The sequence below is a fragment of the Acinetobacter calcoaceticus genome (genome assembly GCF_051947995.1).
GTDB lineage: Bacteria > Pseudomonadota > Gammaproteobacteria > Pseudomonadales > Moraxellaceae > Acinetobacter.
On record NZ_JBLVVH010000002.1, the window covers coordinates 221334 to 278047 of the forward strand.

Annotated in this window: 61 protein-coding genes and 2 rRNA genes (1 of these 63 only partly in view); 49 read left to right on the forward strand and 14 right to left on the reverse strand. The window is 44.8% G+C overall.

Features of this window, described 5'->3' with window-relative positions:
- Positions 1 to 22 precede the first annotated feature (22 nt).
- From ACNQO6_RS04180 to ACNQO6_RS04210, 7 genes are all read left to right on the forward strand, one after another.
- Positions 23 to 2915 (forward strand): 23S ribosomal RNA (locus ACNQO6_RS04180).
- 162 nt (positions 2916 to 3077) lie between these two features.
- Positions 3078 to 3192, forward strand: a 5S ribosomal RNA gene (rrf, locus tag ACNQO6_RS04185).
- Positions 3193 to 3332: 140 nt separating this feature from the next.
- A complete protein-coding gene (locus ACNQO6_RS04190; protein ID WP_440208181.1) occupies positions 3333 to 3674 on the forward strand; it encodes a hypothetical protein in 342 nt (113 codons plus the stop codon).
- Between the two features lie 72 nt (positions 3675 to 3746).
- Positions 3747 to 4139, forward strand: coding sequence for a putative signal transducing protein (locus ACNQO6_RS04195; RefSeq protein ID WP_396515212.1), 393 nt, complete (start codon positions 3747 to 3749; stop codon positions 4137 to 4139).
- An 88-nt stretch (positions 4140 to 4227) separates the two neighbouring features.
- Positions 4228 to 4575, forward strand: coding sequence for a GFA family protein (locus ACNQO6_RS04200; protein WP_440208182.1), 348 nt, complete (start codon positions 4228 to 4230; stop codon positions 4573 to 4575).
- 22 nt (positions 4576 to 4597) lie between these two features.
- On the forward strand, positions 4598 to 5161 hold the full coding sequence (locus ACNQO6_RS04205) for a DUF4256 domain-containing protein (RefSeq protein WP_440208183.1): 564 nt from the start codon (positions 4598 to 4600) through the stop codon (positions 5159 to 5161).
- A gap of 133 nt (positions 5162 to 5294) precedes the next feature.
- Positions 5295 to 6458: an acyl-CoA dehydrogenase family protein gene (locus ACNQO6_RS04210; RefSeq protein WP_440208184.1), complete on the forward strand. Its 1164-nt coding sequence runs from the start codon at positions 5295 to 5297 to the stop codon at positions 6456 to 6458.
- Positions 6459 to 6472: 14 nt separating this feature from the next.
- On the opposite strand, the gene ACNQO6_RS04215 is transcribed toward ACNQO6_RS04210, so the two are convergent.
- From ACNQO6_RS04215 to ACNQO6_RS04225, 3 genes are all read right to left on the reverse strand, one after another.
- Positions 6473 to 6877, reverse strand: a complete 405-nt coding sequence (locus tag ACNQO6_RS04215) for a hypothetical protein (protein ID WP_440208185.1) — start codon at positions 6875 to 6877, stop codon at positions 6473 to 6475.
- A gap of 63 nt (positions 6878 to 6940) precedes the next feature.
- Positions 6941 to 7450, reverse strand: a complete 510-nt coding sequence (locus ACNQO6_RS04220) for a GNAT family N-acetyltransferase (protein WP_440208186.1) — start codon at positions 7448 to 7450, stop codon at positions 6941 to 6943.
- Entirely contained in the window at positions 7447 to 8046 is a 600-nt protein-coding gene (locus ACNQO6_RS04225) for a TetR/AcrR family transcriptional regulator (protein WP_032870168.1), read from the reverse strand. Before ACNQO6_RS04225 ends, ACNQO6_RS04220 begins: the two co-directional genes overlap by 4 nt.
- A gap of 195 nt (positions 8047 to 8241) precedes the next feature.
- On the opposite strand from ACNQO6_RS04225, the gene ACNQO6_RS04230 reads away from it, so the two are divergent.
- The 6 genes from ACNQO6_RS04230 to ACNQO6_RS04255 all read left to right on the forward strand — a co-directional run bounded on the left by ACNQO6_RS04230 (position 8242) and on the right by ACNQO6_RS04255 (position 16682).
- Complete coding sequence (locus ACNQO6_RS04230; protein ID WP_440208187.1) at positions 8242 to 10050, forward strand: acyclic terpene utilization AtuA family protein; 1809 nt, start codon at positions 8242 to 8244, stop codon at positions 10048 to 10050.
- 10 nt (positions 10051 to 10060) lie between these two features.
- Positions 10061 to 10936, forward strand: coding sequence for an SDR family oxidoreductase (locus ACNQO6_RS04235; RefSeq protein WP_440208188.1), 876 nt, complete (start codon positions 10061 to 10063; stop codon positions 10934 to 10936).
- Between the two features lie 2 nt (positions 10937 to 10938).
- Positions 10939 to 12552, forward strand: coding sequence for an acyl-CoA carboxylase subunit beta (locus tag ACNQO6_RS04240; protein ID WP_440208189.1), 1614 nt, complete (start codon positions 10939 to 10941; stop codon positions 12550 to 12552).
- 106 nt (positions 12553 to 12658) lie between these two features.
- The gene (locus tag ACNQO6_RS04245) at positions 12659 to 13819 is read left to right on the forward strand and encodes an acyl-CoA dehydrogenase family protein (protein ID WP_440208190.1); all 1161 of its coding nucleotides are present in this window, start codon (positions 12659 to 12661) and stop codon (positions 13817 to 13819) included.
- Between the two features lie 10 nt (positions 13820 to 13829).
- A complete protein-coding gene (locus tag ACNQO6_RS04250; protein WP_440208191.1) occupies positions 13830 to 14660 on the forward strand; it encodes an enoyl-CoA hydratase/isomerase family protein in 831 nt (276 codons plus the stop codon).
- Positions 14661 to 14723: 63 nt separating this feature from the next.
- Positions 14724 to 16682: an acetyl-CoA carboxylase biotin carboxylase subunit gene (locus ACNQO6_RS04255; protein WP_440208192.1), complete on the forward strand. Its 1959-nt coding sequence runs from the start codon at positions 14724 to 14726 to the stop codon at positions 16680 to 16682.
- A gap of 53 nt (positions 16683 to 16735) precedes the next feature.
- Here the strand turns inward: ACNQO6_RS04255 and ACNQO6_RS04260 are convergent, their stop codons facing one another.
- The 9 genes from ACNQO6_RS04260 to ACNQO6_RS04300 all read right to left on the reverse strand — a co-directional run bounded on the left by ACNQO6_RS04260 (position 16736) and on the right by ACNQO6_RS04300 (position 24010).
- Complete coding sequence (locus ACNQO6_RS04260) at positions 16736 to 17665, reverse strand: lipase secretion chaperone (RefSeq protein ID WP_440208193.1); 930 nt, start codon at positions 17663 to 17665, stop codon at positions 16736 to 16738.
- A 12-nt stretch (positions 17666 to 17677) separates the two neighbouring features.
- Positions 17678 to 19021 (reverse strand): sphingomyelin phosphodiesterase, encoded by a 1344-nt coding sequence (locus ACNQO6_RS04265; protein WP_440208194.1) that lies wholly within the window; start codon positions 19019 to 19021, stop codon positions 17678 to 17680.
- A gap of 340 nt (positions 19022 to 19361) precedes the next feature.
- Complete coding sequence (locus tag ACNQO6_RS04270; RefSeq protein WP_343581023.1) at positions 19362 to 19781, reverse strand: roadblock/LC7 domain-containing protein; 420 nt, start codon at positions 19779 to 19781, stop codon at positions 19362 to 19364.
- A 23-nt stretch (positions 19782 to 19804) separates the two neighbouring features.
- Positions 19805 to 20347 carry a GTP-binding protein gene (locus ACNQO6_RS04275; protein ID WP_343581025.1) on the reverse strand — a complete coding sequence of 181 codons (543 nt, stop codon included), beginning with the start codon at positions 20345 to 20347 and terminating at the stop codon, positions 19805 to 19807.
- 8 nt (positions 20348 to 20355) lie between these two features.
- Complete coding sequence (locus tag ACNQO6_RS04280; protein ID WP_440208195.1) at positions 20356 to 21324, reverse strand: hypothetical protein; 969 nt, start codon at positions 21322 to 21324, stop codon at positions 20356 to 20358.
- A 162-nt stretch (positions 21325 to 21486) separates the two neighbouring features.
- Positions 21487 to 21846 carry a hypothetical protein gene (locus ACNQO6_RS04285; RefSeq protein WP_004775651.1) on the reverse strand — a complete coding sequence of 120 codons (360 nt, stop codon included), beginning with the start codon at positions 21844 to 21846 and terminating at the stop codon, positions 21487 to 21489.
- A 386-nt stretch (positions 21847 to 22232) separates the two neighbouring features.
- Positions 22233 to 22895 carry a hypothetical protein gene (locus ACNQO6_RS04290; protein WP_150954720.1) on the reverse strand — a complete coding sequence of 221 codons (663 nt, stop codon included), beginning with the start codon at positions 22893 to 22895 and terminating at the stop codon, positions 22233 to 22235.
- 15 nt (positions 22896 to 22910) lie between these two features.
- Positions 22911 to 23336, reverse strand: a complete 426-nt coding sequence (locus tag ACNQO6_RS04295; protein ID WP_005226757.1) for a ClpXP protease specificity-enhancing factor — start codon at positions 23334 to 23336, stop codon at positions 22911 to 22913.
- 14 nt (positions 23337 to 23350) lie between these two features.
- Positions 23351 to 24010, reverse strand: coding sequence for a glutathione S-transferase N-terminal domain-containing protein (locus ACNQO6_RS04300; RefSeq protein WP_440208196.1), 660 nt, complete (start codon positions 24008 to 24010; stop codon positions 23351 to 23353).
- A gap of 126 nt (positions 24011 to 24136) precedes the next feature.
- Between ACNQO6_RS04300 and ACNQO6_RS04305 the strand changes: the two genes are divergently transcribed.
- Entirely contained in the window at positions 24137 to 24535 is a 399-nt protein-coding gene (locus ACNQO6_RS04305; protein ID WP_440208197.1) for a hypothetical protein, read from the forward strand.
- A 64-nt stretch (positions 24536 to 24599) separates the two neighbouring features.
- Here the strand turns inward: ACNQO6_RS04305 and rpsI are convergent, their stop codons facing one another.
- A complete protein-coding gene (gene rpsI / locus ACNQO6_RS04310) occupies positions 24600 to 24986 on the reverse strand; it encodes a 30S ribosomal protein S9 (protein WP_004775642.1) in 387 nt (128 codons plus the stop codon).
- A 12-nt stretch (positions 24987 to 24998) separates the two neighbouring features.
- A complete protein-coding gene (rplM, locus tag ACNQO6_RS04315; protein WP_004664909.1) occupies positions 24999 to 25427 on the reverse strand; it encodes a 50S ribosomal protein L13 in 429 nt (142 codons plus the stop codon).
- 267 nt (positions 25428 to 25694) lie between these two features.
- Between rplM and ACNQO6_RS04320 the strand changes: the two genes are divergently transcribed.
- The 35 genes from ACNQO6_RS04320 to ACNQO6_RS04490 all read left to right on the forward strand — a co-directional run.
- The gene (locus ACNQO6_RS04320) at positions 25695 to 26333 is read left to right on the forward strand and encodes a hypothetical protein (protein ID WP_440208198.1); all 639 of its coding nucleotides are present in this window, start codon (positions 25695 to 25697) and stop codon (positions 26331 to 26333) included.
- A gap of 64 nt (positions 26334 to 26397) precedes the next feature.
- Positions 26398 to 26751: a hypothetical protein gene (locus ACNQO6_RS04325; protein ID WP_440208199.1), complete on the forward strand. Its 354-nt coding sequence runs from the start codon at positions 26398 to 26400 to the stop codon at positions 26749 to 26751.
- A 221-nt stretch (positions 26752 to 26972) separates the two neighbouring features.
- Positions 26973 to 27959, forward strand: a complete 987-nt coding sequence (gene pdxA / locus ACNQO6_RS04330) for a 4-hydroxythreonine-4-phosphate dehydrogenase PdxA (protein ID WP_440208200.1) — start codon at positions 26973 to 26975, stop codon at positions 27957 to 27959.
- 40 nt (positions 27960 to 27999) lie between these two features.
- The gene (rsmA, locus tag ACNQO6_RS04335) at positions 28000 to 28812 is read left to right on the forward strand and encodes a 16S rRNA (adenine(1518)-N(6)/adenine(1519)-N(6))-dimethyltransferase RsmA (protein ID WP_199949592.1); all 813 of its coding nucleotides are present in this window, start codon (positions 28000 to 28002) and stop codon (positions 28810 to 28812) included.
- Entirely contained in the window at positions 28812 to 29651 is an 840-nt protein-coding gene (locus tag ACNQO6_RS04340) for a symmetrical bis(5'-nucleosyl)-tetraphosphatase (protein ID WP_440208201.1), read from the forward strand. The genes rsmA and ACNQO6_RS04340 overlap by 1 nt, the downstream gene beginning before the upstream one ends.
- A 156-nt stretch (positions 29652 to 29807) precedes the next feature.
- Positions 29808 to 31079 (forward strand): glycosyltransferase family 4 protein, encoded by a 1272-nt coding sequence (locus tag ACNQO6_RS04345; protein ID WP_440208364.1) that lies wholly within the window; start codon positions 29808 to 29810, stop codon positions 31077 to 31079.
- A 32-nt stretch (positions 31080 to 31111) separates the two neighbouring features.
- Positions 31112 to 31663, forward strand: a complete 552-nt coding sequence (locus ACNQO6_RS04350) for a phosphatase PAP2 family protein (RefSeq protein WP_440208202.1) — start codon at positions 31112 to 31114, stop codon at positions 31661 to 31663.
- Between the two features lie 107 nt (positions 31664 to 31770).
- Entirely contained in the window at positions 31771 to 31971 is a 201-nt protein-coding gene (iscX, locus tag ACNQO6_RS04355; protein ID WP_004775630.1) for a Fe-S cluster assembly protein IscX, read from the forward strand.
- Between the two features lie 107 nt (positions 31972 to 32078).
- Complete coding sequence (gene ndk, locus ACNQO6_RS04360; RefSeq protein WP_004775629.1) at positions 32079 to 32510, forward strand: nucleoside-diphosphate kinase; 432 nt, start codon at positions 32079 to 32081, stop codon at positions 32508 to 32510.
- A 121-nt stretch (positions 32511 to 32631) separates the two neighbouring features.
- Positions 32632 to 33867 (forward strand): 23S rRNA (adenine(2503)-C(2))-methyltransferase RlmN, encoded by a 1236-nt coding sequence (gene rlmN / locus ACNQO6_RS04365; protein WP_009513049.1) that lies wholly within the window; start codon positions 32632 to 32634, stop codon positions 33865 to 33867.
- A gap of 17 nt (positions 33868 to 33884) precedes the next feature.
- Complete coding sequence (gene pilW, locus ACNQO6_RS04370) at positions 33885 to 34691, forward strand: type IV pilus biogenesis/stability protein PilW (protein ID WP_440208203.1); 807 nt, start codon at positions 33885 to 33887, stop codon at positions 34689 to 34691.
- On the forward strand, positions 34682 to 35479 hold the full coding sequence (locus ACNQO6_RS04375; RefSeq protein ID WP_440208204.1) for a helix-turn-helix domain-containing protein: 798 nt from the start codon (positions 34682 to 34684) through the stop codon (positions 35477 to 35479). Before pilW ends, ACNQO6_RS04375 begins: the two co-directional genes overlap by 10 nt.
- Before the next feature lie 22 nt (positions 35480 to 35501).
- A complete protein-coding gene (ispG, locus tag ACNQO6_RS04380) occupies positions 35502 to 36617 on the forward strand; it encodes a flavodoxin-dependent (E)-4-hydroxy-3-methylbut-2-enyl-diphosphate synthase (RefSeq protein WP_005259644.1) in 1116 nt (371 codons plus the stop codon).
- Positions 36614 to 37906, forward strand: coding sequence for a histidine--tRNA ligase (gene hisS / locus ACNQO6_RS04385; RefSeq protein ID WP_440208205.1), 1293 nt, complete (start codon positions 36614 to 36616; stop codon positions 37904 to 37906). The genes ispG and hisS overlap by 4 nt, the downstream gene beginning before the upstream one ends.
- Before the next feature lie 29 nt (positions 37907 to 37935).
- A complete protein-coding gene (locus tag ACNQO6_RS04390) occupies positions 37936 to 38634 on the forward strand; it encodes a YfgM family protein (RefSeq protein WP_343580842.1) in 699 nt (232 codons plus the stop codon).
- Complete coding sequence (gene bamB, locus ACNQO6_RS04395; RefSeq protein ID WP_343580841.1) at positions 38634 to 39776, forward strand: outer membrane protein assembly factor BamB; 1143 nt, start codon at positions 38634 to 38636, stop codon at positions 39774 to 39776. Before ACNQO6_RS04390 ends, bamB begins: the two co-directional genes overlap by 1 nt.
- 176 nt (positions 39777 to 39952) lie before the next feature.
- On the forward strand, positions 39953 to 41362 hold the full coding sequence (gene der / locus ACNQO6_RS04400) for a ribosome biogenesis GTPase Der (RefSeq protein WP_005226795.1): 1410 nt from the start codon (positions 39953 to 39955) through the stop codon (positions 41360 to 41362).
- A gap of 254 nt (positions 41363 to 41616) precedes the next feature.
- On the forward strand, positions 41617 to 42231 hold the full coding sequence (locus ACNQO6_RS04405; protein WP_440208206.1) for a beta-ketoacyl synthase chain length factor: 615 nt from the start codon (positions 41617 to 41619) through the stop codon (positions 42229 to 42231).
- Positions 42216 to 43037 carry a lysophospholipid acyltransferase family protein gene (locus tag ACNQO6_RS04410; protein ID WP_440208207.1) on the forward strand — a complete coding sequence of 274 codons (822 nt, stop codon included), beginning with the start codon at positions 42216 to 42218 and terminating at the stop codon, positions 43035 to 43037. The genes ACNQO6_RS04405 and ACNQO6_RS04410 overlap by 16 nt, the downstream gene beginning before the upstream one ends.
- A complete protein-coding gene (locus ACNQO6_RS04415; RefSeq protein ID WP_440208208.1) occupies positions 43021 to 43281 on the forward strand; it encodes a phosphopantetheine-binding protein in 261 nt (86 codons plus the stop codon). The genes ACNQO6_RS04410 and ACNQO6_RS04415 overlap by 17 nt, the downstream gene beginning before the upstream one ends.
- 11 nt (positions 43282 to 43292) lie before the next feature.
- On the forward strand, positions 43293 to 43541 hold the full coding sequence (locus tag ACNQO6_RS04420) for an acyl carrier protein (RefSeq protein WP_005193178.1): 249 nt from the start codon (positions 43293 to 43295) through the stop codon (positions 43539 to 43541).
- Positions 43538 to 44089: a septation protein IspZ gene (locus ACNQO6_RS04425; protein WP_343580835.1), complete on the forward strand. Its 552-nt coding sequence runs from the start codon at positions 43538 to 43540 to the stop codon at positions 44087 to 44089. Before ACNQO6_RS04420 ends, ACNQO6_RS04425 begins: the two co-directional genes overlap by 4 nt.
- Positions 44090 to 44095: 6 nt before the next feature.
- Positions 44096 to 45769 (forward strand): AMP-binding protein, encoded by a 1674-nt coding sequence (locus tag ACNQO6_RS04430; RefSeq protein WP_440208209.1) that lies wholly within the window; start codon positions 44096 to 44098, stop codon positions 45767 to 45769.
- A gap of 8 nt (positions 45770 to 45777) precedes the next feature.
- A complete protein-coding gene (locus ACNQO6_RS04435; RefSeq protein ID WP_440208210.1) occupies positions 45778 to 46518 on the forward strand; it encodes a glycosyltransferase family 2 protein in 741 nt (246 codons plus the stop codon).
- Between the two features lie 4 nt (positions 46519 to 46522).
- Positions 46523 to 47452 (forward strand): LpxL/LpxP family acyltransferase, encoded by a 930-nt coding sequence (locus ACNQO6_RS04440; protein WP_440208211.1) that lies wholly within the window; start codon positions 46523 to 46525, stop codon positions 47450 to 47452.
- Between the two features lies 1 nt (position 47453).
- The gene (locus ACNQO6_RS04445; RefSeq protein WP_440208212.1) at positions 47454 to 49019 is read left to right on the forward strand and encodes an HAL/PAL/TAL family ammonia-lyase; all 1566 of its coding nucleotides are present in this window, start codon (positions 47454 to 47456) and stop codon (positions 49017 to 49019) included.
- 9 nt (positions 49020 to 49028) lie between these two features.
- On the forward strand, positions 49029 to 49457 hold the full coding sequence (locus tag ACNQO6_RS04450; protein WP_440208213.1) for an acyl-CoA thioesterase: 429 nt from the start codon (positions 49029 to 49031) through the stop codon (positions 49455 to 49457).
- On the forward strand, positions 49450 to 50121 hold the full coding sequence (locus ACNQO6_RS04455) for a LolA family protein (protein WP_440208214.1): 672 nt from the start codon (positions 49450 to 49452) through the stop codon (positions 50119 to 50121). Before ACNQO6_RS04450 ends, ACNQO6_RS04455 begins: the two co-directional genes overlap by 8 nt.
- Positions 50096 to 52408, forward strand: coding sequence for an MMPL family transporter (locus ACNQO6_RS04460; RefSeq protein WP_440208215.1), 2313 nt, complete (start codon positions 50096 to 50098; stop codon positions 52406 to 52408). The genes ACNQO6_RS04455 and ACNQO6_RS04460 overlap by 26 nt, the downstream gene beginning before the upstream one ends.
- Before the next feature lie 23 nt (positions 52409 to 52431).
- Complete coding sequence (locus ACNQO6_RS04465; RefSeq protein ID WP_440208216.1) at positions 52432 to 53727, forward strand: NAD(P)/FAD-dependent oxidoreductase; 1296 nt, start codon at positions 52432 to 52434, stop codon at positions 53725 to 53727.
- A 1-nt stretch (position 53728) separates the two neighbouring features.
- Complete coding sequence (locus tag ACNQO6_RS04470; protein WP_440208217.1) at positions 53729 to 54283, forward strand: DUF3261 domain-containing protein; 555 nt, start codon at positions 53729 to 53731, stop codon at positions 54281 to 54283.
- Complete coding sequence (locus ACNQO6_RS04475) at positions 54280 to 55482, forward strand: beta-ketoacyl-[acyl-carrier-protein] synthase family protein (protein WP_440208218.1); 1203 nt, start codon at positions 54280 to 54282, stop codon at positions 55480 to 55482. The genes ACNQO6_RS04470 and ACNQO6_RS04475 overlap by 4 nt, the downstream gene beginning before the upstream one ends.
- Positions 55483 to 55920 (forward strand): ApeP family dehydratase, encoded by a 438-nt coding sequence (locus tag ACNQO6_RS04480; protein ID WP_440208219.1) that lies wholly within the window; start codon positions 55483 to 55485, stop codon positions 55918 to 55920.
- Positions 55921 to 55928: 8 nt separating this feature from the next.
- Positions 55929 to 56654, forward strand: coding sequence for a 3-ketoacyl-ACP reductase FabG2 (locus tag ACNQO6_RS04485; protein WP_440208220.1), 726 nt, complete (start codon positions 55929 to 55931; stop codon positions 56652 to 56654).
- Positions 56654 to 56714: the beginning of a beta-ketoacyl-ACP synthase gene (locus ACNQO6_RS04490; protein ID WP_440208221.1), read on the forward strand. It continues 1163 nt past the right edge of the window; the window shows 61 of its 1224 coding nt (coding positions 1-61); the start codon lies at positions 56654 to 56656; its stop codon lies off the right edge, out of view. Before ACNQO6_RS04485 ends, ACNQO6_RS04490 begins: the two co-directional genes overlap by 1 nt.

Sequence of the window (56714 nt, forward strand, 5' to 3'; positions counted from 1 at the left end):
TAACGACTGTTTGGGGTTGTATAGTCAAGTAATTAAGTGCATGTGGTGGATGCCTTGGCAGTCAGAGGCGATGAAAGACGTGATAGCCTGCGAAAAGCTCCGGGGAGGCGGCAAATATCCTTTGATCCGGAGATTTCTGAATGGGGGAACCCACCCGCTAAAAGGCGGGTATCATAAGCTGAATACATAGGCTTATGAAGCGAACGAGGGGAAGTGAAACATCTCAGTACCCTTAGGAAAAGAAATCAATTGAGATTCCCTTAGTAGCGGCGAGCGAACGGGGAGCAGCCCATTAAGTTATGTGTGTTCTAGTGGAACGCTCTGGGAAGTGCGAACGTAGAGGGTGATATTCCCGTACACGAAAGGGCACACATAATGATGACGAGTAGGGCGAGGCACGTGAAACCTTGTCTGAATATGGGGGGACCATCCTCCAAGGCTAAATACTCCTGACTGACCGATAGTGAACCAGTACCGTGAGGGAAAGGCGAAAAGAACCCCTGTGAGGGGAGTGAAATAGATCCTGAAACCGCATGCATACAAGCAGTGGGAGCACCTTCGTGGTGTGACTGCGTACCTTTTGTATAATGGGTCAGCGACTTATATTCAGTAGCAAGGTTAACCGCATAGGGGAGCCGTAGAGAAATCGAGTCTTAATAGGGCGTTTAGTTGCTGGGTATAGACCCGAAACCAGGCGATCTATCCATGAGCAGGTTGAAGGTTGGGTAACACTAACTGGAGGACCGAACCCACTGTCGTTGAAAAGCCAGGGGATGACTTGTGGATAGGGGTGAAAGGCTAATCAAGCCTGGTGATAGCTGGTTCTCCCCGAAAGCTATTTAGGTAGCGCCTCGGACGAATACCATTGGGGGTAGAGCACTGTTTCGGCTAGGGGGTCATCCCGACTTACCAAACCGATGCAAACTCCGAATACCAATGAGTACTATCCGGGAGACAGACTGCGGGTGCTAACGTCCGTAGTCAAGAGGAAAACAATCCAGACCGCCAGCTAAGGCCCCAAAATCATAGTTAAGTGGGAAACGATGTGGGAAGGCATAGACAGCTAGGAGGTTGGCTTAGAAGCAGCCACCCTTTAAAGAAAGCGTAATAGCTCACTAGTCGAGTCGGCCTGCGCGGAAGATGTAACGGGGCTAAAACTATGTGCCGAAGCTGCGGATGTATACTTTAGTATACGTGGTAGGGGAGCGTTCTGTAAGCCGATGAAGGTGTATTGAGAAGTATGCTGGAGGTATCAGAAGTGCGAATGCTGACGTGAGTAACGACAAAACGGGTGAAAAACCCGTTCGCTGAAAGACCAAGGGTTCCAGTCCAACGTTAATCGGGGCTGGGTGAGTCGACCCCTAAGGCGAGGCCGAGAGGCGTAGTCGATGGGAAATTGGTTAATATTCCAATACTTCTGTGTAATGCGATGAGAGGACGGAGAAGGTTAAGTCAGCCTGGCGTTGGTTGTCCAGGTGGAAGACAGTAGGCATGCATCTTAGGCAAATCCGGGGTGCTCTATGCTGAGAGTTGATAGCAAGCTGTACTTGTACAGTGAAGTGGCTGATACCATGCTTCCAGGAAAAGTCTCTAAGCTTCAGTTACACAGGAATCGTACCCGAAACCGACACAGGTGGTCAGGTCGAGTAGACCAAAGCGCTTGAGAGAACTCTGCTGAAGGAACTAGGCAAAATGGTACCGTAACTTCGGGAGAAGGTACGCTGCTGACGGTGATGGGACTTGCTCCCTGAGCTATTGGCAGCCACAGAAACCAGGCCGCTGCAACTGTTTATTAAAAACATAGCACTCTGCAAACACGAAAGTGGACGTATAGGGTGTGATGCCTGCCCGGTGCTGGAAGGTTAATTGATGGGGTTAGCGTAAGCGAAGCTCTTGATCGAAGCCCCAGTAAACGGCGGCCGTAACTATAACGGTCCTAAGGTAGCGAAATTCCTTGTCGGGTAAGTTCCGACCTGCACGAATGGCATAATGATGGCGGCGCTGTCTCCAGCAGAGGCTCAGTGAAATCGAAATCGCTGTGAAGATGCAGTGTACCCGCGGCTAGACGGAAAGACCCCGTGAACCTTTACTGCAGCTTGACATTGAACTTTGACCTTACTTGTGTAGGATAGGTGGGAGGCTTTGAAGTTAGAACGCTAGTTCTAATGGAGCCGTCCTTGAAATACCACCCTGGTAATGTTGAGGTTCTAACTCTGTCCCGTAATCCGGGACGAGGACCATGTCTGGTGGGTAGTTTGACTGGGGCGGTCTCCTCCTAAAGAGTAACGGAGGAGTACGAAGGTGCGCTCAGCGTGGTCGGAAATCACGCGTAGAGTATAAAGGCAAAAGCGCGCTTAACTGCGAGACCCACAAGTCGAGCAGGTACGAAAGTAGGTCTTAGTGATCCGGTGGTTCTGTATGGAAGGGCCATCGCTCAACGGATAAAAGGTACTCTGGGGATAACAGGCTGATACCGCCCAAGAGTTCATATCGACGGCGGTGTTTGGCACCTCGATGTCGGCTCATCTCATCCTGGGGCTGAAGCAGGTCCCAAGGGTATGGCTGTTCGCCATTTAAAGAGGTACGCGAGCTGGGTTTAGAACGTCGTGAGACAGTTCGGTCCCTATCTACCGTGGGCGCTGGAAATTTGAGAGGATCTGCTCCTAGTACGAGAGGACCAGAGTGGACGAACCTCTGGTGTACCGGTTGTGACGCCAGTCGCATCGCCGGGTAGCTATGTTCGGAAGGGATAACCGCTGAAAGCATCTAAGCGGGAAGCCTACCTCAAGATAAGATTTCCCTAGGAATTTATTCCTCTAAAGAGCCGTTCGAGACTAGGACGTTGATAGGTTGGGTGTGGAAGCACGGTGACGTGTGAAGCTGACCAATACTAATTGCTCGTGAGGCTTGACTATACAACACCCAAACAGTTGTTGTATTCAAGATAAATTCAATACATAACTTGATTTAGTGTAGAAACTAGTTACAATACGACTCAATTAACTAATCCGTTAATCACTCATTTGGAAAAAGCCTTGGCATTATATAAGACCAAAGCAAGTATCCATAAACAGTTTGCTGGCGACAATAGCAAGAGTGAACCACCTGATCCCTTCCCGAACTCAGAAGTGAAACCTCTTAGCGCTGATGGTAGTGTGGCACTTGCCATGTGAGAGTAAGTCATCGCCAGCTTTTAAATATGAAACACCCCTAACCTGACGGTTAGGGGTGTTTTTTTATTGGCGTAGAGAAAAATACATTGAATAGCATCTCTTGAGGAATATGTCATTGTTTTATAGGTTGAATCAAAATAATAAAAGGATGAAATTAAAATGCCCAATAATCACCTTGCCATGACTTCAGAAGAATTCGTAGAGGGATTTAAGCTTTTAAGAGATGATCTGATCCAGAGTTACTTTACTGTTGATTCTGAAATATCACGAATCAGTCTATTAGAAAAATCTGGTATGAATCATGAACAGATTCATTTAACTAAAAAAATTGTTTCAGAAGCTCTAACTGATGCATTGTATACGGTTTTGCTAGGTCTTGATGGTAGTGCAACAATTGGTCAATATCAGATGATGTATAAGCTATTTGATGAGCAATCCAATGAACTGACTGGCGACTTGGAGTCAATTGCATGGGAAAAGTTTCATGGCCAAAATATATAACAACAAATTTGCGCATTGTGCACTGAGATGAATTGAGCTTAGAATTTATATTTATTCTATTTAGATATTCCTATGAAATGGGTGGTCGCTGAAACGTATTCTTTTCCTTATGAAGCCCAAATTGCCAAAACGCAACTTGAAGCTGCTGGTATTCCGGCCCGTATTGAAAATGAACATACCATTAACATGGACTGGCTTTATTCCAATGCATTGGGTGGGGTTCGGTTATTGGTCCCTGACCCTTATTTCGAACAAGCACAAGCATTACTGGCGCAAGACTTTAGCCATGAATTAGAACAAGAGTTTGGTTTAAGTGAGCGTTGTCCTCAATGCGGAAGCACAGATATAAAGCCTTATACGGAAGGAAAGCGGCCCGCTTATCTGGTTTTCTTATTACTGGGTTTCCCGTTATTCTCGTATAAACATGGAACTAAGTGTCAACAATGCCAACATTTCTGGAGTTAAGCTTACATAAGCATTGATTAACAGAACCAGATTTGAACTTATATACGGCATCCTGTAAAAATAGATAAAAATCAAAAAGGAAAAAAAGATGCAATATAAAGGAAGTTGTCATTGTGGAAAATTAACCTTCATTGTGCAGGGTGAACTCACTGAAGCATTATCGTGTAATTGTTCAATTTGCCAGAAAAAAGGTTCTTTACTCTGGTTTTTACCTCAGAGTGAAGTTGAGATTACTGTGGAAGACGATGCTCAGGCGACTTATCAATTCAATAAGCATGTGATCGAGCATCATTTCTGTAAGGTTTGTGGTATTCATCCCTATGCAATGGGTGTAGATCCTCAAGGGAATACCATATGTGCGCTCAATGTGCGTTGTATTGATGATCTGAAACTGGAAAGTATCAAGATCAATCACTTTGATGGCCGTTCGGTATAGCCATAAAATTTAGAGTATAAAAATGATCAAGAATAAAAAGTTAGATCTTGAACAGGTTGCAAGGCTATTCGACATCTTAAAGCAGCGCTTTGAACAAAATATGCATCGTCATAAAGACCTGAATTGGGCCGATATTGAAGATCAATTACAGCAGCAGCCAGAAAAGTTATGGTCACTCCATCAAATGGAAGAAACGGGTGGAGAGCCAGACATCCTTGTATTGGATGCAAAGTCACCAGAAATAATCTTTTATGATTGTGCCGTAGAAACACCAAAAGGGCGTAGAAGCCTGTGTTATGATCGTGCCGCTTTAGACGCACGTAAGGAACATAAACCTGTAAATAATGCAGTTGATGTTGCTGAAGCCATGGGAGTCGAATTACTTACAGAAGAACAATATAGGCAGTTACAGGCAATAGAACATTTTGATTTAAAAACCTCGAGTTGGGTCAAAACGCCCGAGGATGTAAGAGCTTTAGGTGGCGCAATTTTCTGTGATAGTCGTTATGGTCGGGTTTTTACTTATCATAATGGTGCTCAATCTTATTATGCGACGCGTGGATTTCGTGGTCGATTAAAAATATAGTTTTATGCTTTATCGCAGGTTTTGATCTATTTTTTAAGTTTTAATTTTGCCAAGCGCTTGCTTGGTTTTTCCGGTTTTGCTACTTTAGTGCTCATTCAATAAACAATGATCAATAATTGCTAGGAAGCAGAATATGCACCTTAATCCTTTGTACTATAACGAGCAGCATCTGGAATTTGCCAAGAGTATTCGACGCTTTGTGGAAAAGGAGATTTCGCCTTTTATCAATGAATGGGATGAGAATGAAACTTTTCCGCGAGAGCTGTATAAGAAGGCCGCAGATATTGGTTTATTGGGATTAGGGTTTGAAGAGCAGTATGGCGGGATTGCTGGGACAGATGCATTTTATACGCTGTTAGCTTCGATTGAGCTGGCAAAATGTGCGTCGGGTGGTCTCAGTGCTTCTTTGCTGTCGCATACCATTGGTGCGCCTCCGATCCAGCACTTTGCCAACGAAGAGGTAAAAGCTCAAGTGCTGCCTCAAATTTTATCAGGTGAAAAAATATCTGCCTTGGCGATTACTGAGCCGGGCGGTGGTTCAGATGTTGCTTCGCTTAAAACCAAAGCTGTGCGAGAAGGTGATTATTTTCTAGTAAGCGGTGAAAAGACCTTTATCACTTCGGGGATGCGAGCGGATTATTATTCAGTTGCAGTTCGTACCGATCCAAATGCGAAAGGGGCAAACGGTATATCCATGCTGCTGATTGATGCGCATAGTGAAGGGATCAGCAAAACCAAACTGGATAAAATGGGGTGGTGGGCATCCGATACCGCGCATTTGCATTTTGATAACGTCAAAGTGCCAGCTAGCCATTTATTAGGCCCGGAAAATATGGGCTTTCTGGTGATTATGAATAACTTCAATATGGAGCGTTTTTTCCTTGCTGCCAGTAGTTATGGCTTTGCCCTGACCTGCTATGAGGAAGCACTGGAATGGGCACAGCAACGCCAGACCTTTGGCAAGCGTTTGGTCGACCATCAGGTCATGCGTCATAAGCTGGTGGATATGGCAACTCGCCTGACTGCAACCCGTGCTTTACTCGAGGATACCGCTTATCGTTTAGGTAAGCCTGAATTGCAGGGCAGTGAACTGATTGCCCAGATTTGTATGTTGAAGAATGTTGCCACTCAAACCATGCAATTCTGTGCCGATGCGGCGGTGCAGACACTCGGAGGAATGGGCTTTATGCGTGGTACCAAGTCTGAACGAATCTATCGTGAAGTGAAGGTGAATATGATTGGCGGTGGTGCAGAAGAAATTATGAAGGATTTAATTAGTAAGCAATTGGGGTATTAAACTGATCTAGGAGCTTATTGTATGGGTTCAAGCCAATAAGCTCCTTTTCCCTCTGGATGAACTGCGATATACCAAAGTGATGAACCTTGAGCGTAGACCAAAAACTGAAATCCCTGATCCTGCATTTCTTTCTTTTTACCTTGAGCTGCATTATTTATTTTAATTGGGATGGCACCTTGGGCGCTAAAATAATTCAGATCTGTGGGGGAAAACTTAAAAGAGCCATGGCCTCTATTCAGGTCTAGATCATTTATTTCAATAATATTTTTTGTACTCGGTGGTAAAATTGGAGGTAACCAACCGCGTTCAAATGCATGTTCAGCTTTCGCATGCTGAAAATCTGTAAACTTGGTTGTAACAATATCATCTGTACAACCCAGTATTAGGCTGGAAAGAAGAATCGTGATGATACGTTGCATATATTTCGCCTAAAGAATTGGCATTAGTTTATTTTTATCGTTATGGGGCCGATATTTCAATAATTAAAAGGCTTGATACTTCTGATCTGTCCAATCGCTATTTAAAATTGCCCAACGTTCATGGTCTTTCCATTCTTTTCCACCGACTCGCAGATATTGGCGGGAGAAGCCTTCTTTCACAAAACCTGCATGTGCCACAAGGCGAATAGAGGGCAGATTATCTGGTTGGATATTAGCTTCTAGTCGATGTAAATTCAGTGTTTGAAATGCTTCTTGTAAAACCAGTTGCAGCCCTTGTCGCATATAGCCTTCTCCTGCATAAGGATAAAAGGCTTCATAACCCAAGTAAGCAGAATGAAAGTGACCTCGAACGATATTGGAGATGTTAAAAGTGCCGACAATGGCGTGATTCTCTTTCAAGCAGACAAAATAACGGTGTTCTTGCGCGAGGTAGTGTTCAAAATTAGCAGGTGGATAGGTCCATGGCCGATGCAGTTGAACACTACTCTGGTAAGCCTGTTTGATTTCGGCTAAATCACTGAGTAGGGGCTTACGCAGATAGATGGTATTCATTTTACTGCCATTTCCCAAACCATTTCAGTCAGTTCATCAATTTTGACTTTACCTTCAGGTCTGTACCAGGTTACGGTCCAGGAAATCGAGCCACCCAGCAAACGACGCCAGATAAAAGCATCATGTTTGACTTTACCTTGAGCACGTAATTTTTCAATCACATCTAGCCAAACCTGCTCATATTCATTACGCATTTTTAGAAGGTAATCTTGTTTTTCTTTGGAAAGGGCAAACCATTCATGTACCAGTACTGCCATCGCCGCACCGGTATCACCGGCAATCGACAATAATTCAGCTTTGATCAAATGACGTAATTGTTGTTCAGGATCGCTTGAGCGTTCAGCTGCTTCTTTTAAACGGGCGAAGTTATAGATAATGGTTTGTTCCATCACCGTCGCCAGAATTTCATCCTTGCTTTTAAAGTGATGGAACAGGCTACCTGATTGAATGCCAATAAATTCACCAAGTTGACGAACTGTGGTTTTGTCATAACCTTGCTTATAAAACAGATAGGCTGCGCCCTGTAATAAACGCCCACGTGGACTATCGTCAAAGCAAACAATCTTGGGAATTTGCTCAATTGAAGTTGCGATCATGCCTATCCGTCTATCCTGTTCAAGCTAAAGTGTATTGTAACAAAATTCATTCGATGCTTTGTCTTATCTTTTTATAACAAGCAGTTGCTTGAGTTTGTCGTTTTTTGCCAATACAGCATAGCATTATGTACTTTACAAACCAAGCACTTGCTTGGTAATGTTAAGGCGTTTTTAGTAATAACAATGAGAAAGCGCATGACAACTGTCAAACAGGATGACCAGAGGCTAGTCAAAATTGGGTGTGCATCAGGATTCTGGGGCGATACCAACACCGCTGCTTTTCAGTTGGTCCATCTGAGTGATATTGATTATCTGGTCTTTGACTATCTATCTGAAATTACCATGTCGATTATGGCCAAGGCGATGATGATGGACCCAAGTCATGGCTATGCGCTGGATTTTGTCAGTCGAGTGATGGCACCCCTGATCCATAAAATTGCCGAGAAAAAAATAAAAGTGATCAGCAATGCAGGCGGGGTAAACCCACTGGCTTGTCGTGATGCCTTACAGAAAATCATTGATGAAAAGGGCCTGGATTTAAAAGTCGCAGTGGTGCTGGGTGATGATGTATTGCCAAAGCATGCAGAATTATCACAACAAAATATTCAGGAAATGTTTAATGGCGATGCTTTACCTGTACAGGTTGCCAGCAGCAACGCCTATCTCGGTGCTGTTGCGATTCGCGATGCCTTGGACTTGGGTGCGGATATTGTGATTACGGGCCGAGTAGTGGATTCAGCAGTTGTACTGGCGCCTTTGTTACACGAATATAAATGGTCACTGGATGATTATGACAAGTTGGCGCAAGGTTCACTGGCAGGGCATGTGATTGAATGCGGTGCACAGTGTACAGGTGGAAACTTTACTGACTGGCGTCTGGTTCAAGGCTTTGACAACATGGGCTTCCCGATTGTTGAAGTCAGTGCTGATGCTTCATTTATTGTGACCAAGCCGAAAGGGACCGGAGGCCTCGTTTCAACTGCAACCGTTGCAGAACAGATTGTGTATGAAATTGGCAATCCGCAAGCCTATCTTTTACCTGATGTCAGCGCTGATTTTAGTCAGGTCCATTTAGAACAGGTGGGCGAACATCGAGTCAAGGTGACTGGCGCAACAGGTCGGGCACCAACCCAGCAATATAAAGTCAGTGCGACCTATGCCGATGGTTATCGGGTCTTGGTCAGTTTCTTGATTGCGGGTCGTGAAGCACCAGAAAAAGCCCAAGTGATTGCAGATGCCATTCTGAATAAATGTGAACGCGTTTTGGCCCTGCGTTCAGTTCCTCCTTTTAGTGAAAAGTCGGTTGAGATTCTCGGTATTGAAAGTACCTATGGGGCGCATGCCCGAATCCAGAATAGCCGTGAAGTGGTGGTCAAAATCGCGGTCAAACATCTGTTTAAAGAAGCTTGTATGTTCTTTGCTTCTGAAATTGCTCAAGCTTCAACAGGGATGGCACCCGCATTGGCAGGAATTGTCGGTGGCCGACCTAAGGCATCTGCTGTAGTGAAGCTTTTTTCTTTCCTGATTGATAAAGATCAATTAAAAGTCGAAGTCGACTTTGCTGGGCAGCGTTATCCGGTTCAGGTTCCTGTTGGGCAAAAGGTAGCAGAGGTCGAGCTACATCCCGTCGGTGAAGTGGCAAGTTATCAAGGTGATGAGGTTGAAGTGCCTTTGATTGAGTTGGCACATGCACGTAGTGGCGATAAGGGCAATCATAGCAATATCGGGGTGATTGCACGCAAAGCTGAGTATTTACCGTGGATTCGCGCAGCATTGACTGAGGTTAAAGTTGCTGCCTATATGCAGCATGTGCTTGATCCTGATAAATCAAAAGTGATCCGTTATGAACTGCCAGCCATGCATTCGCTGAATTTCATGCTGGAAAATGCATTGGGGGGCGGGGGGATTGCCAGCTTGCGGATCGATCCACAAGGTAAGGCGTTTGCACAGCAATTATTGGATATGCCGGTGAAAGTGCCAGCACAACTGTTAGAAAAATATTAAGGATGTAAACATGGGTTATCAATCAATTTTCAGGGCAGATGCATTTGCTGGCAAAGTCATTATTGTGACGGGCGGAGGTTCGGGTATTGGCCGTTGTACTGCCCATGAGCTCACTTCTTTAGGTGCACAAGTAGTGATCACTGGGCGAAAAGTTGAAAAGCTGGAAAAAGTCAGTCAGGAAATTCTGGAAGATGGTGGCAAAGTGCATTACATCGTTTGTGATAACCGCGATGAAGAACAGGTTAAAAACATGATTGCCGAAGTTATTGAAAAATTTGGCAAGCTTGATGGTTTGGTCAATAACGCCGGAGGGCAATTTCCATCTGCATTAGAAAACATTTCGGCCAATGGTTTTGATGCGGTAGTGCGTAATAACCTGCATTCTACCTTTTACCTGATGCGCGAAGCCTATAACCAGTGGATGGCAAAACATGGCGGCAGCATCGTGAATATGACCGCAGATATGTGGGGCGGTATGCCGGGCATGGGGCATTCAGGTGCAGCACGTTCAGGGGTGGATAACCTCACTAAAACGGCTTCAGTGGAATGGGGGAAATCTGGTGTGCGGGTCAACGCAGTCGCACCGGGCTGGATTATTTCTTCGGGTATGGACAACTATAGTGGCGATTTTGCCAAAGTGATCATTCCGAGTTTAGCGAGCAATGTTCCATTAAAACGTATGGGCACAGAATCGGAAATCTCCTCAGCGATTTGTTATCTACTGTCTGATGCAGCGGCTTTTGTATCAGGCGTCACCTTGCGGATTGACGGGGCGGCTTCACAAGGCACACGCATGTATCCATTGGCCGATGCGACCAACAATGACGCCTTTAACGGTTTCCATCGTGCGTTTATTCCTGACATATTCAAAACAGAGGGAGAATAAGCATGACGATTCTCCAATCCGAGATTGCAGTGGGTAGTGAGCAATACCAGCAAAACCGTGAGGCGTTATTAACCCAGTTAGCTGAAGTTCGTGCGGTACAGCAAAAAAGTATTGATAAGTCTTATGCCGCAAAAGCCAAGTTTGACAAGAAAGGCAAGATTTTGCCGCATGAGCGTATTCGCCTGCTATTAGATGCCGATTCTCCTTTTGTCGAGTTGTGCGGGCTGGTGGGTTACAACATGCATGACGATAAAGATGGTTCCGAAGCAGGCGGTGGTGTGATTGCCGGAATCGGTTTTGTCAGTGGGGTCCGTGCGCTGGTGTCGGCCAGCAACAGCGCGATCAAAGGCGGTACCATGTCACCCATGGGCGTGCATAAAACTCTGCGCTTGCAAAAGATTGCCCTGGAACAAAAATTGCCGATGGTCACCTTGACCGAAAGTGGTGGCGCAAACCTGAATTATGCGGCTGAAGTGTTTACTTATGGCGGCATGACCTTTGCCAATCAGGCGCGTATGTCTGCAGCAGGTATTCCACAAGTCGCCGTGGTGCATGGTAATGCAACTGCTGGCGGGGCTTATCAACCGGGTCTGTCTGATTATGTGATTGCGGTCCGCAAGCAAACCGAAATGTTATTGGCAGGCCCGCCGCTATTACTGGCGGCAACAGGTGAAGTGGCGACTGCAGAAGAACTGGGTGGGGCAGAAATGCATACCCAAGTGTCGGGTGTCGCGGAATATCTAGCTGAAAACGATGCCGATGGTATTCGTTTGGCGCGTGAGATTTTCGAGCATCTGAACTGGAAAGAACAGACCGCCTGTCCGCCTCAGGACTATAAAGAACCACGTTATGCTGCCGAAGAGTTGCTGGGGATTATTCCACAAGATCCAAAGCAACCTTTTGATATGAAAGAGATCATTGCGCGGATTGTTGATGATTCTGATTTTCTGGAATTCAAGCAGGAATACGATGTGCTCACCGTGTGTGGCTGGGCCAAAATGGGAGGTTTGCATATTGGCATTATTACCAATAATGGTCCGATTACCCCGCAAGGTGCAGTGAAGGCAGCACAGTTTATCCATTTGTGTGAGCAAACCCAACGCCCACTTTTATTCCTGCATAACACCACCGGTTTTATGGTCGGAACCGATGCTGAGCAGAACGGCATTATTAAACATGGTTCCAAGCTGATTCAGGCGGTGGCCAATGCAACTGTACCCAAGATTTCGATTGTGGTGGCAGGCTCTTATGGCGCGGGCAATTATGCCATGTGTGGCCGTAGTTTATCGCCGCAATTTATCTTCGCATGGCCAAACTCACATGTGGCGGTGATGGGTGCAGCGCAAGCAGGTAAAGTCTTACGGATTGTGGCTGAAGGCAAACAGAAAGCTTCGGGAATGGAACCGAATTCGCAGATGCTGGATTTTCTGGAGCAGAGTACTGCCATGAAACTGGAACAGCAGTCCACGGCGTTATTCAATACGGCCATGCTGCATGACGATGGCATCATTGACCCAAGAGACACCCGTAAGATACTGATCTTTTTATTACAAACCATTTATGAAGCACAACAACGTGAGCTAAATCCAACACGATTTGGTGTATCGAGATTTTAGTTTTAACACCCTCATCCTAGCCTTCTCCCAAAGGGAGAAGGGATTCCCTCTCCCATCTGGGGAGAGGGATAGGGAGAGGGGGAAACAATTTTAAGGAACAAAAACAATGAAATTTACCGCAGAGCATGAAGCCTTACGCCGTACCACACGCCAGTTTGTGGAAAATGAACTGAATCCGTTTATACCGGAATGGGAAGAAGCGTGCCGTTTTCCGATTCATGATGTATTTAAGAAAATGGGAGATTTAGGCTTATTGGGGATTTGCAAGCCAGAGGAAAATGGTGGTTTAGGGCTGGATTATTCTTATAACCTTGTGGTGGCAGAGGAGCTTGGCCGTGCCGCATGTGGCGGCGTACCACTGGCGATTGGCGTACAAACCGATATGGCAACACCAGCACTGGCCCGCTTTGGCAGTAAAGAACTGCGTGATGAGTTTTTGAATCCTGCCATTCGCGGTGAATATGTGGCGTCGATTGCAGTATCGGAAGTACATGCCGGTTCTGACGTGGCAGCCATCAAAACCACAGCAAAGAAAGACGGCGATGATTATGTGATTAATGGCAGCAAGATGTGGATCACCAACTCCTTGCAAGCCGATTTCTTTTGTTTATTGGCCAATACTTCTGATGACAAGCCCCACGTCAATAAATCCATGATTATTGTCCCTGCAAAAACGGCAGGAATTAGCTTTTCAGAACCCTTGAATAAATTGGGGATGCGTTCAACCACGACTGCACAGGTCTACTTTGATAATGTGCGTGTACCGCAACGTAATCTGGTCGGTGTAGAAGGCATGGGCTTTATGATGCAAATGATGCAGTTTCAGGAAGAACGCATGTGGGCCTGTATCAATGCAGTGGGGGGGATGGAAAAAGTCATTCAGCAAACCATTGATTACACCAAGGAGCGAAGCACTTTTGGTCAGCCTTTAATTCATAACCAGTACGTTCATTTCCGTTTTGCTGAACTGATGACTGAAGTTGCAGCACTGAAAGCCCTAACCTATCAGGCCTGCGAGCAGCATATTGCGGGTGAGGATGTCACCTTGATGGCCTCCATGGCCAAGTTAAAGGCTGGACGGTTAAGCCGTGAAGTTGCTGATAGTTGTCTGCAATATTGGGGAGGGAATGGCTTTATGTGGGATAACCCGGCATCACAGCTGTATCGAGATGGTCGTTTAGGTTCGATTGGTGGTGGTGCAGACGAGATCATGTTAGGAATTATCTGCAAGCTCACTGACATTCTGCCGAAGAAACAGAAAAACTAGGGGCTGGCATATGACACTTTCAAATTCTGTTGCAGACTTAGAGATAGATGACAGCATTCAGCTGGAGCAGCAAGGCAGTATTCTAACCTTATGGCTGAATCGTCCTGAGAGCCGTAATGCCATGAGTTTGAAGATGGTCACCGCCATTCAGCAGGTGTTTAGCCAGATTGCCGATGATGTCTCCATTCGTGCGGTAATTTTACGCGGTCAAGGCGGGCATTTCTGTGCTGGAGGCGATATCAAGGATATGGCAGGACTGCGGGTTGAAGTGGCCAATAGCGGTAGCTTACAAGCTTATGTCGATTTTAATCGCAGTTTCGGTGCCATGATTGAGCAAGTGGATCAGGCTGCTCAAACTGTTGTTGCTGTGCTGGAAGGTGCAGTGCTGGGGGGCGGCTTCGGTTTAGCCTGTGTATCAGATATTGCCATCAGCCGTGATACCGCCCAGTTTGGTTTGCCTGAAACCGGCTTAGGGATTTTGCCCGCGCAGATTGCGCCTTTTGTGGTGAAACGGATTGGACTAACTCAAGCCCGTCGTTTGGCATTATTAGGTTTACGCTTTGATGGCAAGACCGCGCTGGATTTAGGTGTTGTTCATCAGGTGGCATCGAATGAAACGGAACTGGAACAGCAGCTTGAACAGACCATTCAACAGATTAAACGTGCTGCGCCTCTGGCTTCCCGTGCGACCAAGGCGTTATTACACCGAACCCTGAATGAACCTTTAGATCAGCTTCTGGATGATGCAGCACAACAGTTTGCAGATGCAGTTGCGGGTGCCGAAGGACAGGAAGGCACGATGGCCTTTATTCAAAAGCGTAATCCGAGTTGGTTTGACTAGAAATCGTCCTCAACTGCTGTTTGAACAGCAGCAATGAGGGGATTGAATCGTAGAGATGAAACAATGAGTTTTTCAAAAGTCTTAGTGGCAAACCGTGGTGAAATTGCTGTACGGGTGATGCAAACTGCCAAAGCAATGGGGTATCAAACGGTTGCAGTCTATTCAGATGCCGATGCCAATGCCCGTCATGTGCAGGTGGCGGATGAAGCGGTTTATATCGGTGCATCTAAAGTTTCCGAATCTTATTTATCTATTGCCCAGATTATTGCCGCCTGCCAAAAAACCGGGGCAGATGCGGTACATCCGGGTTATGGATTTTTATCTGAAAATACTGACTTTGCCCAAGCCTGTGTTGAGCATGGCATCACTTTTATTGGGCCAACTGCGGCTGCGATCGAGCTGATGGGCAGCAAGCGTCTTTCTAAAATTGCCATGATTCAGGCAGGCGTGCCATGTGTACCGGGCTATGAAGGCGATCAGCAAGATATCGATTATCTGGCTGAGCAGGCTGAGTCTATTGGTTATCCTTTGATGGTCAAGGCATCGGCAGGTGGGGGTGGACGAGGCATGCGTCTGGTCCAGCAGGCTGCTGATATCGTGGAAGCCTTAAAAACAGCACGGTCGGAAGCAGAGAATGCCTTTGGTTCTGGTGAGTTAATCCTGGAAAAAGCCGTGATCGCGCCACGTCATGTTGAGATTCAGGTCTTCGGCGATACGCATGGCAATTATGTGTACTTGTTTGAACGTGATTGCTCGATTCAACGCCGTCATCAAAAGGTGGTCGAAGAGGCCCCTTGTCCGGTGATGACACCTGAACTTCGCCAGCAAATGGGGGAGGCGGCAGTGGCCGCAGCCAAGGCCTGTGATTATGTCGGAGCTGGTACTGTAGAGTTCTTGCTGGACTCGTCCGGTGCGTTTTATTTTCTGGAAATGAACACACGTTTACAGGTCGAACATCCGGTGACGGAAATGATTACCGGACTGGATCTGGTGGAATGGCAGTTGCGTGTGGCGAATGGCGAAACGCTGCCTTTACAGCAACATGAGTTGAGCTTAAACGGGCATGCAATCGAAGTGCGTCTTTATGCCGAAGATCCACGACAGGATTTCCTGCCACAAACCGGGAAGGTACTGCGTTGGCAACCCGCAGGTAGCGATGGGATGATGCCGAATGTTCGGATTGACCACGGCATGTTAGAGCAGGGTGAAATCAGTCCTTTCTATGATCCGATGGTGGCGAAAGTGATTGCTTACGGGAAGACCCGTCAGGATGCCATCCGTTTACTCGCCCGTGCTGTGGATGATTGTGTATTGTTGGGGGTGAATAGTAATAAACAATTCCTGAGCAATTTATTACGTCATCCGATTATTGTGGCTGGAGACACCAATACAGCTTTTATTCAGCAGCATTTTCAGGATGATGTGAGTTTGCATCAACAAAGCCTGACGCTTGAAATACTCGCTGTGGCGGCAGCATTGTTTAGCCAGCAAAACCGGCAGCAAGTGGCTTGGCAAACGGGTGTTGCCTTGCCATTTCCACTGAAATTGAAATATGCCGATCAGCAGATATTGCTGCATGTGCAACATGATCAGCAGCAGGTCAAAGTCGAGTTATGTGATCAACAGGCGACAATCAAGGTGATAAGCATTAGTGATGAACAAGTTGTTTATAGCTATGAAGGCGTTCGACGTAAGCTCGCCTATGTGTTTGATCAAAATCAGCTGTATCTGGATGCAGGCAATGGTAATGTCATGATTGAAAATATCACCTATGCAGCACCTGAAGCGGCTGAGGTGGTGGGAGATGGCAAAATCCGTGCGCCAATGGATGGAGCGATTGTGAATCTGCTGGTCAATGTGGGGGATCAGGTCGTGAAAGGACAAACCTTATTGGTACTTGAAGCCATGAAAATTCAGCAACAGATCAAATCGGATGTCGATGGGGTGGTGGAGGAATTGATTGGTCAGGTCGGCCAACAGGTGAAAAAACGTCAGCAATTATTAAATGTTGCTTTGCTTTGATTTTATGGCTTGATTGAACCCTTGCGACCTGCCATCGCTTGGGTTCAAGCGATTTAAGGGAACATTTTCAAGCGTAAACTCTCTAAACGGCTTTGATACTGCTGTTGCCATTCGGCTTCTGAAAGCTGTGCTTTCAGCGGTTGCATTTCTTGTTGTAACTGCTGCAAGGCCTGCTGATATTGATTGACTTGCTGTTGTTGTCGAGCCTCCTGTTGTTCTCTTTGCTGAACCTGTTGGCGTTGCTGCTCGGTTAAATATTGCTGCTGTAATTGCTGCTTTAAACGTGCCGTTTCTGCCGGGTTGTGTGAGCCTTGCTTGAGTAGATTCACGGCTTGTTGATATTGTCCGATCTTGCTTTCCTGCTGAGTTGCAGCAGGATATTGCTGTTGCAGCTTTTCAAAGGCTTTTAAACGTTGTTCAGCACTCAGATTCTGTTTCTGTGCCAGATCATGATAGGCAAAATGATAATTTGCATACTGTCGTTCTTGCCCAAAGCCAAGCATGGCTTCGGCTTGGCCTAATGTCTGCTCCCTGAGTTTCCACAATGCATCAAAACGTTCTTTTGGCGATAAAGATGTTGATAAGACTGTATTTTGCATCTGCTGTTCATATTGAGGAATCCGTTTCAACAGATTCGCAACCAAAGCTGCAAAATTCTGGTCGGGATAACTGGCCAAAGCTTTTGCAATCGCTGCATTACAGTCAGAGACAGGGCAACTGGCTTTAAACTCGTTTAGAAATTCAGTGATATTGCCGGGGTGCTGCTGTAAATTCTTGAGTTGTTTTAAGAGCGAGTCCTGAAAAATTTCATCCTTGCTTTTATTGGACATGGGGTCATCACTCATCTGTGTTGATGAATCCTGAGATGAAGAGGTGGATTTGGTGTGCTGGACTGCAGCGGAAGAGGCGGTGCTCTTCCAGACTACAATCGCAACCAAGACCACGACAACAATAAGCATTGTCAGCAATAGTCTTTTATTCATACCGCATTCCGTTTATGGCGTGTAATTAAATTGACCCATCACCGGGAAATGGTCTGAGAGATCCCAGGTCATGAACAGGGAGTCAGCCGTGCTGCGCAGAATACGCACATCGTTACGCGACTGTGTGGGCTGACGATGGTTATTGGACGCCACAATATAGTCCAGATATTCAACATTTGAACCGCCAGAACCTGCAGCCCCTGCCAGCTTATTCACACGTGGATCAAAGGTCGAAGCGGTATAACCTGTGCTTGGTGCAGCGTTTGCATTCAGGTTGGTCAGCATGTCTTGGTAATCTTGCGGCCATAACAGTTTATTGACATTAAAATCTCCGCCCATCAGCACGGCATCAAAACTTGGAATATTTTGTTGATTGACCAATTGACGAATCTGTTTGAACTGGGTCTGGCGTAATGCGCGTGCTGCATCGGTATCAAAAGATGCGGTATGGGTTGATGTCACATGATAGGCCTTACCATTCTTAATGATTTCAGCATAGAGTACGCCTTTATCGGCAAAGCAGTCGGTACCGGTACAGTCCGGATAAATCAATTGTGCTGTTTTCACGATCGGATAACGGCTGACGATCACCAGACCACTGTCAAACAGGTTATAGCCCGAACCGACAGGAATATGGGTTTGATACGGATATTGTTGTGCCAGTTGATTCAACATGTCTGTGCGTGAAGAGGCAAAGGCTTCCTGCATCATAATCACATCGTAACCGTTTAGATGATTCGGTAATTCCGCCAGACGTTCGCTAATTTTACTCGCCACCATAGGCAGGGCATAGATATTATACGTCAGGACTTTGAGTTCATCGGCACTGGCTGAAACCGGTTCTGGAACGGTATTTTGATGAATGGTGTAGTGGAAGTCATCATAACCGCCGGTATATTCGGCTTTTACCGCAGCCTGAGCGGATAAACCTGCATAAGTGGTATTAATCCGATGAACATTACGGTCTGAATACCAAGGCGATGTTGCCGTCGCGGTTTGGATGCCATGCTGAATGTTACTGCCAGACCAGGTGCCAGTCATGGTCTGTTTTAAAGTCACTTGTGAGTTGCCGCTGCTGACGACAGTATCAAAATTATAGGTTTTACCGGATTTGATTCCGGTATAACGGTTGATCCTTAAAATACGTTTGGTTTCATAAGGGGCAATTTGTGTGGCTTCCTGTGCCCATTCATTGCCTTGCTGTAAGGCCGCGCCCGTCTGATTGACTTGTACCGATACCGTTTGCGGTGTGGTATTGGTTACAAAAACATAGGAATCAGCCATTGCCTGCTGACTCGAAAAACCACTAATCAATAACGCAACCCCTGCGCCGAGTTTTAAGCTTTTCAGCTTCATTTTTCTCTCCATCGTGCTCATTATGTTGGAACAAAAACGAGATGTGTTATTAAAATTATTCATTTATGAAAATTTTATGATCGTTAATTGTTCGAAAATTATAATAATGAAAAAGTATTGCTAAATCATTTAAATTTACGACCATTCATCTGATGTTTCAAAAAATCATATCTCATTTATTGTTATCAATATTTTTGGTGAAAGAAGAGGGTGGGGATTTTATAAAAATATACAAGTGTTCGTAAACGAAAATGAAGAAGTAAAGCAAATGATACGATTTTTAAATGAAAAAAATCTGACAAGGATTGCATCCTGTCAGATCAGTTATTTTATGAGGTGTTTAGGCTTGATCTGCTTCGGAAATCGCCGTACTGGCCTGCTTTAGACTATAAAGAAGTTGGCCTAGTAATACGTCCTTGTTACTTAAGGTCACCATAACCATCGGATGATGCGGGGCCGGGATAGAGGTCAGAATCGCCTTACCATTTTCAGCATCCAGTGTAATACTTTGACATCCGGTTAACTGAATTTCATTCAGAAAGGCCGTGACCATCGCCAGAATTGAACTACTGACAGCAGCCAGCTTGGTACTGTTATACGGGTTTTTCTTATAAATTGCCGCGAGTTCAAACCCGTCTGTTGAGCAGAGCATAATATAATCCACTCCTCGAATATTCATCAGAATATCATTGGCTTGAGCCTTGGCAAACTGGATCAGCTCTTTCGGTGCGGTACGTTGCTGACTGGGAATACTGAACATAATTCTTCTCTTTTATAAAGTAATTAATTTGTTGCTTTTAAATTGACTTCTAATGCTGCAATGAGAGATTCAATCATGAGCAAGATATGCTCTTGTTTACGCGCATCAATAAAGAAAAGCGGATACTGGTAATCATTCTGAATTAACCAGTCCCGATAGATCGTAGTCGGCTGTTCTTTATTTTCATCGACATGGGTAATGCCAATCGAAATATTCTGGGTGTAATCTTTAAAGGTTTCCAGATAGGCTTCGAGTTCTTCAATCGGCACTTTGCTGTTATGGTCGACCAGTAAAATAACGCCCAAGGCACCCTGACAGATCACCGGCCAGATAAAATCAAAACGTGACTGACCCGGTGTACCGTACAAGCCGATCTTTACCCCGTCATCCAGCGTAATTTCACCATAATCAATACCCACCGTGGTTTGCATCTTGTTATGGGCCTGGCTGTCTGTATTTAATGCTTCAGTCGCAAGCACAGGAATTTCTGAAAGCGATTTAATCGCTTCGGTTTTTCCTGCGCCCATGCTTCCTGCAAAGACAATTTTATATTGTTGGAGAATCATAGTATTCCTTAAAGCCCAAAGCGGCGTCTGATTTTGCCGAAAAATTTATTTAAAAAACCTTTTTGTTCAATTGTTTGTTCTTCAGCTTCTGTTTTTAAGTAATGACTTTCTGAAGCCGGAATAATGCCGCCGTTGTTCGAAATCATGCAGGCAGCGATAAATTGTTGAACCGTTTGAATCGGGAGTTTTAACTGTGTGGCAACTTGATAAAGCTGAGCGCCTTGTATAAAGCAGGCCGAAAGCAGAAGGGCCGTTTTACGACCTTCGCTTTGAGCTGGCTGTGGCCAGTATTCGATTTTATAGTACTCGTTTTCATTGGGTGCCAGTCGCTGGAACTCCATAGAGTGCCAGAACAGATTCCAGACCCAGTCCTGTAAGTTGTATTCCACTTTACGAGAGACTTTAGTGAAATTGGAGGTGGTAGCAAATTCATATTTAAAGCTGTGGTTGGTTTTGGTATGAATACGTGTCGGCTCTAGCCAGGCAATTTGACTCCGTGTATCAATGATGGCCAATGTCCCATGATCATCAAAAAGATGTAGTCTGGCATTCTCCGGATTAAGCATTGCAGTCAAATACTTTTCATTGATTGCATTGTGGGTTGAAACGGTTTCGGTCTTGGGCTGCTGGGATTGTTGCTGAGAGAGATAACTCAGCAGGCGAAGCTGAATCCAGTTTTTTAATGCATCTGTATGCTGAAAAGGTAAATATAAGGTATTGTGTTGTTCTATATGATCTGAGCCTTCACCTTTCGCTACCTTTAAGCAGGGAAGTTGTTTTTGTTCTAAAATACGTTGAATGCCTTCTGTTTCGAAGAAATTTTCATTTATTAATAATAAATCGATATTCGGATCGGCAATATTGATCCAGTTAATGCCAAACTCATGGGGTATGGTTTTTCTAAGTTCTATTTTTAATTCATCTGAAACTTTTAAACTTATACCTGAAATTGCGATATTAATGCAATGTCCATTCATAGTATCACTTTAATGTTTTTAAAATATTGGACTGCAAAAAATAGCCATTATACTAAAGGCTAATAATAGGAAACTTGTATTATTTCTATTTTATGATAATGAATAAATAAAATAGAAATATATACAAGAAACCTAATATATTAAATATTTTTAAATTAAGAATTAAGCAAAATCTAACTCTTTTTCGAAGGTTTTAAGTTCGTGACGTGCCATGGCAAGATTTGATTTGGTACGGTCTAAAACAAGATAAAGGAACAAATTGCCATTGCTTTCAAGTGGACGGATCAAGTGATATGCCTTACCTAAGGTGATCAGGATATCTTCAATATCATCGTTAAGTTTCAATGAGTTGGCTACGCGGCGTTTGGCGCGGATAACTTCGGTATTACCAGCAGCTGCCAATTCTAAATCCAGTGAACCCCCACCTTGTGTTGCTAGCGCCAAACCGCTTTCTGTATCTACTAATGCTGCTGCAACGAACCCATCAATATTTGTTAAGCTTTCTAATGAAATTTTAGCCATGATTTTATCTCTACTGATACATCTTTGTTTATGAATTTATATATACCCTACTTTTGTTTTTGATTAGTTTTCAAAAGTAGATAAATTTATTATAGGAAACTCTTTTATTAAATCAATCATGCTTTAGATTAATTGAAATTTAAGCAGTGCTAATAATTGACATTTTTTGTCAGATTAACAAATAAAAATATTAATTAAGATGAATAATTAATTGTTAGTGTGATTTTATTCACATTAATAATTGAGATAAATATGTAATTGGGATTGTAAATAAATGTAAATTTATTAATTAGAAAGTTTGAATTATTATTTTAATAATGATTAATTTTTTACTAAGATGATGATAAAGAAAGAATTTAATTCTTTCTTTATCGGCTTATCTCAAATCAGCCAGAGATTAACTGGCAATATGAACAATACAAAAATATAAGAATGACCAATGCGACCAAAGGAGAAACAAGATAGGCCCAGCCAGGTACCACTGGCGGGACAATATCAGCAGCTTCATGCGGCTCATGAGCCACAGGTTTGGCCTGATTTACCATCTGGTTAAACTCCTGCATGGTGGCTTCAAGAGAAACCTCTTCTTGAACAACCGGTTTGGAGCCCAGTAACTCTGTCAAATGGTTGGTTGACCAGACCCAGTCTTCCGCTTGACCGGATAGATGTTCAATTTGACCCATTAACAGTTCGGTCAGTCCGGTTTGTCCGAAGCTGCCGGTCTGGTCAAGTTGTTTTAACTCCGCCAGTTGTAAGGCCAGTACTTCCGAAACACTATTTTCGAGTTCAGACGCTTTAAGCTCAGACTGATTATGCGGGGAGGTGGTCAGGTGACGAGCAATCTCTTGGATATAAAGCGGATCAGCGGTTTGAACTTCCTGATAAAGTTTCTGGGGATTCTGTTTCCATAAGCTGATTAATTGTCCAAGAGTTAAAATATTGACTTCATCAATATAAGACTGTTTTTCTTTTGGAGAATATTGGCTAAAAAGCTGCGGTTTTTGAATTTTAATCTGTTCAGCAAAATACTGAACCAAGTCAAATGCCATTGTGTCTCTCCTTGCTTAATCTAAAATTCTGAGTGAAGGTTTCTTTTTCGTAGGTTCTGCTTCTTGCTTGGTTTGTTCTGTTTCTGGTGCAGCAGTTTCTTCCATATCTTCATATTCAGAAGGATCAAAGAATAGGCCTTGTCCATTTTCTCTGGCATAAATTCCAAGTACGGCACGGATAGGCACATAAATTTCTTTGGCAACACCGCCAAAACGGGCGGAGAAAGTGATCGCATCATTACTCATATGCAGTTGATGCACTGCATGCGGTGCGAGGTTCAAAACAATTTGCCCATCTTTTACAAATTGTAGCGGAACATCTGTGTGCGGTTGGGTTGCATCGACTAACAAATAAGGCGTCAGCTGGTTATCGCAAATCCATTCATAAATGGCACGAGCAAGATATGGGCGTGTAGGCGTAAAAGTTATTTGCTCTGACATAATTGAAAAACTTATTAAATCGTAGAAATCAATTCATTGTAGCTGTTTTTTTCTTGAGCTGTCATTGATTTAATGAAAGATGGACGGCTAAAGATACGATGACAATACAAGAAAATGGGGCGGCAGTGCTGTGCCGGTAATTCGACCCCCATACTTTTGAGGCGCAAGAAGATCGGGGCCAACATACAATCCAGGATCGAGAAAGTTTCAGACATGAAAAAAGGAAAATGCTGAAACAGTGGAGTCAGTGAAATTAGGGTATCTCTGAGTTCTTTTTGAGCTTTTTGTTTTTGTTTCAGGTCCAGACTGTCGGCGTGTCTGAGCATTTGGTCTGCCAGTTTGAACCAGTCCTGTTCAAAGCGCCAGATATATTGACGTTGTTCTGCTCGGGCCATCGGTGCATCGGCATAGAGCTTATTCTGGCGATAACGGTCATCCAGATATTCAGCAATCACGTTGGCTGAAAATAATTTCAGGTTTTGTTCAATCAACATCGGGAGCTGATTGTAGGGATTGAGATCAGCCAAATCCTCATCTTCGTGGTCGGTGATAATGAGCTGATATTTGATTTGTTTTTCAGCAAGCAAAAAGCGAATCCAGTGTGAACGGAAATCATCTGCATGACTATAAAGCGTAATGCCTTGGACAGGGCTTGGGGGATTTTCTAAAGACATAAATCCAAAAAATTCTGATTGACTGTTTAGAATACTAAAATTAACGTTGGAAAGCACTTAAACATTAATAATATGAGCCTTACAGAATAGATTTATTATTCAATAAGTTCAATGAGAGAAAATAGAATGAAGCCAGATTACCTGATTGTATTGTGTGGTGTGTTGTTACTGGGTGGTTGTGCGGGTTCACCTAAGGGCTTAGAACAGCATAATGTATCTTCAATCGAGGATGGGGCGGCAGCTGATGCAGTGATTGCTGATGAGGCCGATGATGCTCGTGGGCAACCATATGGTGGCATCAAAAAGCAGTATGTGGTCAAGGGGTGTCAGGTGACCATGTTTAATGATGGGCCGATTCAGATGGTACATGAAAAAACCGGACAACCTTGTAATGCGCCAATTCCGAAAGATCATCAATTTTCGAAATCTACCCGAAGCTATCAGCAAAATGGCTGTACCGTTACCGAATTTGCTTCTGCGGATGGCATGGGCGATGCCGTCATGGATTGTTCTAAAAAGAAGTAATAAATCATAGGCAATAAAAAAACCTCGGAAAATCCGAGGTTTTTTTGTCCGATTCGTAAAACGATTAACGTTTAGAGAATTGAGGACGTTTACGAGCTTTACGTAAACCAAGTTTCTTACGTTCAACTTCACGAGCATCACGAGTAACGAAACCAGCTTGACGAAGAGCAGGTTTTAAGTTTTCGTCAGCAGCGATCAATGCACGAGTAATACCGTGACGGATAGCGCCAGCTTGACCACCAATACCACCACCTTTAACAGTGATGTAAAGGTCAAATTTTTCAGTAACTTCTAAAAGTTCTAAAGGCTGACGTACAACCATACGAGCAGTTTCACGACCGAAATATTGCTCTAAAGTACGATTGTTGATTACGAGTTTACCTGTACCAGCTGATAAGAAAACACGTGCAGTTGCGGTCTTACGGCGACCTGTACCATAATTAGTAGCCATGTGCTGTATCCCTTAGATGTCCAAAACTTGTGGCTGTTGAGCAGTATGAGGATGCTCGCTACCAGCGTACACTTTCATTTTTTTGATCATTGCATAACCAAGAGGACCTTTTGGCAACATACCTTTAACAGCTTTTTCTAAAACAGCTTCAGGTTTGTGAGCAATTAACTTCTCGAAGTTAGTCTCACGGATACCACCAGGGAAACCAGTATGGCGATAGTATTTCTTATCAAGTGATTTGTTACCAGTCACTTGAACGTGTTCAGCATTGATCACAACGATGTAGTCACCAGTGTCAACGTGAGGAGTATAAGAAGTTTTGTGCTTACCGCGTAAACGACGAGCGATTTCAGTCGCAAGGCGACCTAAAGTTTTGCCAGAAGCATCAACAACATACCAATCGTGTTGAACTTCAGCTGGCTTAGCGCTGAGAGTTTTCATTTAAACCACTACCTATTATAGTTGGTTTGGACGGTGGAATCTGTCCAAACAAAAGGAGACCGAATTCTACATGAGTTTATATCCATGCACAAGAAAAAAACACTAGAGAAGCCAGAAATTGCTGTAATGTGACTGAATTGGGAACTAATATGCGCTGAGTTGATTCGTCTATTATTTATCTTGAGAGCGGACTGGAATCCCCCTATCATTTTTATACCAATCATTTGAAATAAATAGAAGTATCTACCTCTTCTCTCGGGGAATTTGATGAAGTTGCCGTTATCTACAAAAATTGTTGTAGTCACATTATTAGTGGGAGTTTGTGCGACACAAACCAATGCGCGACGACTATATAAATGGATAGATCAAACCAGTGTGACCAATTACTCTGAATTTCAGCCGAAAGAAGGCACCAGCCGTAAACTTGAAGTACTGGAAAGTCGGGGCAATGACCATGTTGATCCTGCAATGGCGGTTACCGCTGAAATGAAAGCGATTGAAATTCCAGTTGATCAAATGAATTTACAAGGCACTTCAGCGGTTACGGGGGGAACGCCAGTGCCTCAGGTGCAACAAAATACAACGCAAACGATTGTGAAACAGGGTGCAATTGCTGCACCTTATACCCGACCTGCCAATGTCATCGTCGCAGCACCTGTAGAGAAAAAAGAATCCCAGCCTCAGCAAGTTGTACCTGCTGTGGACAGGAAAGAGGGGCTGAGCAATCCGCTTACTGACAAGGCAGTAAGTACGGTTGCCCTGAGTGAAAAAAAAGAAGAAATGGCTTTGGCGCAGCCGGAGAAGAAGGCGCAGCCCAAAGTGAATCCATGGACACGAAAAGTCGAATTTGTTCCTTCCAATCTTGTCCCGCAGAACCTGTCTAAAGCTGTGCTGCCTGAACGCTGATCCATCAACTTGATTGAACGGGTAAAATAATGTTTTATGATCGTGAATCCAAATAAAAAGACTCATGATGCTACGCGTAAAACAATTTCTATTGGGCTGTCTGTTCGGCCTAATCACAACTTATTTCATTCTGATCACTGGGTTTGGAATCTATTACGGTTTTAGTGGAATGGTCGGCGTGGCTTTAGTCAGCATGTTTATGCATTTCACTCCTTTTCCATATCTGCTTTATTTGGCTGGTGGGCTGATTTTTTTATTCATCCCGACACAGCGTTTTCCCCATACTCAGCGCCAACTGTGGAAATGGCTGGCCATTGCTAGTGTGGTTGCTGGGGTCCTGATTTGCTTGTCAGAAATTGCGCATGTGCTCGGCTGGTTAAATGCCGAGTTTCATTTGCCACGGAAACCGGAAGACTAAATACTTCAACACTCATATTTTGACCTTTATAAAGGCTGAGCTTAGCAATGGTTTAGGCAAAGACCGTGCTGATTTTAACGAAGAGCCATTACATTTTGGCTATATGTCCTGTCATAAAGGGCTATTGCTGACCTTTAAACAGAATTTATAAAAAGCTAGGGCTATAGCTGCTTTTAGATTTTGGTTACACTAGAAGGGAATCAAAAAGACTGGCGCTAGATATGCTTCCTTTATATGTCACTTCAGGTGAACCTGCTGGAATTGGACCAGATATTTGTCTGAGTCTTGCCGATCGTGTGGATGAACGTCCGCTGGTGGTATTGGCTGATATCGAAATGTTGCAGCAACGTGTCAATCTACTCGGTTTAAATATTGAACTGGTTGCTTATCAGGGACAAGCAGCATCGAGTTTGCAGGGACAACTCTTTGTTGAACATGTGCCTTTAGCAAAACCCGTGACTTTGGGGCAGTTAGATTCTGCCAATGCGGCTTATGTATTAGAACAATTGCGCCGTTCGGCTGATTATGCCATGTCCGGACAAAGTGTCGGTGTGGCCACGGCGCCAGTACAAAAGTCCATTATCAATGAGGCGGGCATCGCGTTTAGCGGACATACCGAGTTTTATCAGGAATTTGCTGGTGTGGATCGTGTGGTGATGATGCTGGCGACGAAAACGTTACGGGTGGCTCTGGCAACGACTCATTTACCGTTGCGCGATGTGCCTGCTGCCATTAGTCCAGAACGTTTACATCAGGTGCTTGATATCCTGATTCATGACTTAAAAACCAAATTTAAAATTTCTGCACCGCGTATCTTGGTATGTGGTTTAAATCCGCATGCGGGCGAGGGTGGTTATTTAGGTCGTGAAGAAATTGAGGTGATTAATCCTGTGCTGGAAAGCTACCGCGCGCAGGGCGTGAACATGAGCCTGAGCTTGCCAGCAGACACCTTGTTTACCCCGGAAAATCTCAAAGATGCAGATGCGGTGTTAGCGATGTATCACGATCAGGGCTTACCTGTGTTAAAATCACAGGGCTTTGGTGAAGCAGTAAACATTACATTAGGTTTGCCATTTATTCGAACCTCTGTCGATCATGGTACGGCACTCTCTCTTGCAGGCACTGGACAGGCAAAAGCATCGAGCTTGCATGTTGCAGTGGATTTAGCACTTGATTTGGCAAGAATCTCCCCCAGCCCCTCTTTATAAAAGAGGGGGGAATTAAGTTTCAAATATTGAGTATAAATATATGTATCAAATTAATGCCCTAAACCCTAAAGATGAAGGGCATCAGGCTCGAAAACGTTTTGGTCAAAACTTTTTACATGATCAACGTGTGATTGCCAAAATTGTACGCTCAGTGAATCCTCGTGCGGGCGAAAACATTGTTGAAATTGGCCCTGGTCTGGCAGCATTGACCTCACCTTTAATTGGTGAGTGTGATGCGTTGACCGTAGTTGAACTGGACCGTGATTTGGCAGCAGGCTTGCCAGGCCGTGTACCACATCCTGAGCGTTTGACCATTGTTGAAGCAGATGCCTTGAAGTACGACTTTACTCAATTGTTTCAGGAAGGCCGCCCACTACGTGTAGTGGGGAATTTACCTTATAATATTTCAACACCACTGTTGTTCCATCTCTTGGAGTTTGGTGACAAAGTCAAAGACATGCACTTCATGCTGCAAAAAGAAGTGGTGGACCGTATTACCGCAACGCCAAATACCAAAGAGTATGGTCGTCTGTCGGTCATGATTCAGTATTACTGCAAGCCCACCTTCTTGTTTGAGGTGCCACCGGGCTCATTTAACCCACCGCCAAAAGTGACGTCAGCAGTTTTCCGTTTAGAACCATACGAAACCAAACCGATTGTGGCAAAAAATGAGAAAGCTTTAGCGCGTTTGGTGGGGCATGTATTTACCCAGCGCCGTAAAACCTTGCGTAATAGCTTAAAAGGGATGCTGGTGGAAGATGGCTTTGAAAAAGCAGGGGTTGATCCGATGGCACGTCCGGAAACCTTAAGTCTGGCAGATTTTGTGGCGCTTTCTGACCAGATGGTGGTCTGATGTCTAAGCGCTATAACTATGTCATTGGTGATGTGCAAGGCTGTTTTGAAGCCCTGAAAGCGTTACTGAAAGAAATCCGCTTTGATCCCGACCAAGACTTTTTATGGTTCGCTGGCGATCTGGTGGCGCGTGGTGAAAACTCGGTCGGTGCCTTACGCTTTATTAAAAAGCTGGCTGACCGTGGGGCCGCTGCAACGGTGTTGGGTAATCATGACCTGACCTTGATTGCCTGTGCGCGTGGCTTTAAAAAACCCAAAGAAAAAGACCATACCCAGGAAGTGATTGACGCAATTGATGGCGATGAGCTGATTGACTGGCTACGTAAACAGCCTTTAAGTCTGTCTCCAAATCAACACACCTTGATTACTCACGCGGGCGTACCCTGTATCTGGAGCGCTGAAAAGACAGTTGCACTGGCACAAGAAGTACAACAGGTTGTTGCGCATGAAGATCTCTCGGTGCTGGATGCTTTTCTGGCAGAAATGTATGGTTCTCAACCTGATCTGTGGTCAGATGAGCTGACAGGCATGGCGCGGTTGCGTTGTATCACCAATTATCTGACGCGTATGCGTTTGACTGATGCCGAAGGGCGTCTGGAGTTTGAATTTAAGGATGCGCTCGATGCGCCAATGCCAGCGGGTTTTCAGCCGTGGTTTGAGTTTGAAAGTCAGGCTGCACAAACCCATCAGCTGATTTTTGGACATTGGGCTGCATTACAGGGCAAGACCATTAGTCCTCAAATTCAAAATGTGGATGGTGGTTGTGTCTGGGGCCAACAATTGGTGGCTTTACGTTTAGAAGATCAGCAGCTTTTTGCGGTAGATAACCCGCTTGCCTGATAGATGCTGTGCTATTTTGAGATGCCCATTTTGATGTTGAAATTGGGCATTTTTTATTTTAAGACTGTCAAAAAACTGTCATACACTGATCATTAAAGTGTCAAAAAATGCTTATAAGCTAAAAGCATGAAAATAACGACACAAATGGATGGCGATATGCAGAGTACATACGCGACATCTCTATTCAAGCAAGAGTTTCCTGAAAATTTTAAATTTTACTTCAAAAGGAAACAACTTAAAAATAAACAAGATGAATTGTCTGAACTGCATGATCTGGTTCGTCCTCGTCTCCGTATCGCGATTGTGACTGAAACTTGGCCACCAGAAATTAATGGTGTGGCTTTATCCATGATGCAGTTGTGTCAGGGCTTACAGCGACTTGGACATAAAATTTTACTGGTACGTCCCACACAAAAAGTAGTCTGTACCGAATTCCATCCCGATCAGGAATGTCTGGTGATGTCTCAGCCGATTCCCAAATATCCGAGTGTGCAGTTTGGCTGGCCACAATATCTCAAGGTGTCCAAAGCCTTTGAGAAATTTATGCCAGATGTGGTGCATATCGTCACTGAAGGTCCATTGGGTCTAACCGCTTTGCAGGCAGCGAAATCGAGAAAAGTCGCAGTGTCTAGCGGCTTCCATTCAGCCTTTCATGACTTTAGCCGGTTCTTTGATCTGGCTTTTCTGGTCAAGCCGATTCAACGTTATCTGACCTGGTTCCATAACAGTACCGATGTCACTTGCGTACCCAGTCAATATACCGAACAGGCCTTACGCGGTTTTGGCGTGACCTGTCCTTTGGTGGTGGTCGGGCGTGGTGTGGATACGGAAAAGTTTTCACCGAAACATCGTTCAGCACAGTTGCGGCAACAATGGGGTGCTGATGAAGATACCCGCGTCATGCTATATGTCGGGCGTTTGTCACCTGAAAAAGAAGTGGATGTGTTGATAAAGAGCTTCCACGCCTTGCGGGCACAACAGGGTGAAAATATTAAATTCGTGATTGTAGGTGAAGGGCCGGACCAGACGCGTCTGAGTAAAATGGCGCAATCCAGTGATGTGATCTTTATGGGAAGCTTAAGCGGGAAAGCGCTTTCGGCGGCTTATGCCAGTGCCGATGTATTTACCTTTGCCAGTCAGGCCGATACGTTCGGGAATGTGGTTTTAGAAGCCATTGCCAGTGGTTTGGCTGTCGTGGCCTATGACTATGTCTGTGCACATCAACATGTCAGACATGAGATTACAGGATGGCTAAGCCAGCTTGGAGAGACCACGGATTTTATTCAATCCATTTGTGATTTACCTGCGCTACCGCAACTGAGACAAATGGGTTTATTGGCCAGTGAAAGCGTACAACACAGCAGCTGGCAGTTTCCGGTACAACAATTAGAACACGCATTTTATCAGGTCGTGAGGAGTCTCCCATGACGCCGACCTAAATCCTGAAGAGGAGAAAAAGTATGAAATTTCAAAATGCAAAAATAAAAATGCTGGATCTCGATTTAAAAGGGTGTGTTTATCTCAATCATCTTTCACAGTCGCAACGTGTCGCTTTATTTTTTAAAACGATCAGCCGTTTGGGCGATGGACCTTTTTGGTATGTCATGTTGCTGTCAGTTTGGGCGATGCACGGGCTGGCATATGGGGTGCAGATATTGTATCTGATCGGGGCAGGTTCTGTAGGCACCTTGATTTATAAATTTTTAAAACATAAAACTACCCGTCCAAGACCTTATCAGGTGCATCAGGTCATTGTCTTGGGGGAGCGACCGCTCGATCATTTCAGTTTTCCTTCAGGCCATACCTTACATGCGGTCATGGTCACCATCACTTTGGGTTATATCCAGCCCCTGTTATTAATCCTGATGCTACCGTTTACGATCTTGGTCGCATTGTCACGGATGATTCTGGGGCTACACTATCCAAGCGATGTCATTGTCGGTGCAATGATTGGGGCCTCCGTTGCAAGTGCAATCATTTTGCTGGCGCCGAGCCTTAATCTCATTTTATAACGCATTATATAAGTGTTTTAGCGACAATTTAGCACTTCAACACTATCTCTTAAATCCGGTGTTTTGTTAAAGTACGCTCAATCACATACTTTTATTCAGGTTGTTATATGGGCTTACGCTGGACAGATACGATTGATATTGCGATTGAACTCACTGAAGCGCATCCAGAAGTCGATCCACAGTGGATTCGATTTACGGATCTACATGCATGGGTGTGTGCTTTACCAGACTTTAGTGATGACCCTACTAAATCAACGGAAGGTTTGCTTGAAGCCATTCAAATGGCCTGGCTGGATGAAGTTCGTTAGAAATTCGTCAGAAATCGCTGAACTTTTGCATATTCAAGCTGATTATTAACGATGACATCGGTATAATGCGGCAAATTTTTTAGTTTAGACCATAATAGGAGCCAATCATGGCGATTGAACGTACTTTATCTATCGTAAAACCAGATGCAGTTTCTAAAAACCACATCGGCGACATCTTTGCTCGTTTCGAAAAATCAGGTTTGAAGATCGTTGCTACTAAAATGAAACACCTTTCTCAAGCTGATGCTGAAGGTTTCTATGCTGAGCACAAAGAACGCGGTTTCTTTGCTGACCTCGTTGCATTCATGACTTCTGGTCCAGTGGTTGTTTCAGTTCTTGAAGGCGAAAACGCAGTTCTTGCTCACCGTGATATCTTGGGCGCGACGAACCCGAAAGAAGCGGCTCCTGGTACAATCCGTGCTGACTTCGCTGTAAGCATCGACGAAAACGCAGCGCACGGTTCTGACTCAGTTGCTTCTGCTGAGCGCGAAATCGCTTACTTCTTTGCTGATAACGAGATTTGCCCACGCACTCGTTAATCCAAAGTATTCGAGCCAGATAAGTGGTATACTACTTATCTGGTTTTTTATTTCTTATTGATTGTATTGTGCAAATAATGCACAGTATTTTTTAGCGCTGATATTGTTTAGGTAAATATACATGAGTTCTGCAGTGGTCGTTTCATCAGAAAATTTAGATGAAAAACAACAGTCTGTTACTACGCCTGTCGTTCAAGCTGCCGAGCATAAAGTCAATTTACTTGGCATGTCTCGAGCTGAACTGGAAAAATTCTTTGAAGATCTGGGCGAAAAAAAGTTTCGCGCCGGTCAGGTCATGAAATGGATTCATCAATATTTTGTGACAGATTTTGCCGAGATGACCAATATCTCGGGCAAATTACGTGAAAAATTAGAAAAAATCTGTGAAATTAAAGCGCCTGAAGTGGTGCATCGTAACTATTCCAAAGATGGCACCCGTAAGTGGGTATTCCGTGTGGGTGATGGTGAGGGCTCGCTGGTTGAAACGGTCCTGATTCCGGCAGATGACAAAACTGGTGCGCGTAAAACCTTGTGTATTTCTTCACAAGTGGGCTGTGCACTCGATTGTTCATTCTGTTCTACTGGTAAGCAAGGTTTCCAGCGTGACTTAACCCCTGCAGAAATTATTGGTCAGCTGTGGATGGCGAACTATTCCTATATGGAAGAAGTGCCGGTTGCTGAGCGTGAACGTACCGTCACCAATGTGGTGATGATGGGGATGGGTGAACCCTTACTCAATTACGATGCTGTGCTCAGTTCGATGCAGTTGATGCTGGATGACTTTGCTTATGGCATGTCGAAACGCCGTGTGACCTTGTCAACCTCGGGTGTGGTGCCCAAGATTGATCAACTGGCGCAGGACATTGATGTTGCCCTGGCAATTTCATTACACGCACCGAATGACGAATTGCGTAATGAGCTGGTGCCGATCAATAAAAAATATCCGTTACAGCAACTGATTGCAGCTTGCCAACGTTATTTGGGCAAAGATGGCAACGAAAGCTCTCGTCGACATGTCACCATTGAGTATGTGATGCTGGAAGGGGTCAATGACCAACCTGAGCATGCACAGCAATTGTTGAAATTGCTAAAAAACTTACCAAGTAAAATCAACCTGATTCCATTTAATCCGTTCCCGCATGCGCCGTATGGCCGTTCGAGCCGTAACCGCATTATTGCCTTCCAAAAAACTTTGTCGGATGCCGGATTTGTGTGTACGATTCGTCAGACACGTGGCGATGATATCGATGCGGCGTGTGGACAATTGGTAGGACAGGTGGCTGACCGAACCCGTCGTGCTGAACAGTGGAAAAAGAAAGTGGCGCAGCGACAAGAAATATTGCGCACACAAGGATAAAACTTGGGGAAAAAGCGTTGAATACAACTCGATCAAAAACGATTATAGCGACAGCTGTTGTGTTTACTTTACTTGGCTTAACAGCTTGCCAGACGCCATCTACAACATTAAAAAAAGATCCGGAAAAAGCGGTGCAGGTGCGTACGCAACTTGCGGCAGAATATATTCGTACACGTGATCTGGATTCAGCCAAGCGTTCGCTTGATCAGGCATTAAAACTGAATTCCCGGGATGCCAATGCCAACATGATGATGGGCATCCTGCTGCAACAGGAAGGCAGTGCCGCCAATATGGAAAAAGCGGAGCCTTATTTCAAGCGTGCTATTTCCTCCGAACCAGATAATGCTCAGGCGCGTAATAATTACGGTACATATTTGTACCAGCAGCAACGCTATAATGAAGCCATTGAGCAATTTACCCGTGCGGGCGCAACCCTGGGTTATGATCAGCGTTTTCAGTCGCTGGAAAACCTGGGGCGAATCTATTTAAAACTTGGCGATGTGATGAATGCTGAAAAATCATTCAAACAGGCGCTACAAGCGAATCGAAACGCAACAATTTCAATGTTAGAGTTAGCGGAAATTTTCTATTTGCAACAAAATAATAGAGATGCATCGCAACTATACGAACAATATGTTCGTAATGTAGGTCAGAAAAACCAGGGTGCTCGTGCACTTTGGATTGGTTTACGCATTGCTCGGGCAAATGCGGATCAGTTAGGAATGCAAGTGTTAGTCAATCAATTACGCGCTTTATTTCCTGATAGTCCAGAATATCAACGTTATTTGCAATTACAGTACAGTACTGAGGCCGTATGGAAATAAATCCAAATTCACATCAGCCAACTGGCTCAACCTCGCCATCGTCTGCGTTAGGAAATATTCAACGACCTGGTGAGTATTTGCGTCAAATTCGTATTGCACAAAAGAAAGAAATTGAAGAGATTGCAAACGTATTGAACATGCCTGTCAAAACCTTGACGGCATTAGAGCAAGATGACTATAAGTCATTGCCAGAAGCGACCTTTATCAAAGGTTATTATCGTGCTTATGCCAAGCATTTAAATGCCGACGCCAGCGCGATTATTCAGCGTTTTGATGAAATCTATGTTAATGATACCGGTCTTAAAGCCAGCCATGCCCTGAATAATTCTCCGATTAAAATCATGGGGAAATTATCAGGTTCGAAAAGCGTACGTAACCGCAAATGGTTAAAACGCATTGCGATTGTGGCGGCGGTTGCATTATTGGCATGGTTAGCGGTCGTGGCTGTACAGAATTGGACATCAAGCCATAAGGATGATGCGGATGTACCAAAGATCAAAAACTCTGAAGTTGAAATTCTGCCCATGAGTGGAAATACAACGGCAGCAACATCTGGTGACCAATTAGTCCTGAACTTTAACCGACCAACCTCTGTGCATATTGTGGATGCAACGGGTAAAGTATTGGCAACAGGTCGTCAGGCATCGACATTGAATTTAAGTGGTCAGTCGCCATTCCAGATTCGTTTGGATGATGCGACTGCGGTATCCCTGACCCTGAATCAGGAACAGATTTCATTGTCTCCATATACCGTCAATGGAAAAGCAGAATTCCGTTTGTCTCGTTAATGACAAAGAGTAGAGCTATACGATGATTGTGAACCCCATTAAACGCCGTCCAACACGTAAAATCCGTGTCGGTTCAGTGTATGTCGGTGGTGATGCCCCGATTAGTGTTCAAAGTATGACCAATACTGAAACATGTGATGTCGATGCGACCGTCGCACAAATCCAGCGTTGTGCAGATGCCGGTGCAGACATCATGCGTGTTTCTGTTCCATCAATGGAAGCAGCAGAGGCATTTGGTGCCATTCGTAAACGTGTGAGCGTGCCTTTGGTTGCGGATATTCATTTTGATCATCGTATTGCGTTGGCTGTGGCAGATTATGGTGCCGACTGTTTGCGTATTAATCCAGGTAATATCGGTTCAGATCAAAAAGTACGTGAAGTGGTTGCCGCGGCGAAACATCATGGCATTTCAATCCGTATCGGTGTGAATGCGGGTTCACTGGAAAAAGATTTACAGGCGAAATATGGCGAGCCAACAGGTCAGGCCTTGCTTGAGTCGGCGATGCGTCATATCGATATTCTGGACCGTCTGGATTTTCATGAGTTCAAAGTCAGCGTTAAAGCCTCGAATGTGTTCCTGACCATGGATGCGTACCGCTTATTGTCGCAACAGATTGATAATCCATTACACCTCGGTGTCACAGAGGCCGGCATTTATCGTACCGGTACGGTGAAATCAGCCATTGCGCTTGGCGGATTATTGATGGAAGGCATTGGCGATACCATGCGTATCTCGCTTGCTGCCGAGCCGGAAGACGAGATTAAAATCGGTTTTGATATTTTAAAATCGTTGGGCTTGCGCTCAAACGGCATTAACTTTATTGCTTGTCCAAGCTGCTCACGCCAGGAATTCAATGTGATTCAGGTGATGCAGGCACTGGAAGAGCGTTTAGAAGATATCCGTACGCCGATGGACTTGTCTGTCATCGGGTGTAAGGTGAATGGTCCGGGTGAAGCCAAAGAAGCGGATATCGGGATTGTCGGGGCATCTCCGCGTTCACTGGTGTACCGTAATGGCGAAAAGAGCCATTTAATTGACACAAATCAGTTGGTTGATGAAATTGAAACAATGGTTCGTCAACGTGTTCAAGAGCTTGAAGAAGCAAAATCTAAAGAAATTATTCGTAGTTCATCATGAGTTCAATCGTCGCTATCAAAGGTTTTAATGACATCCTTCCAACGCAAACTGCGGCTTGGAGAAGTCTGGAACAACAACTTGCATCTTTAATGGATGCTTATGGTTATCAACAAATCCGTTTACCGATCGTTGAGCAAACCGGTTTATTCAAACGTGCTATTGGCGATGCGACCGATATCGTTGAAAAAGAAATGTATACCTTTTTTGACAAGGGGAATCCGCCTGAATCACTGACGCTACGTCCAGAAGGAACAGCAGGTTGTGTACGTGCCTTGCTTGAACATAATCTGTTGCGCGGTGCGACGCCACGGGTGTGGTATATGGGACCGATGTTCCGTTATGAAAAACCGCAAAAGGGCCGTTACCGCCAGTTCCATCAGTTTGGTGTGGAAACCTTTGGTGTGGCAACACCCGATATCGATGCCGAGTTGATTTTACTGACAGCACGTTTGTGGAAGCGTATGGGCGTTGCGGACAAGGTTCAACTTGAGTTGAATACACTCGGGGAAACCGACGAACGTGCAGAATACCGTGCCGCATTGGTTGAGTTTTTAAATCAGCACAAAGATGCTCTGGATGAAGATTCGCAACGTCGTTTAACCACCAACCCATTGCGTATTCTGGACTCTAAAATTGAGTCAACCCAAAAGATTCTGGAAAATGCACCCAAGTTGCATGATTTCCTCAAAGAAGATTCAATCAATCACTTCCAGCAACTACAGCAATACCTCACTGATGCGGGTATCGAGTTTGTGATTAACCAGAAGTTAGTCCGTGGTTTGGATTACTACAACAAAACCGTATTTGAATGGACCACCACCATGTTGGGTTCACAAGGCACGGTGTGTGCAGGTGGTCGCTATGACGGTCTGGTGGGGCAGTTAAAAGGTAAGGCGGATCAGTCGGTTCCTGCGGTTGGCTTTGCGATGGGAATGGAGCGTTTGCTCCTGTTACTTGAGCAAGTCGAACAGGCCAAAGCAGTACGTGATTGCGAAATCTTCTTAGTCGCAGAACCTGCTTATCAAGCCAAAGCTTTGGTCTTGGCGGAACAGATTCGTGATCAGCTGGAAGCAGCTCATAGCCCGATCCGTTTAAAAACAGGTTCACAAGGCAGCATGAAAAGCCAAATGAAAAAGGCCGATCAGTCGGGTGCAATTTTTGCGATGATCTTGGGTGAGCGCGAGTGGGAATCACAGCAGCTTCTTGTTAAAGAATTGGCGACTGCAGAACAGTCTCAAGTTGCTTTGACTGAACTGACGCCATTTTTTATCGAAAAATTTAAACAATAAGTTGAAAAATTTAGGAAAAGGACAATCACATGAGTTTAAGTGATGATGAACAACTCGACAATTTAAAGTCGTTTGCCAAAAAATATGGTTCTGCAATCATTAGCGGAATTCTCATTGCCTTGATTGCCTTTTTCGGATGGGAATACTGGCAAAAGAAAAATCTTGCCGAAGCCCAGAACCAGACGGCAAAGGTACAAAAGTTGATGGATGAGGCAAAAGCTGCCACAGGTCAGCCTAATGCCTTTGCAAGCTTGTCTGAAGCTGCAGATAAAATTGTGAAAGAAGATGCCGATTCTGCACAGGCGATTCAGACACAATTTGTTATGGCGAAGCTTGCCTATGACAAGCAGGACTATGCTGCTGCTGAAAAAGCCTTGAAGAAAGTTGAAAACTCAAAAGTGAAAGATGCCGGTTTGCTACAGGTTGTTAAATTACGTTTGGCTGATGCACAGTTGGCACAAAACAAGTTTGATGATGCGTTAAAAACCTTGTCTGGTGTGACAGAGCCTGCGTTCAAGGCTACTGCTGATGAACTTCGCGGTGATATTTTTGTTGCGAAGAAAGACAACGCATCTGCTCGTAAAGCGTATCAAAGTGCATGGGATAACCTGCTCGAGCGTAAACAGGAGCGTCAGCTTTTACAAATTAAACTCGAAAGTGTCGGCGTTTTAGTAGATGATCCTGAGTTTGAGCGCCCGATCTTAGATACCAAAGTGGATGAGTCTTAATGCAGAATAAACTAAAACTTCCTTTGGCAATTGCAATTGCTTCAGCTTTACTTGTTGGATGTTCGAGCAATAAAGTAAAAGAGGCAAAACCAAATCCATTGCCAAAAATCACGCAAGAACAAAGTTTAAACCTTGTTTTTTCACAAAGTGTTTCGTCTACCAATGCTGCAGAAGCTTTGCGTTTGCAACTGGATACGGACAATGGTGTGATTTTCGCGATTGACCCTGATGGTCAGGTTTCTGCTTACAAAGGTAAAGAACGCCTTTGGAAAAGCAAGATTACCAAACAAGAACTGACTGCCGGTGTAGAAGCAGGTGAAGGGATTGTGGTGATTGGCAATCGTAAAGGACAGTTATTTGGTTTAGATCAGGCGACAGGTGAGCAAAAGTGGACAGCAAAACTGTCAGGTGCCATTCTGTCTCCATCGCTGATCCAGTCGGGTCGTGTAATCACGATTGCCAACGATGGTACTGTATTTGCGCATGATACGGTGACAGGTCAACAAGTCTGGGCGTATAAACTGCCAAATGTACAGTTCAGTTTACGTGGTCAACCCGCTCCTGTGCGCTTGGATGAGCGTACCGTGTTGATTGGTTCTGCAAATGCCTATGTATATGCGCTAGACATCATCAGTGGTGTGCCTCGCTTCCAGCGCCGTGTTGCGATTAGTGACGGCCGTTCAGACATCCAGCGTTTGATTGATGTGGTCGGTGATCCCGTTGTTGCAGGTCAATTCCTTGTAACGACAAGCTTCCAGGGTCAGGTTACCGTCACGGATCTTGCTTCACAACGTGTAGTGTGGAGTGAAGATGCAAGCAGTACCAATAGTGCTGAGGTTGCCGGAGATAAAGTCTTTGTGACCACAACCGATGGTAAATTAAATGCTTATAACTTGGCGACTGGCGAGCTGGTTTGGCAAAATGAAGAACTGTTAAACCGTCAGCTCAGTAATCCTGTGATGTTGGGGCAAAACCTGGTGGTGGGTGACTTGGATGGTGTACTTCATCTGATTAATCCGGCTTCAGGCAAGTTGATTGGTCGTGCCAAAACCAGTGGTGAAGTGCGTTCATTGCGTGTGATTGACAACCAGCTTTATGTTGCAACACGAAAAGGTGCATTAACCATTTGGCAGAATCGTTAATTTTGCCTTAGCTTGTGCTAAAATGCTCAATTAGCTATTGCTAATAAAAGAATGATCGGGGTATTTGTTTAAACAAAACCCCGAATTTTTATTGTGATTACTTGATCACCAAAATCTTCCATACTGTTTCTGATACGATGTCATCAACGATGGCTCGTCTGAATTAAGGTTAATTTATGAAACCCGTTATTGCGCTCATTGGTCGTCCAAACGTCGGAAAATCAACGCTATTTAACCAAATCACCAAAAGTCGTGATGCTTTGGTTGCTGACTTCGCTGGTTTAACTCGTGACCGCAAATATGGCGATGCGGTTTATCAAAATAAATCATTCATTGTCGTAGATACGGGCGGTATTGGTGAGAATGAAGGTGGCATTGACTCTTACATGGCTGAGCAGTCAAAAACGGCTATCCATGAAGCAGACATTATTGTGTTTGTGGTGGATGCACGTGCTGGCTTATTGGCTTCAGATGAGCAAATTGCTCGTGAGCTACGTACATTGGGCAAAAAAGTCCATCTGGTGGCCAACAAGGTCGATGGGGTACATGCAGAAGCCGCGTTAGTTGAATTCTACAAGCTAGGAATGGGCGAACCGATGCAGGTTGCGGCCAGTCATGGTCGTGGTGTGCAGCAAATGCTTGAAGAAGTGTTGGCTGAAGTGCCTGAAGATGAAAATCCGGACGAGCACAATAAAAATACCGGTTTGCGTTTAGCCATTATTGGTCGTCCAAACGTGGGTAAATCGACTTTGGTAAACCGTTTACTCGGGGAAGAGCGTGTGGTTGCGTTTGACCAGCCGGGTACAACCCGTGACTCGATCTATATTCCTTATGAGCGTGATGGTCGTCAATATACCTTGATCGACACTGCCGGTGTACGCCGTAAAGGTAAAGTGGATGAGATGATTGAGAAATTCTCAATCGTTAAAACCCTGCAAGCCATGAAAGATGCGCATGTGGTGGTCGTGGTGGTCGATGCGCGTGAAGGGATTGTTGAACAAGACTTGCATTTGATTGGTTATGCACTTGAAGCAGGCCGTGCCATGGTTATTGCGATCAACAAATGGGACAACATGACCGAGTATGATCGTAAACAATGTAAACTTGATGTGGAACGTCGTTTTGACTTTATTCCATGGGCAAAAATTCACTTGATTTCAGCCCTGCATGGTACAGGCGTAGGCGAGCTTTATCCTTCGATTCATCGTGCTTATGAATCGGCAAACCTAAAAGTTTCACCTGCAAAACTGACCCAGATTTTAAGTGATGCTACTGAGGCGCATCAGCCGCCAATGATCAGTGGTCGTCGTATTAAAATGCGTTATGCGCATATGGGGGGACAAAATCCACCAACTATCGTTATTCATGGTAACAAGGTTGATAAGACCCCAGCGGATTACCGTCGTTATCTGGAAAACGTATTCCGTAAAGTATACAAGCTTGAAGGTACACCAGTCCGTATTGACTTTAAAACTTCTGAAAACCCATTCGAAGGACGTAAATCTCAAGTGGATGAACGCGTTGCGGCACGTAAGCGTCGTTATGTTCAGAAATTTAAAAAAGCGGAAAAGAAATTCAAGCGTTAAGCCTGACTTAATGTTCAAAAGCCCAAAGTTTGCTTTGGGCTTTTTTGATTGTTGGGTTATATCAAGCAGTGTGAATCTTCAAGGTTTTTGTTTGGCGTGGCTTTGGCGAAAATCGATTACGAATATTTTGATTTAAGTTGTTGAAATATAATTAAAATAATTTTTTTGTTAAATTTCGTGCTAGTGCTATATAATGCCACCGCAAAATCTCTATAAATTGTCTATTTTTTAAACCAGATCGGATTGTGCATTGCATGTTTAAATTACATCTAACGCAGCCTCAGCTTACCTATGCACAGCCAAACTATGCTGCCCTAGATGCTATTCCTGCAATGCAACGTCGACGTTTATCGCCTCTGGCAAAAATGGCGCTACATGGCGCATTAACGGCCTTAGCAGGACAGCGAGCAGACTATATCGTATGGGTTTCAAAATACGGGGATGAGCAAAAAACTTTAGATATCCTAAAAGATGTATTACAAGAACAGACACCATCACCTACACAATTTTCAACCTCTGTCCATAATGCGATTGCAGGCTTATATTCAATATTGTGTCAGGACGATACACCTTCTACAAGCCTGAGTTGTGAATGGACCGAAGCCTTGATCGAAGCCTATGCCATTTTAAAATCCAGTCGTGCAGTAAAACATGTTCTGGTGGTGGCTTATGACCAAGCTTTACCGGCACTTTATCGTGATGCGACTGATTTCCCAGCATTTTCTTTGGCAACGATTGTGAGTCTGGAACAACCGAATCTGGAGATCCTGACGTTATCGGGTTCAGATTCCGGGGAAAGTCTGGCTTTTTACCAATTTTGGCAATCTGTAGAAGAGAACCCGTCTGTAGTGAGATGGAAAAAATGTTAAAGCTCAAGCAGATTAAACAAAAAACCAATTATGTGTGGCGTGTTGCCGCTACAGGATTTAGTTTTGCAAGTTTTGGTGCGGGCGGTATCGGTATTGCAACATTGGTTGCTCCTCTGGTTCATCTTAGCAGCCGTGATCCACAAATCTGCCAGCAACGTGCCCAGCAAGTGATTCGTTATAGCTTTAAAGGCTTTACCGAAATGATGGTCAAGTTAGGCGTCATGACCTATTCGGTAGAAGGACTGGAAAAATTACACAATAGCCGTCAGGAACTGGTGATTGCCAATCATCCCACCTTGATTGATGTGGTCGTGATGATTGGACTGATGCAACAGGCCAATTGTGTGGTGAAGCAGTCTTTATGGTCGAACCCTTTTACGCGGGGGCCAGTGCGTAGCGCCGGTTATATTTTAAATGCAGGTTCACAGCAGTTTATTGAGGACTGTGTGCTGCGCTTAAAAGAGCAGGGTGCAGCCTCATTGTTGATCTTTCCTGAAGGCACCCGCACGGAAAAAGGCGAATCTCTGAACGAGTTTCAACGTGGTGCTGCAAATATTGCCATCCGTGCCAATGTGCCAGTGCGTCCCGTGTTGATACGTTGTACACCATCGACCTTAACCAAAAATGAAAAATGGTATCATGTGCCTGCGCAACCCTTTCATATTGAAATTAAGGTGCTCGATGCAATTGAGGTCAAAGACCTATTAACGGATTCAGACGTTAGTCCTAAGCAGGTACGTCAGCTGAATCAACATTTTTATCAAATTTTTAATGATGAGTTATCTAAAAATGAGCAATCTTGCTGATGAATTAAAGCAAATGATTATTGATGTTCTCGCACTTGAGGATATTAGCATCAGTGATATTGAAACCGACGCTCCACTCTTTGGTGAGGGTTTGGGTTTAGACTCAATCGATGCTCTAGAGTTGGGCTTGGCATTGAAAAAGCGTTACAACATTCATTTGAATGCCGAGTCCGATGAGACCAAACAGTATTTTAAATCAGTTCAAAGCCTAGTGGCTTTGGTTGAAGCACAGCAAGCAGTTTAAGGAGTAGATCGATGTTAACTCAAGAACAGGTGCTGGCAAAATTAAGAGAATGGATGCAGGATTTGTTTGAAATTGAGCCTGATGATATTCAGCTTGATTCAAATTTATATGAAGATCTCGACGTCGACAGTATCGATGCGGTGGATTTAGTGGTGAAAATTAAAGAACTGACTGGCAAGCAAGTGAAGCCAGAAGATTTTAAGGCCGTCAGAACAGTACAAGATGTTGTTGTTGTCATTCAGAACATGACGGCTGAATGAAACATCTGTTCAGGGGGGGCGTGATCACATTTTTTGTGTTATACCCCTTTATTGTCGGATGGAGTCTATCGCATGGTCAGTTTCTCTGGGTCAGCGCTTTACTCGTCGTTCTGGGTATACTTCGTTTAGTCAGTGCGAAAAAAGACTTGATGTTACCTTTGACCGGACTAGCCATTATTTGTGGTGGTTTGAGTCTGATTTTAAAAGACCATGCCTGGCTTAAGCTTTACCCGGTTGGGATGAGTTTGGGGGCGTTGATTATTTTTGCCCTGACGCTGTATAAGCCACCTTCCATGATTGAGCGTTTTGCCCGTCTGATGGAACCGGATTTACCTGCATCGGGGGTAAAGTGGACACGTAAAGTGACGCTGGTCTGGTGTATATTTTTTAGTATCAATGCCCTGATTGCATTGGCAACCTGCTTTGCACCAATGAAGTTATGGGTCATCTATAATGGTTTTATCTCTTACGTTTTGATGGGAATTTTATTATTGGGTGAGTTTATCTTACGCAAACGACATCAACGTTTAAATCAAACAATATCTTAAAATACTATGCCTATCTTCTTTTATAACGATACCGATTCAGCAAAAACATTTTGTATTAGCGCTGAATTTAAAACCATTTCTTATGCGGACTTTTGGCAGGAGGTTGCTGAACAGACAGCAGCTATTCAAAATTTACCTCAACAGAGCTGGGCGTTATGGGAACAGGACAGTTACCAATTTAGTGTCCTGTTTTTTGCAGCTTTGCTCGCCAACAAAAAAATTATTTTACCGCCGCATCGGGTGCGTGATTTAGAGCAACAATTTTTACAGCAAGATATTCATTTTCTTGAGCGTCAACCTGTTCATGCATCTTTCGAGCGCAGTGAACATGAAGCAAACCTGATCAGATTGCACAAAGATGAATTTCTCGATCAGGCGGAAGTAATGTTTTTTAGCTCTGGCTCAACTGGGGAGCCGAAAAAAATTGAACGGACCTTAAAGCAGCTTTTAAATGAAGTTTCAGGCTTGGCCAGTAGTTTCCAGCTCAATGCAAAAAGTGCTGCGATTGCGACGGTTAGCCATCAGCATATCTACGGTTTATTATTCAAGCTACTGCTACCATTGGCAACGGGTCGTCCTTTTTTCAATACGCAACTGGCGTTCCCAGAAGATGTTATTCAGGCGCAACAGCGTTTAGCTCAAGCGGGCTGGACCAATTATGTGATCTCAAGTCCTGCTTTATTAAAACGTTGGACTCAGGATCTCGCCTTAAAACATTGTGAAATGATCTTTAGCTCAGGTGGAAAACTGGATGCAGGTATTCGTCCATCCCTGAATGTGCCGATAGTGGAAGTTTTGGGGAGTTCCGAAACAGGGGGCATCGCACACCGTCATCAGGATGAGGCAGCGTGGACAGCATTTGATAATGTTGAAATTCAGATTTCAGCGACCACGCAGCTCATGGTGCAAAGTCACCATGCCGGTGAGTCTGGCTGGATCATTACTGGCGATGCTGCTGAGTGGATCGATATCAGTCTGAAGCAATTTAAACTATTGGGGCGACTGGATCGCATTATCAAACTCGAAGAAAAGCGTTTAAGTCTGGATGCCATTGAGCAGCAGATCAATGGCTTGGTTCAGGTTGAACAAAGTCATGTCTTGGTGACGGAACATCAGAATCGGCAAATGCTGGCGTGCATTGTGGTGCTGACAACAGCGGCCCAGCAGCAGCTGATGAAGCTGGGCAAAGCGGTATTTGTGAAGCAGTTAAAGCAGCAACTCCAGTTTCAACTTGAAAGCATTGCAATTCCAAGGCAATGGCGGTTTCTGAGTCAGATTCCACAAAATACGCAATCAAAACGGGATAAAAACTATTTAAAAGCACTGTTTGCACCCATGTTGCAGCCCGTCGTTTTATCACAGTGGCAAGTGCAGGATGAGCATTATCTTCAATTGGAGTTTCCTCCTGAGCTGGAATGCTTTAAAGGACATTTTCCGAAGCAAGCAATTTATCCTGGCGTTGGGCAGATCAGTTTTGTTCAACAGTTTGCCAAGCACAGATGGTCTGATTTAAATGAGTGTCAGGGATTGGAGCAGATCAAGTTCCAGAACCTGATACGTCCTTATGCAGTGATACAATTAAAATTAACGCGTAAACAGCATAAAATTAGCTTTGAAATGACCGCCGCTGAACAGACTCTGGCTTCTGGTCGTCTTGCATTTGCTGTTGATGAGGGGTAGGGCCAGTTATGTTGGCATATAGCATTGTGATTCCTGTTTATAATCATCCGCATTATCTGGCTGATCTGGTGCAGCATTTATCCCAATTCCAGTATCCGGTCATCTTGGTTAATGATGGTAGTGATGCGGCTTGTACAGCGATTCTGCATCAACTGGCACAACACAATGCTTTGGTCGATTTGGTTGAGCACTCCCAAAATTTAGGTAAAGGCCAAGCTGTGATCACTGGTTTGCAACATGCAGCACAACGTGGCATGAGCCATGTATTGCAGATTGATGCAGATGGTCAGCATTGCTGGGATGATGTGGCGAAATTTATTGAGCTATCGCAACAGCATCCCCAGGCGATGGTGATCGGTCAGCCTGTTTTTGATGCATCTGTACCGAAAAAGCGTCTCTATGGTCGTTATGTCACGCATTTCTGGGTCTGGCTGAATAGCCTGTCTTTTGAAATTAAAGACAGTATGTGCGGTTTCCGCATCTATCCATTGGCGCAAACCATGCCAATCCTGAACACGGCCCGATTCCAGCCGCGAATGGGCTTTGATAGCGAGATTCTGGTAAGGTTAAAGTGGGAAAATATCCAGTTCATCAATGTGCCGACCAAGGTGATTTATCCTGAACATGGCATTTCTCATTTTAATGTGTGGCGGGATAATCTCGGTTTAAGCAAAGCGCATGCAAGGTTATTTGCTGGTATGCTGATTCGTTTGCCTAAATTAGTCTGGCATAAGATCAAGGCTGACTAATTCTATGGGACAGCACAGAACAGACCGAACCTGGCATGATATTAAAGAACGTGGCGGGCTCTTACCGCTGATGCTCATGCTTGGCTTTTATCGTTGTGGCGGGCGCTGGTTATGCCGTGTCGTGCTGTACTTTATTATCATGTGGTATTGGCTATTTGCCGTGACTGCACGCCAGGCATCATTGCAATATCTACAACGTGTGCACCTGTTTGCAGGCACACAATCGCCATTTGAATCGATGCCGAACTGGACCAATAGCTATACGCATTTTATGCAATTCGGTGAATGCATTTTAGATAAAATAGAGGGCTGGCTGGGGCATATTCCTGAACAGCAATTACAGTTATTCGGGCATGAGCATTTTCAGCAACATTATCAAAAAGGTGCCATTATTGTGGTGTCGCATTTCGGCAATATTGAATTGTTGCGTGCGATAAAGTCAGAACATCCACAAAAGATCAACGTGCTGGTCTATCAAAAACACGCGTCTCAATTTAACCGGTTTTTAAAAAAAATTAATGATAAAGCCGATGTGAATTTAATTTCTGTTGATGAGTTAGGAATTGAAACCGCCATCCTGTTGCAGGAAAAAATGCAGCAGGGGGAGTGGGTCATCGTGGCCGCAGACCGTGTCCCTGTGCAATCAGATCGCGTGCAAAGCGTACAGTTTTTAGGGCAAGCGGCAGCTTTACCCCAAGGCGCCTGGATTCTGGCCAATTTACTCAAGGTCCCCGTACTGGCTGTATTTTGCTATCGTGTCCAGCAAACGTTTCAGCTCCATATTCATGCTATTGCTGAACAGGTTGATTTACCGCGTAAAAACCGTTTAAGCAGCATGCAACACATTACCCAATCCTATGTCACCGTATTAGAACAGCATTGCTTACGTGCCCCGTATCAATGGTTTAATTTTTATCAGTTTTGGACAAAATAACGTGAATGCAAGTCAAATTGAAGCAAGGGTCAAGCCGGTTCTGATTGTGGGGGAACAAGCGCTCAGTATCGAAGATGTGGTCGCGGTTGCCCGACAAGAGAGGCAAGTGGCTTTACCGACATCAGCGGCTTGGCGTGAATTGATTCAGCGTGGTGCTGACTTTTTAGATCAACTCTTGCTGGATGAAGGGGTGATTTATGGCGTGACCACGGGTTATGGTGATTCCTGTCTGGTTGAAATCCCCATGCATCAGGTCAATGAGCTGCCTTTGCATTTGTCCCGTTTTCATGGCTGTGGCTTAGGTGAAAATCTGGACCTGATCACTGCACGTGCAGTTGTGGTTACACGTTTGTGCTCTCTGGCACGTGGTTATTCCGGAGTTTCTTTGGCATTGCTGGAGCGTTTGGTCTGGATGCTCAATGACAATATTATTCCGGTGATTCCATCAGAAGGCTCTGTCGGCGCCAGTGGTGATTTGACCCCTTTATCCTATATTGCCGGTGCTTTGGTCGGGGAGCGCGATGTTTATGCGCAAGGCAAGATTGTACCGATTGCCCAGATCTACGCCGAGAAAGGCATTCCGCCACTCATCTTGCGCCCGAAAGAAGGGTTGGCACTGATGAATGGCACCGCAGTGATGACGGCGATCGCTTGCTTAAACTATAAAAAAGCTGAACAGGTGGCATTGGCCAGTACCTTGATCACGGCCTTAAATGTACTGGCACTTGAAGGGAATCCAAGTCATTTTGATGAGGTCTTGTTTGCGCAAAAACCGCATCAGGGGCAGCAACTGATTGCACAGCAACTACGTGAATGGCTGAATAGTGAAGTACAAACAGCGCATCAAAGTCCACGTTTGCAGGATCGTTATTCCTTACGTTGTGCACCGCATATTATTGGAGTATTTGAAGATTCCAAAACATGGTTACGCCAGTTTATTGAAAATGAATTAAATTCGAGTAACGATAATCCGTTGATCGATCCTGTGAACTTACGGGTACTGCATGGCGGACACTTCTATGGCGGGCATATTGCACAGGCCATGGACAGTTTAAAGATCATGATTGCCAATATTGCGGATCTGATGGATCGTCAAATTGCACAACTGGTCGACCATAAAATGAATCATGGATTGCCACGTAATCTGACAGGCTCTGGTGCAGACCGCTTACCGTTAAATCATGGCTTTAAAGCCGTGCAAATCGGAGTGTCAGCCTGGACTGCTGAAGCCTTGAAGCATACGCTAGCGGCCTCTATTTTTTCTCGTTCGACCGAATGTCATAATCAGGACAAAGTGAGTATGGGCACTATTGCGGCACGGGATGCAACACGTGTGATTACCCTGACGCAGCAGGTTGTGGCGGCTTTATGTTGTGCCAGTGTACAGGCGGTGCATTTAAAAGGTGTGGTCTCACAACTCAGTCCAAGTTTAAAAGCCTTTGTCGAATGGACCTTACAAAGTTTTGCATTACTTGAAGAAGACCGCCCATTACAAACTGAATTACAACAAATCATTGATCGTTTCGACAACTTTGAATTGTTGAATCAGTTTCAGGAAAAGGCATAGGAGCGCACAATGCAGGCAGATGTAATCATTGAGATTCCTTTTCATGATGTCGATACCATGAATGTGGTCTGGCATGGCCATTATTTAAAGTATTTTGAAATCGCCCGTTGTAAGTTGCTGGAACAGTTTCATTATAACTACAACCAGATGAGAGCATCAGGCTATGCATGGCCCGTGATTGAAAGTCATGTACGTTATGTACAGGGCATTGAATTCGAGCAGAAAATCAAAGTCCGTGCCATTTTAAAAGAATGGGAAAATCGTTTAAAAATCGAGTATTTGATTCTGGATGCAGAGACCGGACGCCGTTTAACCAAGGGCTATACCACACAAGTTGCGGTGAACATTGCCACTCGTGAAATGTGTTTCCAGTCCCCGCAAATTTTACTGGACTGTTTGAATGGCTGGGATGCATTTAAGGAGCATCATCATGATTAATCTGCTCTCGAAGGTGTTGCAAGCGCTACCACGAAAACGTTACCGGTTAATGTTGCACAGCGTGGTATGGAGTGTGTTGCTCTGTTTCAGTGTGGCAACTTCTGCCAATACCGAACAGGTCTCATCAATTTTTAAGCAGCTGTCTAAAAGTGATATTGTGCGCGCCGATTTTGAGCAGCAAAAGAAACTGGCCAGTTTGAATAAAACCTTTATTTCCAGTGGGGCATTAACCTTTGCCAAAAATAATGGCGTGCTGTGGCAAATTAAACGTCCTGTTCAGGCAGATCTGATCGTTACGCAAAAGAGACTCGTCCAGAAAACACAAAGAACCTATAGCCAGATCCAGATTGATCAGTCACCGTACAGTTCGGTTGCGACTTTATTTTTACAGCTGATGTCGGGTGATGAAAAGGCACTGGCGAAGAATTTTAATGTCGTGTCTGCTGATTATCGACCAACGGGCTGGAGTGTTGCCTTAACACCTAAATCAGGATTATTTAAAAAACTGTTTGTACGAATTGATGCGCAGGGACAGCAATATGTGAATAAAATTGTGATTCAGGAACAGGCCAATAACAGCACCACGATTTTATTCCATCATCAAAATAATCAACCGAACCAACTCACGGCTGCTGAAGATGCGCTTTTCCAATTGGCAAAATAAATTTACTGCCATTTGGTTAGTACTTTTAACCATTGTTGGGCTTGCGCTTGCAGTGGCATGGTTGAAAAAGGATATTCATATCCAGACCAATATTTTTGCTTTGTTGCCTGAAACACAGCAAAATCCTGAACTCGCGCAAACCCAGAAATATATAAGCGATCAACTGAATGAGAAAGTTTTTGTCGTTTTAGAGAGTTCCGATCAACAGGCCTTAGCGCAAGCAACTCAACTGTTTCAGCAGAAACTGCAACAGGGTGAGCTGTGGCAGCCGCTGAAACCCCAACTTGATTTAGAACAATTTTCCAAGCAGTTGTATCAGCATCGGGCTGGCTTACTAAGCCAGCAAGATCGGCAGTTTTTACAGCAACAGGATTATGAAGCACTGACTGAACAGAGCCTAATGCAACTCATGAGTGTTGGCATGCCCATTACTGCGACCTCATTGCAGCAGGATCCGTTGCTGTTATTTCCGCGCTATATGTTAAATGTGGTGGGTCAGGCGGGAAGTCATATCGAGCTGGAAGACGGATTCGCCACAATTCATGATGAGCAGGACATATCTCGTTTATTGGTACTGGAATTAAAGAACAGTCCTTATAACATTGATTATCAGGAGCAGGTCACAGGCTGGATTGAACAGCTAAAACCGCAGCTCGCACAGCTTAAGGTCAAGTCACATTGGACCGGAACCATTTTATTTTCTAATTTCGGCACGCAGTCGGCGAAACAGGAAATTTCAACCATTGGGTTAGGCTCGACATTTGGATTAATTTTATTGGTCTGGTTCGGTTTCCGTTCATTTCGTCCACTCATCACTGAATTTATCGCTGTATCAACAGGGAGCTTGCTGGCATTTGCAGCCACCCATCTGCTGTTTGGGGAAATTCACCTGATGACGCTGGTGTTTGGGGCCAGTCTCATCGGGGTCTGCGTCGATTTTTCTTTCTATTTTATGGCGATGCAATCCCAGCACCGTCAACTGGATGGCTTTAAAATTTTAACACCGTTGTTACCCAGCTTGTTTATGGGCTTAATGACAACGGTGGTGGCTTATATTTTTCTCAGTTTCACGCCATTTCCAGCTTTTAGACAAATTGCCGTGTTTTCGATTGTCGGTCTGCTTGCAGCGTGGATCACCAGTGTGTTGCTATTGCCGCGTTTGCCGCCGTTAAATGCGCAGCCTGCAATTCGCCGTCTGATCTGGATCGGGCAGGTGAGACAATGGTTCCAGCAACATCAGAACGTTCGTTATGGTTTTATTTTAACTATTCTGGTGATCGCGGGAATCAGTCTATTCAGTTTGCAAGCGAATGATGATATTCGTAATTTGCAAAGCATGGACAGCAAGCTGAAACAGGAAGATCTGTATATTCGCTCCCTGTTCGGGCAACAGCAAAGTAGTGACTATTTTGTGGTACGGGCGAACTCAAGTGCTGAACTTGAACAACAGGAATCAAAATTAGTCCAGCAACTGCAACATTTGCAGGCACAAGGCCAGATTGAAAGTTTTCAGGCCTTGGGACAATGGATTCCACCCTTCGCGCAGCAACAGCAAAATGTGAAATTGCTGCAGCAAATTCCAGCAACGGCACTAAAAGGATATGCAGCGCGCATGGGGTTAAAGTTTGCAGATGTACAGCAGTGGCAACAGCAATTGCAGCAGCAACCGTTATTGACACAACAGGTTTTTCAGCAGCATCCCTTGGCATTTTTACAGCCTAATCCAACGGAACGTCTGGTGATGGTCAGGGGAGTAAAACAGGTTGACCTATTACAGCAAATGGAATCGTCCCATATTGATTTTCAGCAGCCGGTCAGTACGCTTTCGCAGGCCTTTGCACAGCATCGCCAGCAAGCCCAGCATTTACTGATTTATGCGTTGTTGAGTCTGGCTATCGGATTGGGGCTTATCTATGGCAAGCGTTCAGTCCTGCCGCTGGTTCTACCGGTCAGCTTGGCGTTATTGACGACTTTTGCCATTCAGGCATGGCTAGGCGTGGAAATTAACCTGTTTAGTATCATGGGAACCTTCCTGATTATCGGGATTGGCGTGGACTATGCGATTTTCTATCGCCATGGACATGATCATCCCCAGATCGTTGGCATGGCGCTGTTTTTGTGTATGATGTCGACCTTATTAGGTTTTGGTTTATTATCATTAAGTCATACCTATGCAATTCATTGTTTCGGTCTCACTGTTTTATTGGGCGTCATCTTTTCATTTATTTATGCGACATTGCTTACACCAGCAGATCAAAAACATATTGTGAACTTAGAAGAGCATTAGAAGATTTAAGTTTTGGGGGAGAGATGAGTACTTTACAACACACCGATGTGGTGATTATAGGCGCTGGGCCTTCGGGCAGTTCAGCCGCTGCTTTGCTTCGTCAAAAAGGCTATGCCGTAACGGTGATTGAAAAGCAATATTTTCCACGCTTTTCAATTGGTGAATCGCTATTGCCGCAGTGCATGGTGTTTCTGGAGGAAGCGGGTCTGCTGGACACGGTACGCGCGCATGTGGCAGAACATGCGTTCCAGTTTAAAAATGGTGCTGCATTTCTATGTGGTGAGAAACGCAGTCACTATGATTTTACTGAGAAATTCAGTGAAGGTCCTGGTACAACCTGGCAAGTCCGCCGTGCCGACTTTGACCATTTACTGGCGCAGCAGGCACAGCACTATGGTGCTGATATACGCTTTGGACATGAAGTGATTGCAGTCGATGTCGAGGCCGAACATCCGGTTTTGACAGTGATGGATGATGCACAACAACACTATCAAATTCAGGCCAGGTTTTTATTGGATGCCAGTGGATTCGGGCGCATCTTGCCGAAGTTTCTAGAATTGGAAAGTCCGTCCAATTTTCCGGTTCGTCGTGCCTTATTTACCCATATTGAAGATGGCATTGGTGAGCGTGCCGATTTCGATCGTGAGAAAATCCTGATTACGGTACATGAAAAAGACCGACGGGCCTGGTACTGGCTGATTCCTTTTGCCGATGGCCGCTCATCATTTGGTGTAGTGGCAGAACAGGATTTCTTTGACCGTTATCATGATGACGATGCGACACAAAATGAGCCAGACGCATTATTAAAACGTATTCTGGCAGATGATCCTGCTTTATCTGCGGTATTACAGCAAGCAAAATTTGATACACCGGTACGTACTTTGGTTGGTTACTCCGCCAATGTAAAACATTTGGCAGGGCGTAATTACGCTTTACTCGGCAATGCGGGAGAGTTTCTTGATCCGGTATTTTCCTCGGGTGTAACCATTGCACTGAAATCTTCCAGTCTGGCGATTCCTTTGCTTGACCGTATGTTGCAGGGGGAAGCGGTTGACTGGATGCAGGAATATGAAATGCCTTTACGTAAAGGCATTCAGGTGTTCCGTGCTTATGTGGAGTCGTGGTATGAAGGTGAATTTCAGGATGTGGTATTTGCAACGCATCAAAATGAAGGAATTCGCCGTATGATTTCCTCACTTTTGGCAGGATATGCATGGGATGATCACAATCCGATTCATAAAAATGCCAAGCGTCGTTTAAGTACTCTGGCTGAGTATTGCCGTGATGGTGTGGCGCAAGAGAAAGCCTTTGAGGTTTAATATGCAATGGATTTGGGCCAGCCTATTGTGCTGTAGTGTATTGTTATTTACGGGCTGTCAGCTGACACCGCATGCGCAAGGGCTGCAAAGCAGTCATTGGCCTGCGCAGCAATATCAACGACAAGATCAAGTTGAAGTGCAGTGGAAAGACAAAAGCTTTAGTTTTTTGCTATATCAGCAGCAACGGGGACAACAGCTAAGTCTGGTGGGTCTTGGACTGACAGGACAAGCGTTATTTCAGCTCCAGTTTGATGGACAGCAGGTCAAGGTACAGCAACGCATTGACCAGATGCGCTTACTGCCTTTTGAGTTTGTGGTTCGGGATATTTTATTTTCAACCTACCCTGAATTTGCAACCTTGGGACAACAGGGCGTTACTGTTGAAAATGATACCTCTCAGCAACAGGTATTGATTCAGCAGAAAGTTATTTTGCAGATCCGGAAAAATGGCAATGCCATTGAGCTGGATAATGTGCAAGTGCCTTATCGGATGACCTTAAGCCCGATTGAAAATACCTTAAATAGCGATCAACCCGAGCAAGGGAGGCAGCCATGAGTGAATCTTTATCCCTGCAAGCACCGTTGCAAGCGGTTGGTATTCCCATCAGTGTCGGGCTGTCTGCACTGGGTCAGGATATTCAGCACATTCGCGAACGTTTAACGACGCCTGACAATCCCCTGACACTGGAAACTGGATTTTTAGCCGATCGTCCGGTTTGGGTGGGGCGTTATGCAGAGGCTTTAATTGAAAGCGTACCAGAATCGTTAAAGATATTTGATTCGCGGAATCTACGTTTTGCCCTGACGGCGCTGCAAAAAATTGAGGTTGAACTGCAACAGCAGATTGCAGGGATTGATCCAAAACGGCTCAGTATTGTGATGGGAACTTCAACTTCAGGTATCTCTGATAGTGAACAGTTACTGAAACAGTATTTTAATGGTAATACATCGCTTGAGATTTCTTATCAGCCACAGGAAATGGGCTGTCTGGCAAAAGCACTGCAACATTATCTGGACTGGCAAGGTACGGCCTATACCATTTCGACGGCTTGCTCATCGAGTGCCAAAGCATTTGCTGCCGGACAACGTTTAATTCAGGCAGGATTGGCCGATGCGGTACTGGTCGGTGGGGTCGATACTCTATGCCAGCTGACCTTAAACGGCTTTAATAGTCTGGAAAGCCTATCGGCGGATATCTGCCAACCCTGCGGTGTCAATCGTGACGGCATTAATATTGGTGAAGCCGCTGCCTTATTTTTACTGACCAGGGTCTCTGCACCGATCATGCTCTACGGTGTGGGGGAGTCGATGGATGCATGGCATATCTCGGCCCCTCATCCTGAAGGTCTGGGTGCAGCGACAGCAATGCAGCGTGCTTTAGAGAGTGCTGCGATTACACCTGAACAGGTGGGTTATATCAATTTGCATGGGACCGCTACGCTACAAAATGATGCCATGGAAATCAAGGCAGTTCGGCGAATCTTCTCCGCTCAGCATGTCGCCTTAAGCAGTACTAAGCACAAGACGGGACATTGTCTGGGGGCTGCGGGTGCGATAGAGGCTTTTATTTGTACTCAGCTATTAAAAGATCAGCGCTGGTTGCCATTGCATCAACACACAGCCATTGATCCTGATCTGGCGGATATGAACTATGTCACCGATCCTCAGCAGGTGGGGAACATCGATTATGTGTTGAGTAACTCTTTTGCCTTTGGAGGCAGTAATATCAGCTTATTATTGGGTGTGGCAACATAAATGAAACTGGATGCAATTCAATATATTCCGCACGAACAGCCCATGGTCTTTATTGATCATCTGGTTGAGGCCAATGAAGGTTATGCGATTGCCGAACTGACCATTCGCCCTGAGTTAATGTTCTGTGAAGCAGCAGGTTTGCCGACCTGGGCAAGCATTGAAATTATGGCGCAGACCATTAGTGCTTATTCTGGCTGGATGGGGCAGCAATCACAGCAAGCGCCTAAGGTTGGCTTCCTGTTGGGCACACGAAAACTTCAATTACCTTTTGCCTATTTTGCACTTGGGCAGAGATTGACAATTCGGGTTGAACAGCAATATCTGCATGAAGGCTTAGGGCAGTTCTCTTGTGAAATTCACTGCAATGCGCAGGTGATTAGTGCCATGTTAAGTGTTTATGAGCCGACAGATCCATCGACTCAGACGTTATCGTTTTAGGAATAACCATGAATAGAAGAATATTAGTGACAGGCTCAAGCCGCGGGATTGGTAAAGCGATTGCGTTGCAACTGGCCCGGGCAGGTTTCGATGTCACCATTCATGCGCGTTCGCGTGAAGCGGAAGCCGCGCAAGTGGTTGAGCAGATCCAAGGTCTTGGACAAAACAGCCATTATTTATTATTTGATGTAAATGAACGTGAGCGCGTTAAAAGCGCATTAGAACAGGATGTGGAACAGCATGGGGCTTTCTATGGCGTGGTGCTGAATGCGGGGCTTACGCATGATGGGGCTTTTCCGGCCTTAACCGATGAGGATTGGGATGAAGTCATTTCGACCTCGTTAGATGGGTTTTATAATGTACTTAAGCCTCTGATTATGCCGATGATCCATTTACGTCAAGGTGGACGTATTGTCACGCTGTCTTCGGTATCGGGCATTATGGGAAATCGTGGACAGGTGAATTATAGTGCAGCAAAAGCAGGGCTGATTGGCGCGACCAAGGCATTGGCTCTGGAATTGGCCAAGCGCAAAATTACGGTGAATTGTGTTGCACCTGGCCTGATTGAAACGGAAATGGTCACTGAGGAAGTTAAGCAACACGCCTTAAAAATGATTCCAATGCAACGCATGGGACAGGTCGATGAAGTTGCTGGCGTGGTGAAATTCTTGTGTTCAGATGAGGCATCGTATATTACCCGTCAGGTGATTTCGGTCAATGGAGGACTGATCTGATGAAGCGTGTTGTGGTTACAGGCATGGCTGGTATCACCTCATTAGGTGAAACTGCAGATG

Coding starts and splice junctions, on each gene's coding strand:
- ACNQO6_RS04190 (WP_440208181.1), top strand. CDS start 3,333: ATGCCCAATAATCACCTTGCCATGACTTCAGAAGAATTCGTAGAGGGA.
- ACNQO6_RS04195 (WP_396515212.1), top strand. CDS start 3,747: ATGAAATGGGTGGTCGCTGAAACGTATTCTTTTCCTTATGAAGCCCAA.
- ACNQO6_RS04200 (WP_440208182.1), top strand. CDS start 4,228: ATGCAATATAAAGGAAGTTGTCATTGTGGAAAATTAACCTTCATTGTG.
- ACNQO6_RS04205 (WP_440208183.1), top strand. CDS start 4,598: ATGATCAAGAATAAAAAGTTAGATCTTGAACAGGTTGCAAGGCTATTC.
- ACNQO6_RS04210 (WP_440208184.1), top strand. CDS start 5,295: ATGCACCTTAATCCTTTGTACTATAACGAGCAGCATCTGGAATTTGCC.
- ACNQO6_RS04215 (WP_440208185.1), bottom strand. CDS start 6,877: ATGCAACGTATCATCACGATTCTTCTTTCCAGCCTAATACTGGGTTGT.
- ACNQO6_RS04220 (WP_440208186.1), bottom strand. CDS start 7,450: ATGAATACCATCTATCTGCGTAAGCCCCTACTCAGTGATTTAGCCGAA.
- ACNQO6_RS04225 (WP_032870168.1), bottom strand. CDS start 8,046: ATGATCGCAACTTCAATTGAGCAAATTCCCAAGATTGTTTGCTTTGAC.
- ACNQO6_RS04230 (WP_440208187.1), top strand. CDS start 8,242: ATGACAACTGTCAAACAGGATGACCAGAGGCTAGTCAAAATTGGGTGT.
- ACNQO6_RS04235 (WP_440208188.1), top strand. CDS start 10,061: ATGGGTTATCAATCAATTTTCAGGGCAGATGCATTTGCTGGCAAAGTC.
- ACNQO6_RS04240 (WP_440208189.1), top strand. CDS start 10,939: ATGACGATTCTCCAATCCGAGATTGCAGTGGGTAGTGAGCAATACCAG.
- ACNQO6_RS04245 (WP_440208190.1), top strand. CDS start 12,659: ATGAAATTTACCGCAGAGCATGAAGCCTTACGCCGTACCACACGCCAG.
- ACNQO6_RS04250 (WP_440208191.1), top strand. CDS start 13,830: ATGACACTTTCAAATTCTGTTGCAGACTTAGAGATAGATGACAGCATT.
- ACNQO6_RS04255 (WP_440208192.1), top strand. CDS start 14,724: ATGAGTTTTTCAAAAGTCTTAGTGGCAAACCGTGGTGAAATTGCTGTA.
- ACNQO6_RS04260 (WP_440208193.1), bottom strand. CDS start 17,665: ATGAATAAAAGACTATTGCTGACAATGCTTATTGTTGTCGTGGTCTTG.
- ACNQO6_RS04265 (WP_440208194.1), bottom strand. CDS start 19,021: ATGAAGCTGAAAAGCTTAAAACTCGGCGCAGGGGTTGCGTTATTGATT.
- ACNQO6_RS04270 (WP_343581023.1), bottom strand. CDS start 19,781: ATGTTCAGTATTCCCAGTCAGCAACGTACCGCACCGAAAGAGCTGATC.
- ACNQO6_RS04275 (WP_343581025.1), bottom strand. CDS start 20,347: ATGATTCTCCAACAATATAAAATTGTCTTTGCAGGAAGCATGGGCGCA.
- ACNQO6_RS04280 (WP_440208195.1), bottom strand. CDS start 21,324: ATGAATGGACATTGCATTAATATCGCAATTTCAGGTATAAGTTTAAAA.
- ACNQO6_RS04285 (WP_004775651.1), bottom strand. CDS start 21,846: ATGGCTAAAATTTCATTAGAAAGCTTAACAAATATTGATGGGTTCGTT.
- ACNQO6_RS04290 (WP_150954720.1), bottom strand. CDS start 22,895: ATGGCATTTGACTTGGTTCAGTATTTTGCTGAACAGATTAAAATTCAA.
- ACNQO6_RS04295 (WP_005226757.1), bottom strand. CDS start 23,336: ATGTCAGAGCAAATAACTTTTACGCCTACACGCCCATATCTTGCTCGT.
- ACNQO6_RS04300 (WP_440208196.1), bottom strand. CDS start 24,010: ATGTCTTTAGAAAATCCCCCAAGCCCTGTCCAAGGCATTACGCTTTAT.
- ACNQO6_RS04305 (WP_440208197.1), top strand. CDS start 24,137: ATGAAGCCAGATTACCTGATTGTATTGTGTGGTGTGTTGTTACTGGGT.
- rpsI (WP_004775642.1), bottom strand. CDS start 24,986: ATGGCTACTAATTATGGTACAGGTCGCCGTAAGACCGCAACTGCACGT.
- rplM (WP_004664909.1), bottom strand. CDS start 25,427: ATGAAAACTCTCAGCGCTAAGCCAGCTGAAGTTCAACACGATTGGTAT.
- ACNQO6_RS04320 (WP_440208198.1), top strand. CDS start 25,695: ATGAAGTTGCCGTTATCTACAAAAATTGTTGTAGTCACATTATTAGTG.
- ACNQO6_RS04325 (WP_440208199.1), top strand. CDS start 26,398: ATGATGCTACGCGTAAAACAATTTCTATTGGGCTGTCTGTTCGGCCTA.
- pdxA (WP_440208200.1), top strand. CDS start 26,973: ATGCTTCCTTTATATGTCACTTCAGGTGAACCTGCTGGAATTGGACCA.
- rsmA (WP_199949592.1), top strand. CDS start 28,000: ATGTATCAAATTAATGCCCTAAACCCTAAAGATGAAGGGCATCAGGCT.
- ACNQO6_RS04340 (WP_440208201.1), top strand. CDS start 28,812: ATGTCTAAGCGCTATAACTATGTCATTGGTGATGTGCAAGGCTGTTTT.
- ACNQO6_RS04345 (WP_440208364.1), top strand. CDS start 29,808: ATGCAGAGTACATACGCGACATCTCTATTCAAGCAAGAGTTTCCTGAA.
- ACNQO6_RS04350 (WP_440208202.1), top strand. CDS start 31,112: ATGAAATTTCAAAATGCAAAAATAAAAATGCTGGATCTCGATTTAAAA.
- iscX (WP_004775630.1), top strand. CDS start 31,771: ATGGGCTTACGCTGGACAGATACGATTGATATTGCGATTGAACTCACT.
- ndk (WP_004775629.1), top strand. CDS start 32,079: ATGGCGATTGAACGTACTTTATCTATCGTAAAACCAGATGCAGTTTCT.
- rlmN (WP_009513049.1), top strand. CDS start 32,632: ATGAGTTCTGCAGTGGTCGTTTCATCAGAAAATTTAGATGAAAAACAA.
- ACNQO6_RS04375 (WP_440208204.1), top strand. CDS start 34,682: ATGGAAATAAATCCAAATTCACATCAGCCAACTGGCTCAACCTCGCCA.
- ispG (WP_005259644.1), top strand. CDS start 35,502: ATGATTGTGAACCCCATTAAACGCCGTCCAACACGTAAAATCCGTGTC.
- hisS (WP_440208205.1), top strand. CDS start 36,614: ATGAGTTCAATCGTCGCTATCAAAGGTTTTAATGACATCCTTCCAACG.
- ACNQO6_RS04390 (WP_343580842.1), top strand. CDS start 37,936: ATGAGTTTAAGTGATGATGAACAACTCGACAATTTAAAGTCGTTTGCC.
- bamB (WP_343580841.1), top strand. CDS start 38,634: ATGCAGAATAAACTAAAACTTCCTTTGGCAATTGCAATTGCTTCAGCT.
- der (WP_005226795.1), top strand. CDS start 39,953: ATGAAACCCGTTATTGCGCTCATTGGTCGTCCAAACGTCGGAAAATCA.
- ACNQO6_RS04405 (WP_440208206.1), top strand. CDS start 41,617: ATGTTTAAATTACATCTAACGCAGCCTCAGCTTACCTATGCACAGCCA.
- ACNQO6_RS04410 (WP_440208207.1), top strand. CDS start 42,216: ATGGAAAAAATGTTAAAGCTCAAGCAGATTAAACAAAAAACCAATTAT.
- ACNQO6_RS04415 (WP_440208208.1), top strand. CDS start 43,021: ATGAGCAATCTTGCTGATGAATTAAAGCAAATGATTATTGATGTTCTC.
- ACNQO6_RS04420 (WP_005193178.1), top strand. CDS start 43,293: ATGTTAACTCAAGAACAGGTGCTGGCAAAATTAAGAGAATGGATGCAG.
- ACNQO6_RS04425 (WP_343580835.1), top strand. CDS start 43,538: ATGAAACATCTGTTCAGGGGGGGCGTGATCACATTTTTTGTGTTATAC.
- ACNQO6_RS04430 (WP_440208209.1), top strand. CDS start 44,096: ATGCCTATCTTCTTTTATAACGATACCGATTCAGCAAAAACATTTTGT.
- ACNQO6_RS04435 (WP_440208210.1), top strand. CDS start 45,778: ATGTTGGCATATAGCATTGTGATTCCTGTTTATAATCATCCGCATTAT.
- ACNQO6_RS04440 (WP_440208211.1), top strand. CDS start 46,523: ATGGGACAGCACAGAACAGACCGAACCTGGCATGATATTAAAGAACGT.
- ACNQO6_RS04450 (WP_440208213.1), top strand. CDS start 49,029: ATGCAGGCAGATGTAATCATTGAGATTCCTTTTCATGATGTCGATACC.
- ACNQO6_RS04455 (WP_440208214.1), top strand. CDS start 49,450: ATGATTAATCTGCTCTCGAAGGTGTTGCAAGCGCTACCACGAAAACGT.
- ACNQO6_RS04460 (WP_440208215.1), top strand. CDS start 50,096: ATGCGCTTTTCCAATTGGCAAAATAAATTTACTGCCATTTGGTTAGTA.
- ACNQO6_RS04465 (WP_440208216.1), top strand. CDS start 52,432: ATGAGTACTTTACAACACACCGATGTGGTGATTATAGGCGCTGGGCCT.
- ACNQO6_RS04470 (WP_440208217.1), top strand. CDS start 53,729: ATGCAATGGATTTGGGCCAGCCTATTGTGCTGTAGTGTATTGTTATTT.
- ACNQO6_RS04475 (WP_440208218.1), top strand. CDS start 54,280: ATGAGTGAATCTTTATCCCTGCAAGCACCGTTGCAAGCGGTTGGTATT.
- ACNQO6_RS04480 (WP_440208219.1), top strand. CDS start 55,483: ATGAAACTGGATGCAATTCAATATATTCCGCACGAACAGCCCATGGTC.
- ACNQO6_RS04485 (WP_440208220.1), top strand. CDS start 55,929: ATGAATAGAAGAATATTAGTGACAGGCTCAAGCCGCGGGATTGGTAAA.